The 57,671-nt window shown below is 50.3% G+C and carries 43 protein-coding genes and 2 pseudogenes (2 of these 45 only partly in view); 9 read left to right on the top strand and 36 right to left on the bottom strand.

Annotated elements, in window-relative coordinates:
- The 8 genes from KFE19_02760 to KFE19_02725 all read right to left on the bottom strand — a co-directional run.
- Positions 1 to 2,324, bottom strand: partial view of an ATP-dependent DNA helicase RecQ gene (locus KFE19_02760; GenBank protein QUO38455.1) — the 5' portion only. It extends 193 nt beyond the left edge of the window; only the first 2,324 of its 2,517 coding nucleotides appear in the window; its start codon is at positions 2,322 to 2,324; its stop codon lies off the left edge, out of view.
- Positions 2,317 to 5,541 (bottom strand): hypothetical protein, encoded by a 3,225-nt coding sequence (locus KFE19_02755; GenBank protein QUO38454.1) that lies wholly within the window; start codon positions 5,539 to 5,541, stop codon positions 2,317 to 2,319. Before KFE19_02755 ends, KFE19_02760 begins: the two co-directional genes overlap by 8 nt.
- Before the next feature lie 62 nt (positions 5,542 to 5,603).
- Positions 5,604 to 9,851 carry a hypothetical protein gene (locus KFE19_02750; GenBank protein QUO38453.1) on the bottom strand — a complete coding sequence of 1,416 codons (4,248 nt, stop codon included), beginning with the start codon at positions 9,849 to 9,851 and terminating at the stop codon, positions 5,604 to 5,606.
- A gap of 3 nt (positions 9,852 to 9,854) precedes the next feature.
- A complete protein-coding gene (locus tag KFE19_02745) occupies positions 9,855 to 13,127 on the bottom strand; it encodes a UvrD-helicase domain-containing protein (GenBank protein ID QUO38452.1) in 3,273 nt (1,090 codons plus the stop codon).
- A gap of 82 nt (positions 13,128 to 13,209) precedes the next feature.
- Positions 13,210 to 13,425: a helix-turn-helix transcriptional regulator gene (locus tag KFE19_02740; GenBank protein ID QUO38451.1), complete on the bottom strand. Its 216-nt coding sequence runs from the start codon at positions 13,423 to 13,425 to the stop codon at positions 13,210 to 13,212.
- Positions 13,426 to 13,864: 439 nt separating this feature from the next.
- Complete coding sequence (locus KFE19_02735; protein QUO38450.1) at positions 13,865 to 14,191, bottom strand: hypothetical protein; 327 nt, start codon at positions 14,189 to 14,191, stop codon at positions 13,865 to 13,867.
- 45 nt (positions 14,192 to 14,236) lie between these two features.
- Positions 14,237 to 15,205: a site-specific integrase gene (locus KFE19_02730; protein QUO38449.1), complete on the bottom strand. Its 969-nt coding sequence runs from the start codon at positions 15,203 to 15,205 to the stop codon at positions 14,237 to 14,239.
- A complete protein-coding gene (locus KFE19_02725) occupies positions 15,202 to 15,912 on the bottom strand; it encodes a tyrosine-type recombinase/integrase family protein (GenBank protein QUO38448.1) in 711 nt (236 codons plus the stop codon). The genes KFE19_02730 and KFE19_02725 overlap by 4 nt, the downstream gene beginning before the upstream one ends.
- Before the next feature lie 885 nt (positions 15,913 to 16,797).
- Between KFE19_02725 and KFE19_02720 the strand changes: the two genes are divergently transcribed.
- The 4 genes from KFE19_02720 to KFE19_02705 all read left to right on the top strand — a co-directional run bounded on the left by KFE19_02720 (position 16,798) and on the right by KFE19_02705 (position 21,769).
- Positions 16,798 to 17,370 carry an SGNH/GDSL hydrolase family protein gene (locus KFE19_02720; protein ID QUO38447.1) on the top strand — a complete coding sequence of 191 codons (573 nt, stop codon included), beginning with the start codon at positions 16,798 to 16,800 and terminating at the stop codon, positions 17,368 to 17,370.
- Between the two features lies 1 nt (position 17,371).
- Complete coding sequence (locus KFE19_02715; protein ID QUO38446.1) at positions 17,372 to 17,932, top strand: TetR/AcrR family transcriptional regulator C-terminal domain-containing protein; 561 nt, start codon at positions 17,372 to 17,374, stop codon at positions 17,930 to 17,932.
- 146 nt (positions 17,933 to 18,078) lie between these two features.
- Positions 18,079 to 20,049 (top strand): oleate hydratase, encoded by a 1,971-nt coding sequence (locus KFE19_02710; protein ID QUO38445.1) that lies wholly within the window; start codon positions 18,079 to 18,081, stop codon positions 20,047 to 20,049.
- 418 nt (positions 20,050 to 20,467) lie between these two features.
- Positions 20,468 to 21,769 (top strand): ATP-binding protein, encoded by a 1,302-nt coding sequence (locus KFE19_02705; GenBank protein QUO38444.1) that lies wholly within the window; start codon positions 20,468 to 20,470, stop codon positions 21,767 to 21,769.
- Between the two features lie 67 nt (positions 21,770 to 21,836).
- On the opposite strand, the gene KFE19_02700 is transcribed toward KFE19_02705, so the two are convergent.
- The 7 genes from KFE19_02700 to KFE19_02670 all read right to left on the bottom strand — a co-directional run bounded on the left by KFE19_02700 (position 21,837) and on the right by KFE19_02670 (position 28,091).
- Entirely contained in the window at positions 21,837 to 23,417 is a 1,581-nt protein-coding gene (locus tag KFE19_02700; protein QUO38443.1) for a site-specific integrase, read from the bottom strand.
- On the bottom strand, positions 23,410 to 24,618 hold the full coding sequence (locus tag KFE19_02695) for a site-specific integrase (GenBank protein ID QUO38442.1): 1,209 nt from the start codon (positions 24,616 to 24,618) through the stop codon (positions 23,410 to 23,412). Before KFE19_02695 ends, KFE19_02700 begins: the two co-directional genes overlap by 8 nt.
- Before the next feature lie 3 nt (positions 24,619 to 24,621).
- Positions 24,622 to 24,924, bottom strand: a complete 303-nt coding sequence (locus KFE19_02690; GenBank protein ID QUO38441.1) for a hypothetical protein — start codon at positions 24,922 to 24,924, stop codon at positions 24,622 to 24,624.
- Between the two features lie 278 nt (positions 24,925 to 25,202).
- Positions 25,203 to 25,538: a type II toxin-antitoxin system RelE/ParE family toxin gene (locus KFE19_02685; GenBank protein ID QUO38440.1), complete on the bottom strand. Its 336-nt coding sequence runs from the start codon at positions 25,536 to 25,538 to the stop codon at positions 25,203 to 25,205.
- Positions 25,531 to 25,785, bottom strand: a complete 255-nt coding sequence (locus KFE19_02680) for a type II toxin-antitoxin system prevent-host-death family antitoxin (protein QUO38439.1) — start codon at positions 25,783 to 25,785, stop codon at positions 25,531 to 25,533. Before KFE19_02680 ends, KFE19_02685 begins: the two co-directional genes overlap by 8 nt.
- 87 nt (positions 25,786 to 25,872) lie before the next feature.
- Positions 25,873 to 27,678: an SEL1-like repeat protein gene (locus KFE19_02675; GenBank protein QUO38438.1), complete on the bottom strand. Its 1,806-nt coding sequence runs from the start codon at positions 27,676 to 27,678 to the stop codon at positions 25,873 to 25,875.
- On the bottom strand, positions 27,678 to 28,091 hold the full coding sequence (locus KFE19_02670) for a hypothetical protein (protein QUO38437.1): 414 nt from the start codon (positions 28,089 to 28,091) through the stop codon (positions 27,678 to 27,680). Before KFE19_02670 ends, KFE19_02675 begins: the two co-directional genes overlap by 1 nt.
- A 480-nt stretch (positions 28,092 to 28,571) precedes the next feature.
- Here KFE19_02670 and KFE19_02665 point away from each other — a divergent pair, with 480 nt between their 5' ends.
- Positions 28,572 to 29,759, top strand: coding sequence for an IS110 family transposase (locus tag KFE19_02665; GenBank protein QUO38436.1), 1,188 nt, complete (start codon positions 28,572 to 28,574; stop codon positions 29,757 to 29,759).
- A gap of 274 nt (positions 29,760 to 30,033) precedes the next feature.
- Here the strand turns inward: KFE19_02665 and KFE19_02660 are convergent, their stop codons facing one another.
- From KFE19_02660 to KFE19_02650, 3 genes are read right to left on the bottom strand one after another with little or no spacing between them, the layout of a single operon-like run.
- Positions 30,034 to 30,405 carry a hypothetical protein gene (locus KFE19_02660; GenBank protein QUO38435.1) on the bottom strand — a complete coding sequence of 124 codons (372 nt, stop codon included), beginning with the start codon at positions 30,403 to 30,405 and terminating at the stop codon, positions 30,034 to 30,036.
- A complete protein-coding gene (locus KFE19_02655) occupies positions 30,399 to 30,839 on the bottom strand; it encodes a helix-turn-helix domain-containing protein (protein ID QUO38434.1) in 441 nt (146 codons plus the stop codon). The genes KFE19_02660 and KFE19_02655 overlap by 7 nt, the downstream gene beginning before the upstream one ends.
- Positions 30,836 to 31,045 (bottom strand): helix-turn-helix domain-containing protein, encoded by a 210-nt coding sequence (locus KFE19_02650; GenBank protein ID QUO38433.1) that lies wholly within the window; start codon positions 31,043 to 31,045, stop codon positions 30,836 to 30,838. The genes KFE19_02655 and KFE19_02650 overlap by 4 nt, the downstream gene beginning before the upstream one ends.
- A 503-nt stretch (positions 31,046 to 31,548) precedes the next feature.
- On the opposite strand from KFE19_02650, the gene KFE19_02645 reads away from it, so the two are divergent.
- The 3 genes and pseudogenes from KFE19_02645 to KFE19_02635 all read left to right on the top strand — a co-directional run bounded on the left by KFE19_02645 (position 31,549) and on the right by KFE19_02635 (position 35,242).
- Positions 31,549 to 32,526, top strand: coding sequence for a hypothetical protein (locus KFE19_02645; GenBank protein ID QUO39502.1), 978 nt, complete (start codon positions 31,549 to 31,551; stop codon positions 32,524 to 32,526).
- A gap of 849 nt (positions 32,527 to 33,375) precedes the next feature.
- Positions 33,376 to 34,826 (top strand): annotated as a pseudogene (locus KFE19_02640) (DNA methylase).
- Positions 34,823 to 35,242 (top strand): hypothetical protein, encoded by a 420-nt coding sequence (locus KFE19_02635; GenBank protein ID QUO38432.1) that lies wholly within the window; start codon positions 34,823 to 34,825, stop codon positions 35,240 to 35,242. The pseudogene KFE19_02640 and the gene KFE19_02635 overlap by 4 nt, the downstream one beginning before the upstream one ends.
- 155 nt (positions 35,243 to 35,397) lie before the next feature.
- Here the strand turns inward: KFE19_02635 and KFE19_02630 are convergent, their stop codons facing one another.
- The 4 genes from KFE19_02630 to KFE19_02615 are packed head-to-tail and all read right to left on the bottom strand — an operon-like array spanning position 35,398 to position 40,498.
- The gene (locus KFE19_02630; GenBank protein ID QUO38431.1) at positions 35,398 to 36,810 is read right to left on the bottom strand and encodes a sodium:solute symporter family protein; all 1,413 of its coding nucleotides are present in this window, start codon (positions 36,808 to 36,810) and stop codon (positions 35,398 to 35,400) included.
- Between the two features lie 60 nt (positions 36,811 to 36,870).
- Positions 36,871 to 38,076 carry an MFS transporter gene (locus KFE19_02625; GenBank protein ID QUO38430.1) on the bottom strand — a complete coding sequence of 402 codons (1,206 nt, stop codon included), beginning with the start codon at positions 38,074 to 38,076 and terminating at the stop codon, positions 36,871 to 36,873.
- A gap of 23 nt (positions 38,077 to 38,099) precedes the next feature.
- On the bottom strand, positions 38,100 to 39,290 hold the full coding sequence (locus KFE19_02620) for an amidohydrolase family protein (GenBank protein QUO38429.1): 1,191 nt from the start codon (positions 39,288 to 39,290) through the stop codon (positions 38,100 to 38,102).
- 14 nt (positions 39,291 to 39,304) lie between these two features.
- Complete coding sequence (locus KFE19_02615; protein QUO38428.1) at positions 39,305 to 40,498, bottom strand: amidohydrolase family protein; 1,194 nt, start codon at positions 40,496 to 40,498, stop codon at positions 39,305 to 39,307.
- A 220-nt stretch (positions 40,499 to 40,718) separates the two neighbouring features.
- Here KFE19_02615 and KFE19_02610 point away from each other — a divergent pair, with 220 nt between their 5' ends.
- Positions 40,719 to 41,435, top strand: coding sequence for a helix-turn-helix transcriptional regulator (locus KFE19_02610; GenBank protein QUO38427.1), 717 nt, complete (start codon positions 40,719 to 40,721; stop codon positions 41,433 to 41,435).
- Positions 41,436 to 41,662: 227 nt separating this feature from the next.
- Here KFE19_02610 and KFE19_02605 read toward each other — a convergent pair whose 3' ends face one another.
- The 14 genes and pseudogenes from KFE19_02605 to hsdR form a co-directional block, all read right to left on the bottom strand.
- On the bottom strand, positions 41,663 to 41,980 hold the full coding sequence (locus KFE19_02605; GenBank protein ID QUO39501.1) for a nucleoside triphosphate pyrophosphohydrolase: 318 nt from the start codon (positions 41,978 to 41,980) through the stop codon (positions 41,663 to 41,665).
- 713 nt (positions 41,981 to 42,693) lie between these two features.
- Positions 42,694 to 43,080: a (deoxy)nucleoside triphosphate pyrophosphohydrolase gene (locus KFE19_02600; protein QUO38426.1), complete on the bottom strand. Its 387-nt coding sequence runs from the start codon at positions 43,078 to 43,080 to the stop codon at positions 42,694 to 42,696.
- A 38-nt stretch (positions 43,081 to 43,118) separates the two neighbouring features.
- Positions 43,119 to 44,144 carry a topoisomerase DNA-binding C4 zinc finger domain-containing protein gene (locus tag KFE19_02595; GenBank protein QUO38425.1) on the bottom strand — a complete coding sequence of 342 codons (1,026 nt, stop codon included), beginning with the start codon at positions 44,142 to 44,144 and terminating at the stop codon, positions 43,119 to 43,121.
- A complete protein-coding gene (locus KFE19_02590; protein QUO38424.1) occupies positions 44,145 to 47,300 on the bottom strand; it encodes a DUF3427 domain-containing protein in 3,156 nt (1,051 codons plus the stop codon).
- A 19-nt stretch (positions 47,301 to 47,319) separates the two neighbouring features.
- Entirely contained in the window at positions 47,320 to 49,722 is a 2,403-nt protein-coding gene (locus KFE19_02585; GenBank protein ID QUO38423.1) for a DEAD/DEAH box helicase family protein, read from the bottom strand.
- A complete protein-coding gene (locus tag KFE19_02580; protein QUO38422.1) occupies positions 49,697 to 50,635 on the bottom strand; it encodes a DUF1837 domain-containing protein in 939 nt (312 codons plus the stop codon). The genes KFE19_02585 and KFE19_02580 overlap by 26 nt, the downstream gene beginning before the upstream one ends.
- A 22-nt stretch (positions 50,636 to 50,657) precedes the next feature.
- Positions 50,658 to 50,879, bottom strand: coding sequence for a helix-turn-helix transcriptional regulator (locus tag KFE19_02575; GenBank protein ID QUO38421.1), 222 nt, complete (start codon positions 50,877 to 50,879; stop codon positions 50,658 to 50,660).
- 497 nt (positions 50,880 to 51,376) lie between these two features.
- Positions 51,377 to 51,616: pseudogene (locus KFE19_02570) on the bottom strand (hypothetical protein).
- Between the two features lie 73 nt (positions 51,617 to 51,689).
- Positions 51,690 to 52,178: a hypothetical protein gene (locus KFE19_02565; protein ID QUO38420.1), complete on the bottom strand. Its 489-nt coding sequence runs from the start codon at positions 52,176 to 52,178 to the stop codon at positions 51,690 to 51,692.
- Complete coding sequence (locus KFE19_02560; protein QUO39500.1) at positions 52,175 to 53,293, bottom strand: DUF262 domain-containing protein; 1,119 nt, start codon at positions 53,291 to 53,293, stop codon at positions 52,175 to 52,177. Before KFE19_02560 ends, KFE19_02565 begins: the two co-directional genes overlap by 4 nt.
- A gap of 256 nt (positions 53,294 to 53,549) precedes the next feature.
- Entirely contained in the window at positions 53,550 to 54,917 is a 1,368-nt protein-coding gene (locus KFE19_02555; protein QUO38419.1) for a restriction endonuclease subunit S, read from the bottom strand.
- On the bottom strand, positions 54,917 to 56,335 hold the full coding sequence (locus KFE19_02550) for an N-6 DNA methylase (GenBank protein QUO38418.1): 1,419 nt from the start codon (positions 56,333 to 56,335) through the stop codon (positions 54,917 to 54,919). The genes KFE19_02555 and KFE19_02550 overlap by 1 nt, the downstream gene beginning before the upstream one ends.
- 35 nt (positions 56,336 to 56,370) lie before the next feature.
- Complete coding sequence (locus KFE19_02545; GenBank protein ID QUO38417.1) at positions 56,371 to 56,964, bottom strand: hypothetical protein; 594 nt, start codon at positions 56,962 to 56,964, stop codon at positions 56,371 to 56,373.
- Positions 56,961 to 57,671, bottom strand: the 3' portion of a protein-coding gene (gene hsdR / locus KFE19_02540) for a type I restriction-modification system endonuclease (GenBank protein QUO38416.1). The gene runs 2,553 nt beyond the window's last position; only the last 711 of its 3,264 coding nucleotides appear in the window; its start codon lies off the right edge, out of view; its stop codon occupies positions 56,961 to 56,963. The genes KFE19_02545 and hsdR overlap by 4 nt, the downstream gene beginning before the upstream one ends.

Genomic DNA, 57,671 nt, shown 5'->3' with positions numbered 1-57,671 from the left:
AAGAGATAGGGGCAATGGACAACCGCATAATAGAACTCTTCGTAATTCAAGAGAATGCCATTGTAAACAATCTCATCGGCCAGACGGCTTGGAACAACAAATGCACCAATATTGTTTTGAGAAGCCTTTGCTGCAATCACAGCAACTTCTTCAGTGCTGCAAGGTCCTGTTGATGGTCTGCTGATAATCATTTCATTAAAGGACCCCATGTTTCGCCCCAAGCGTGGAGCCGGAGGTGCAGCTGGAAGCTTAATCTCGGGATCGGTTCGCAACTTGTAAGTATCATCACTTGTGATGCGGCCTTCAGGATCTGCTGGACAGCCATTGCATACTTCCCGAGAAAGCGGGAAAAGGTGTCTGAAAACACGCCCCCAACACAATGCTTTGGGAGAGGATACAAGTTCACTCATGATTCTATATCCAACCATTTGTGCTTCATATTCTCTGGCGCGGGGTTCTATCAGTGCGGCTGTGAGAATGTCATCATCGCTGAGGATATTCGGTTGTAGTAGCTTAATCGTGACCGTATAGTATTTTTTTGGTGGATTCGATTTTTTGTCGAATACATAGTTTGCATCAAGAAGGTCAATAAATCCGGTGCGATGCAGAAACAGCAGTAAGTTTACATTCCATGCAACATTTCTGTTTCCTGCATACTCGGCCTCCTCGTCTGTCATCGTGGAAGGTGTGGCAGAAGTGTTCAAAACACATTCATCAAAATCAATCATTGCTGCAGGGTTAGAAAGCATCCCCTTCCAGCGGATAACCGCGCGGTCAACGGTGAGAACTCTTTTGCTGACAAGGCCCAGCGCCCGACGCACATCACCGTCGCTATCGTATCTGCTCTGATAAGGAATAAACAGGCTAAGCGATGGAAGCCTATCACGACCACCACGACCTACCTCCTGGTAAAATCTGCTCAGATTTTCAGGACAGCAAGCATGGATGATCGTTCTGACATCAGGTTTGTCAACACCAATACCAAAGGCAGAGGTAGCAATCACAACATCAAAGTCGTGATTTTTCCAGCCGGTTAATATAGTGTTTCGGTCTATTTCCTTGGTTTCTCCGGTGAAAACGGGGATATTTTTGTATCCAAATTCACAAAGCTTTTTTTGCAGTTCCTTAGCTTCTCTTGGTTCAAGCACATAGACAACCATCGGCTTTGGAAGCAATTTGATGGCCTCGATAGTCTTATCAATTTGTTCTTTTCGAGACTTTGCAGAGTGGAAATAGAATCGTGGCTCCTGGCGAAGTGCATCACAACGAACCTGAGCATTTTTACCGTCTGAACCAAACAGTGCAAACAAGGTGTCAACTACATCATCAGACAGCGTGGCCGAAAGCAGAAATGTACGGATGAACCCTTCCGATTCATATTTCCACTTCTTCAGAAGAATAGAAAAAATCTGAAAGTCAGGTCTAAAAAACACGCCCCAATCTGGAACAACATGGGCTTCATCAACCACAACATTGGTCAAATAGTGACTTTTTGCTGCATTGTCCAATATGCGGTGAAGCTCTGAGTTCTTCAAAATTGCCTCTGGAGAAGTAAACAGCATACGTGCCTTTTTATCTTTCAGAGCTTTGATAATCTCAACTCTTTCAATTTCAGATTGTTCGCCTCGATAACAATAAATCTCGGTGCCATTTGTCAAGTTTTGCTGGGCTGCATAATACTGATCTAATGCCAAGGCCACAGTGGGCACAATTACAACAGTTAACCCGTCAGAAGAACTTGCCAACAGCTGCGTAACCAAGCTCTTGCCACCGCCAGTAGGTAGCGAAATAAGAAGTGTATGGCCATTGGGTAAATTCAAAGCTGTATGAACGGCTACCTTTTGTTCAAAGCTTTTATAGGCGTTAAAGCCAGTATGTGTTGCCAGTATCGCATCACCGGAAGATTCAGTTTCAAGCTCAATACCATTGTCATGGCGAAGGGCGTACACATCCTTGATGTATTGATGAGGTTCAAGCCATTCTGGAATATGGTGTAAACAAGACACTTGCAGGTCATTTTCACACACAAGATCGAACTCTGTACCGTACTCTTTTACAACCGTATAAAGTTTTTCAGTAAGCTTCACACGACCAAGAATTAAGATAAGGTCACGAATATTTAGGCATATATCCTTTGCTGATGCTTCTTCTCGTTTGAACTGAACGACGCGTCGGATAAATCCAATTACATAGCGTGATCTTGCTGCCTCCTGCATTTTCAAAAAATCAGATGTATCGACAAGCTTTTTCTCTAATTCCGCAATGGCACTTTGGGACTTCATGGCTCCCACTATGTATTGCTGTAATACTTCTTTACTATCCATTACTTCTCACCCTCAAGAAACAGGCTGCATCTAACTCCGGTTTTGCATTTTTGAGCGCCCGAAGTGTCATGTCAAACAGATGTGCTCTTTCATCAACGCCGGACATATCTCGTTCAAAGTAGATACATTCTGCTCTATAACCATTCAAAACGCGCTGCATTTCTTTCTCAGCAGCTTCAAAATCAGAGCGCTTTTCAAGTCTGGCACAGGCCCGTTTGTAGGCTGTTGCAGAAGCTTTATCAACCAGAGGTTCCCATGTACTGGGAGGGGTTCGACTGATAAAGTGCTCCAAAGGCGAAATTGACATTTTGCTGCCGCCACGCCGCCCAAGGTGGTTGACGCTATTGGGGCGCAGAGCAAGCAGAGTATTGATTATCTCCTTTTCGGGAACTTCTTTGCTTCGGGCTGTTAAGGGAACAGTAACAATAATCTGTTTGAGTGGGAGATACATTCTATATTGCGCCAATGTTTGTAGGGTCATCCCATTTTCAAGCAACTCATCAAGTTTTGGTGCGATATTGTAGATGAATACAAGGCCATCATAGTTGTATGCTGCAACCGTTTCGATACCAGTGCATCTGCCTCTGTTACAGCCCACTGCATTTGAGATGATAGAATCGTAAACAGGGTCTCCCGGTGCAAAGAAAAGAATATCCTCTCGGGTTGCAGCAGTCCGGCGGTCAAAGGAACCAAGAAGCCTGCCTTCTCTTCTCATAATGGAGGAATTGGTATATTTATCCCACACGGGAGGAATGAAAAGAGACTGCCTGGCTGCATTTACGCTGAAAGTACTTTCTCTGAACTCAATCAAGCCAGAACTGGTAGGCTTTTCCGGGGAAAGACCAGCCTGTTTTCCCCAGCCCATCATGGCTGTGGCAAAGAGATTGTCATCTTCCGATGCGTAGATACCGAGAACATTATCAATCCCCTGGGACAAGGGACGATACAAAGTGGCTCCAAGGTCAAAATCCTGCTCGTCCTCAACGCTTTCCCGCATTTCTTCTGCCTGGTCCAGAATATCATCAAACGCATTGGTAAGACCGGTATAGTAATCATCCAGCAGAGCATCAACAATCAGTTCGTTTAGTTCCCCGGTGATGATTTCAAGGCCACTCAGAGACTGCTCAAACAGCTTCATGCCGTCTTTCCAAATGCGGAAGAGCTGCTCCTCGACAGAAGTATCTGCATAAAGTACAACAGACAAAACATCCATGTTGGGGTCACGCCCCAACCGGTCTAAGCGGCCAATACGCTGTTCAAGCGCATTGGCATTCCACGGCAAATCAAGATGGATAATCTGGGAGGCGTTCTGGAAGTTTCGGCCTTCACCACCGGTTTCGTCACAGATGATTACCCGACACGCAGGATTATTTTGAAAGGCATATACGCTGTCTTCAAGCTCATCTCGATCCATGTGTTTGCCAAATGCCACCGCATGAATCCCCATATCGGCATATCGCGTGTTGAACAATTTCAGAAATTGAACAAGTGTAGCGTTATGCGCTGTAAATACGACCAGTTTGCAGGTTTCATCGTCCAAGATATCTGTCTCCTGGTCAATGTAGTTCATGGCAGTCATTAAGCGGCCTTTGATAAGATCAGGATCTTCATCAAGAGCAACATTCACCAAACTATGCTCATTCTCCGCTTGGCGTCTCCACGCAGCTGCGCTGTCCAACAATATCCCATCATCAATTTGGAGCTTATGGAGGGCATCTTCAAAAGCCCACGGGCTGCTGAACAACGCAGAAAGAAGAGGAATTGCAGTTTGGGTCACATATTCTTCATCATCTTTACCGTTATCAGCAAGATAGGCGAGCGTATTTTGGATTGCCCCTATTTCATTATAGCTTTCGTTAAGAGACAGCGGTGAGTACGGGATAGCACACAAGGTCCGTCGAGCCATTTTTTCAGAAATTAACTGCCGACGATTACGGATTACTCTTCGCTCAATTCTGTAATTCTCACAAATATACGCCAAAGCTTGCTTGACCGTGGAAAGTCCTTGATCTTCTGTACTGAGGTCAATATCCTTAACCATCTTCTCCAGGGCTGCATCTTCAAGTGTTTCCACAATGCTATTCAAATCATCTAAGACGATTTCTGTATACTCGTCATAGCGTTCCAGATATCCCAAAAGAAGATTAGCAGACTTTTGGATACGTTTTTGGCGCTTTACCATCCAGGAAAAGCGTTCAGCAGACATGGTCTCATATTGCTCTGGATTGAGTAGCGCAAGCAAACGGCGATACTCTTCATTTCTGTCCTGTATAGGGGTTGCAGACAAAAGCAGAATATGTGTTACTTTCCTGCTGAGATTCTGCACTTGGCTGTACCAAGTATCGTTGGCAAGAAGTCTATGTGTTTCGTCTACAATAGCAAGATCCCAGGGCATAGAAAGAGTCAACAAAGATTTACCGATATCCTCCATAGGGAGCAGACAAATCTGGGCACGAGGCGAGGCAACAGACGCATTAAGACCATATTTGTAGTGCAACTCGTTTTTCCACTGGCTCGCTAATGCTCCGGGGACAATGATAAGTACTCGGAGATCCTTCTTTTCACTGGCCAGTATACTGAGAATAGAACACGCCTCGACTGTCTTGCCCAAGCCGACCTCATCCGCCAGCATATAACGGACAGGTGTGGTTTCAAAGCAACGGGCCACTGTGCTTATCTGGTGCGGAAGCAGAAAAGCTCGGCACCCGGCAAGTACATGGAAACCATAGGTAGCGTTATTCACAAGGTGAAGGTTTTTGCTTACCTTGAGATGATTGATGAACCAAGTGGGGTGCTGGAACTCATAGGCCCGGAGCTGCTTATCAGGCGCGAAATTCATCTGCGAATAATCAAACTTGAGTTCCGTTTCGCACTCCTTGACATGCTGTCCATTTGGCAGTTTAATCCAATACCAATAGGGTTCGTCCTCAGAATAGGGTTCAGAGGCGCGAGACACAATTGTGCCTCGCCCCCAACACCCTTCAACAGCACCACCCGGACAGGCTTCGCAACGAGTCACCGCTCGAGAAAAGAACACATTGTGCTGAAATAAATCCCCATAGTACTGCCTGCTGCCCAATAGATCGTGCATTTCGACCTTGACTGCATCGGCAATTTCGTTGTACTCGACAAGCTGAGCAAGGACATAAAACCTGGGATGATCTCTGTCACCTTCTTCAACGACGATAGGACAGCGATAATAACATCCTACCAACATACGCAGCTCTCCTTTCTCAGCTTAAGCAAGAAACTAATGCTGCACTGTAGCCTCTTGCGGTATTATAGATTTTCGAGTTTACGCTTGATACGCTCTTGTTCTTTTAGAAATCTTGCAGTAAAAGGAACACCTTTCTTGACTTTCAGGCTCGCAAAACTGCTCTCGGTCTGGGCCATAAAATCAGCAAGCGTTCTAATTCCATTGTTCTGTAAAACAGAAATCTGGCTTGCCTCTAAGTGAAGTACCTTCAGACTAATTTTTTGGGCAAGGTATTCTTCCTGTGCTTTTGCCCGTCTCTCAGCTTCTGCAACCGCACTTGTTTTCTCTGCTGTGATTTGTGTTGCTTCGCTGCTCTCAGCTGGCTCAGTACCTACTACTGTCTCTGCGCTCACAACCGCCTGAGGCACATCCTCAAACGAGGATTCGGGTGGAGTGAGGAAGTCCTTTGCTGTCCATACCTCAAGCCCCTCACCGGATGCCTTATTGGAAAGGCTTCTATCATCGGTAATAAAAATGACAGGAATATCCGTATAGTACTTATATCGGAGGGCCACAGATAAAATCATATTGTCGTTTTGTTCCTTCTCTCCGGTATCTGCACGGTAAACATTGGGCACCAAATCAGTCAAACCTTCAGCATAAGTAAGCGGGAAATGCCGCTTGTAGTTAAAGATTGCTGATATAGCCCGCTGCGCTTTGATTTTTCGCTCATCCGCGCCGAAACGGGTCTTATGGTGTTCGAGTTCATTGTTTACATCCTTAGGAACTACAACAAGCTCACCATCATTTACACCGTCGAGTAGGTTCGGATAATTCATAATCGAGCATGTGTCAAACACAATGATTGTAGAATACCTGTGTAACTCTTCCAGTTCATCCTCTGTGAATTCAAGTGCTCGTTTCCTCTCCAGTAGTGCATCCTGGGTTTTGACAGTATGAGAGAGGTCGCGGTTCTGGGCCTCTGTTGTGGCCAGTCGATCCTCTGTTTCTGTAAGCTTGTCCAGAAGCTCCTGACTTCTACGTTCTTCCTCTGCCAAGCGAGCCTCAATGCGAGTGGTATCCTCACGGCGGCTTTTTCTCGAGGTAAGCTCACCTTTAAGACTTTGTATTTCCTGGCGGTTTCCTTCTACCATTTCTTGAATGGTCTTTAGTATTTGCTCAAAATTACCCCACTCATTTGGCGCAACTTTGCCTTCGGAAGGTGTATTCTCGACCGTAGGATCAGGAATGGCGGGTGGAGATGATGCAGAAACAGCATTTTCAGCCTCGTCATGGGTAGCATCGGTAGCCAGCGCCCCATGCGCAACTGGCTTCAAAACAAGGGGTTCTTCTATATTCACTGTTAAAGATCCCAAAACGGAAGGCCGCAAAGCTTTGGCAGAGGTGTTTGTATGGGACTCCCAATTGCTTCGAGGTTCATTCCTGGAGCTGGACATGCTGATTTGGCTACATAAGAAAGATTCCATGCAATTTCCTCTATGCACACAATAAATGCACCAATCAGAGGGAATCGCTGTTTTACCTTTTCCAAATGTCTGATTGAGATAATTTTTGGTTTCGCCACGAAGAATATCGACCGGCATTTGATTCTCTGGTTTTGGCAGCTTGCGGAGTGAATAAATCTTTTTCCAGCCGTCTCTTCTTGCAAGCGATTCAAATTCATGATACGGGTTTTTTATTTCAACTTCAGAGATATCAACAGAAAATAGAGCCGTCCCAAAAAGTTTTCGCGTCTGCATGTGGGAAGGATCGTAGGGCTTTACAGTTGTTCCGTGATCTTCTGTAATTATTTCATGGACAAGGTAATTCTTTGCTCTTGCTCTAAGGTCTAAAATCTCGGTTGATTTCCAAAACTTAAAGTAGGGTTCGAGTTTCTGCGTCTCCTGCGCCAAAATTTGGGGTAAAAATTTCATCACATCTGAGCGATTTTGCTTTCCAATTCGCTTCCAAACTGCTTCAATTAGTAGATTCTCAAAATATTTTTGGTACAGGAAATTTCCTTGTATAACCGGGCCATCTTCCATTACATAGTCCAGGAAAAAGCGATACGGGCATAAAAACATATCCATCATTTGATATCGGTCATATTTAACGCCCTTGGTCACATCTTGTCCAACGGATATTGAAAATGGAACAGGTTTATTGACGCGTTCAATCAGATCAGCCTTAGGTAATAATCCCAAGATGGACAGTAAAGCATAAGGTTCCGTTGTTTCGTCACCATACTGCCTCACATAGCTGAGCCGAACATCACAGCGATTGTAGCACAGACCGTAAAACAGAGCATATCTAAGAAAATTGCTACGTTCCCCCAGTGCGGTGTAGTACACCTGAAACTGTAGATCAATGGGGGAATAAGCAGCACGAATAAACTCGTCCGTGAGAGGCCACGGGAGTTGGTCGTTGACACTCATATTCATGTCGCGATCCGATACACATGCAAAGTGGTAAACTTTACGTTGCTCTTTCTCAAATTGACGTTTGCTCTGTAGAATATCGCCGTCAATCTGCTCGTAGTTTTTTACAATCCAGTCTACGCCTTGATCTTCATCGTTCTTCTGCTTCAAATAGTAATATAGTCCCTCTTGCAAATCTCTAAATGTACCGGAGAAGGTAGAGTTTTCCGGCTTTATTTTATCGAGGCGCAGTTGTAGATCCGAAATCAAGGCTCGCTCTTGCTCATTGGCCAGAGCTAACTCACGCTGTTTGAGAAACTCTTCGAGGTTGCGGAAATGCTTTCCAAAATTGATGAAATCCTCACGAGAATTGTCCAGAGCAAACAGATATGTAGCAATCTCATTGATCTCTTCAATTGCCCGAATGAGCGTAAGTAAGTCTTTTTTTGCAACCTTGTACTTGTTGTAAACGGATAGATTTTTCAGTTCGGAAAGTGTATCCGTACCCGGTGTTGCCGCCAGCTTATCATAGTTTTTGGCATAGCCCTCAATAATCTTGCTTTGAAATTCCTCGTATGTTGTCACATTTTCAAAGAGAATTGCAACATTGTAGAAGGTACGCAGCAGTACTTCTCCTGGAGCTACACTGAGGATGTCGGAAGACAAACACTCTTTTATAGCGTTGATATCGAAAATGATCTGTCTGTGCTCATAGTCCCACAAACGGTAAATCGCAGAGAAGAACTGTCCGATAGGGTAGGAAAGGAAGTGACGATCTTTGGCGTATTCAGGATAGTAGATTTTAAGCAAGGTGTGAACATCTTTGTTTGCAGTGTATACTTGTTCATCCAAATGTCGGAGAACAGCCGCATTGTTCCATACATCATTGCCTCTCTCCATGACACTACGCGATTCAGAATATCGCTGAATCGCCGCATCAAAGTGATTGGAAACAAAATGTGCATACTCTGTAATGTTCGCAAATTCCATAAGCTGAACGCTCTTGTACAGCTTATGCCATTTCCTAAGTAACGGACCGCCTACTGCGTTTCTATCTTCGCAAATTTCGCCTATTGCGCAGGCCAGGGCATTGCTGGGATTTTGCATTGTGGGGAGCTCATATTCACATACAGCAGTATCATGGTGAATGGGAACTTCGAAGCAACCATAGATTTCATTCCAGGAGGAATAAATTTTGGAATACTTCTTCTGATAATTGAACAAAAAGATGATGGTTATCCCCATCTTTTCCATAGCAAGTAAAAGCCGGAGCTGTACCGGTGTAAACTGATGCACACCGTGAACCACAATGCTGTCAAAGGGTTGCGCTTTGGTAATATCGACAGCTCTTTCACAACGCTTTGCTTCCTGTGGTGTTCCAGTACACTCTTCAACTTCCTTTTTTGCAAGAGACACAACGATTTCTTTGAGCTTTTCACGGCAAGGAGTTTCTGGAAACCTGAAAAGCGAACTTTGCTGTGCTTGCTTCAGCATATAGACAAAGAGCCGTTGCTCCGTGTTTCCCTTGCTTGCATCAACAGCAGATGCACCGATATCCAATTCTATGAAGAGACGGACAGCTTCAAGGAAATGATTTTGATTGTGAGCCAAAGCCATGTGGAACGGCTTACTGATTTTCCGTTTCTCTAACAGTTTCTTGAACACTGCTGAGAAAGCACTATACTGTTGAATCCGAAGGCTGATATTATCCGTCCACTGCATATAAACATCTTCGTGTTTGACCAATTCATCCAATGGACAAATCAAACCCTCAATTCGATCACCCAAAACATCCTTGAGGCCATTTACAAGGGTTCTTGCACTACAGAAGTGTGGTAAGGCAGAAATCTCATTCCAGAAATCCGCTTTATCTAACTTATAAGGGTCTTCATATGTGTAGATTTTAAACGGCATTTCTTACACCTCTGTTTCTATGAGATTCTGCCAAGATAGGTTCTGCTTCCCCTGAACTTCCACCCAGGAGAATGAGCGAATCGACCTTGTCATAGCAACATAGAGGATGCGGGTTTCCTCCCGAGCTTTTTCAGACTTCTCAATGACTTCATCATAGAAATCATTTTGAACAGTTTGACCGGAATTGCTCACACTCATGCTATAACCAATACGATACCGGCCCTGGCACTTGGTCGTGCTGATATGTAACTGCGTCCTTTTGATAAAATCCATGGAAGCCGAACAAAACGGCAGAATTACATGGCCATATTCAAGTCCCTTCGATTTATGTACTGTAATACACTGAATGGTAGACTCTTCCTCATTGCTGGCCGGAGTTCGACTATCGACAGAGACCTGAGAAATGATGCTATTATAAAGATGCTCCTGCAATGTGTTAATAGTAAGCCGATCTACATTGCAAGCGTTGATGAGCTGCTCAAACAACAAATCAATATTCAGCTGATAGTAATGCTGTTTCCAAGGATCGTCGCTGAAGTGTTTCCAGGGTTCAAGAGTGCTGTACACCTTGCGGATGGCCTGAAGAACGGGCTGTGTTCTAAGGCTTGCAACAATGTATTCCCATCTGTTATTCTTATCAACAGTGTTCGCAAGCATCAGATTCATAAAATTAATAAGGTAATTCACCTGTTCTTTCTCGTCTGCCTTCGCCCTCCATTTTCCGTTACGAATCTTCATACGTATCTCATAGAGGTTGGATTTGGGGATATCCAGATTAAAGAAATTTGAGGTTACAAGGTTGTAAAGATAGTCAGCTTCGTCAAAATGAACCAAAGCATTGACCAAAGTGAGCATGTCCATAGCAGGCTGGGACATATATAAGTCCCCGCCTGTGTTGGTATGTACGCTGATTCCAAGCTTGGCACAGTCAGTACGAATCATATCAGCTTGCCAGTTTTCACGAACCAGGATCGCAATGCTCTTTTCCTTTGCGGAAAGCTTCATTCCGTGGCTCTCTTCGTATTGAATGCGTTTCTGGATTCTTTTAATCTCCTCAACAAGAATGGGAATCCGCATCTCTTCATTTGCTGCCGGAAGTCGCCGGTAGAACCGGCTCTTGGAGGTCAAGTATTTCCCGTTATAGTCTCTTGTGCCGATTAGTTTATCTTTGGCTGCATCGTAGGCAAGCAACTCTTCATCCATTTCACCCCATGCAGCAAAAGAACGGTCAAAAATATCCAGCAAATACTTATCCGTGCGATAGTTTCGCCGCAAAGAAAACTCCAACCACTTCTCGGGATTTTTGTCAATTCCCAATTGGTCAAAAGCCTTTTCTTTTGCGCCGCGAAAACGGTAAATGCACTGCTTAATATCGCCTACAAGGAACAGATTATAGTCAAGTACCTGGGCAATCCGCAGCAAAGATTCAATTTGAGAGTCATCTGTATCCTGAAACTCATCAACAAACATAAACTGCTGAGCACCTTTATCTATCTTTAACTCTCTGATTCTGCTCTCACTGTCTGGATCATTGATGAATCGATTAAGAATAGACATCATAGAACTGAGGTGGATTTTGTTATTTTCCAGAAGTTCCCCCAGATATTCTTGTTCAACAGCCGGGATCACGCTGGCCAGTAATTCATGCAATTCACCGTGGCCCTCGCTATTCAAAAGGGTTCCGAAATCTTGAGGCTCAATAGTTTCGATATCGACACTTTTATTATGCAGTTTTCCAATGAAATCAAGAATACTGTCACGTATAGCGTAAACAGGCATCCCCAGCTTATCTGTATAGTCGTTTCCGCATTCGATTCTTTTCTGATGGATATACTCATCAAGTAGATCTGTAATTTTTTTGCGGCGATAAAATTCGCTGGAGGTTATGCTCAAGTCGATTCCATAGCCAAATGAGGTGCCCATCTGGGCAATCAAGTCTTTCGCATAGGAATGAATCGTGCTAATCTGCATGTGTTCAATTCTGGACACCATCTCCAGGTAATCAGGGTTGGAGGTTACCAGGTAGCAATTCCTGAAGTATGTCTTGAGTTTTTCCTCCATTTGATCTGCAGCTTCATTTGTAAATGTGATCATCACAATACGGTCAGCCATTTTCCGCAGCGGAACATTTTGGGTATAGCAGATAAATCCAATACGAGAAATCATCGTGTAGGTTTTGCCGGTACCTGCACCGGCGCGAATTACAATGTTCTTTTTCGGCGAAGCATGCTCAACTTCATATTGCTCAAAATTAAACTGGCTCTGTTCGCTAAGCTTTTTGAGAATAGATTCTTGAGAACGGTTATATTTTCCATTATGAATTACAAAGGAAGTAGTATTCTTGCCAAAAGGCTCACTCAATACGCTCATGGAGCAGTGAAAGCCCATGAACATATCATTAACGGAAGTAGCAGGCGGAATATGGTTTTTCTGTTCGTCAAATGCGATTTCGATATTATCCCGATTCCGTACTAATCCTTTTTGTGTAAGTGCTACATCAAGAGCATTAAGCACAAATAACATTTGCTCTTTTTTCGAAAACACACAATATAGTTTGCAACCGCACATATACTGAACTTTGATGTCTTCGATGACATTGCCATTCAATTCATCAGCTTCGGAGAAGTAATAAAAGCGAGAATAATCATGCTGATGATAAGAATGTACCTGTCCTTTTCCAATTTCAGATTCGTCATCTTTATCCAGATCAATATCAGTTTCATACAGATTACGAACTTCCAACATGGTCTTTGAATCAAACGGATCTCTTTTCCAGCGAAAGGCTTCTGATAATGCCTGATCAATTTTTTTGTAGAAAGAAGATGTATCATCCAAATCCTCTTTCAATATGGTGAATGACTCATCTAAAACCACATCCAGCCTTTTTCTGTGATAAAAATCCTTAGAAACTTGGGGAAGACAGACCATTTGAAATACTAATGGAAACTTACCTGTATTTTGACGTATATGCCTCTCAATTGCAAAACGATATCCGCGCGCTTGCTTTTGTGGCGTAGCAAGAGTTTCTCCTTCGTTTGTTTTGATTATAATGGTATCACTATTCTCAATACGAAGGATATTTTCTTCACGCCACCCCTTTAATTCCACAACCAAAATGCCTTTTCCTGGCATAAGGATACAGACATCAAACTCACGGCCATATATTTGACGATTCCAGTAAATGATGTACTGATCGTCCAAAAACTCCTGGGCTTTGCGTATAAACAAATTTTCTCCAAAGTTAGTGGATTGTGCGCTTCCAATCAGTTTTGCCATGGAGCAAGCCTCGCTTCCTTACACAAGCAGTATATATTTACATCTGTCCACATAATATTTTCTCACAATAAAAGTCCATTTTTCAGGACGATTCTTTATCCGGTACAATTTCTAAAATGTCCTCGATTTGACAATCTAAGGCTGTGCATATTTTCAGCAAAATCTCTGTGGTTACATGCCCGTTTCTTCCCATTTTTGTAACCGAGGCAGGACTAATTCCTGCTTTTGCGCACAGATCCTTCTTCTTCATATCTTTGTCAATGAGTAGCTTCCAAAGTTTTTTATAACTGACTGCCATAAGAAGATTCCTCCAGATAGGAAAAAATGCCCTGCCGTTCGGCAGAGCATTTGGTTCATGCGATCATGCCGTCAAGATCTATTCCAACACCTGACAGCGTTGTATATAATGATAGCATATTCAGCAGGAATGCGCAAGAAAATCGTGCATTCGCACGATTCTTAGTTTTTCTTAGAAAGACTCCCTGTAATTTCTATGATGGCAGGAGCACTCCGTAATACTTCTGCAGTTATTTCTTTGTTTATGTGGCTCAGTTTTTGCGTCGGTCCATGTGCCTGCAGTACCGCTGGTTCTGGCAGCTTCGGAAACGTCGCCTGGGGCGCGGTCACTGCGGGTGTTGGGCTTAGTGCGGGCGCTTTTGCCCATTGTGTTTTGAGATGACACAGTGGCCCTCAATGCGAAACTGGCAGTAATCGTTACGGTTATGGCAATTTGTTCTTCATTCCGGTTCTCCCTCAGATGAAAAACGAGCGCCCGTTCTCCTGGTCCGACAGGAGAATGAGCGCTCGTTTTCGTCGTTGTGCAATTCCGCCGAGAGCCTCCACGCCAGTTCAAAGCCAGCCATAAAACTGTCGAGGGAGGTCTGTTCTCTGATAGAGTCCTGGGCATCGATGATCCGCAGCACCAGTCTTCGCTCCGGCTTTTCCAAAGCTGCGATCAACGCCTTGTGGCACTTCTCCACTTCATTCTCCTGTTCGTCAAGCTCCGGTCGGATATAAAAGCAATCATACAGCTCTTTGAGCAGTTTGTTTTCCATCGTCATCATCTCCTTGCGACCCAAACATATACCACACCTTCCGCAGAATAGCTATCAGAATTTCAGGAGATTATACAGAATATCTGCCGCTTGCCGCAGTTCCTCCTGGGATGCTTCACCAGGGCTGTTTTCGCTTTTGGCGGCGTGGCTTGCCAAGTAGGGGGCGTAGTTCTGCCGCGTCATTGAAGTTCGGAAATGCCCCAGCATCTGAGAAACCTCTTTCGTGTCCATTCCGTTTTGCAGAGACAGGACGGCGCAGGTGTGCCGAAGATCGGCGAACCGAATGTGATCCAACCCTGCTTCCTTGATAATTTCATTGTGAATCCGGCGCACCATCTGGGGTGAGTAGGGCTTTTGCGTGGCTGGGTGCATGAACATGAGCGGGCTGCTGGAGTGCCTGGCGTGTTCCATGTTTAGGAGCTCAACCGCTTCTGTGGTCAGGCTGATGGTTCTGGTGCCGCCTTTGTACTCCACTAACTCCCGCCGTTCCACCGAGCGGTTCTCCGAGATGGTCAGCGTCCGTTCCGCCACGTCCAGGTCACTCCACTTCAGCGCGATCAGCTCTCTTTGCCGAAGCCCCGCCGTCAGTGCCAGCAGAAACATGGGGAGGTGGCCCAGCCGCTCCGCCGCATCCAGATAGTCCTCCACCTCTGCCGGCGTCAGCACATTGGCGCTGACCTTCTTGGGCTTTGGATAATGAAACGCACGGGCGGGGTTTTCCTCTATCAGTCCGTCCCGGATCGCTTGGTCCAGGCATTGTTGGAGCAGTCGGTGGATGTGCCGCATGGTGTATTCGCCCAGTCCTGGGTATTCAGGGCTTTCCAGGCGGTGGCCGCCAAAGCGTTTTCTCTCTTCCAGAAAATCTCCGACCTGTTTCGCAGTCAATTCCTCCAGCGGTATATTCCCCAAGCCAGGGAGGATATGGTTTTTGAAGAGATAACCGTGGGCTGCATAGGTGGTTGGCCTGCTTTGGTTCTTGTCATAGGCCTCCTGCCAGTGGAGGATATACTCTCTCAACGTCATACCCCCACCTCCATGCATTGGCGCTGCAGGTTCCGGAAGGCCACCCACGGCAGGCCGGCCTGTTTCAGTATCCGCTTGTGCAGGTAGTAGAGCTCGTGGAGCTGATACGGCGCTCCGGTCTTGGGGTTTAGAAACACATAGCAGTCAGTTTCCGGTATCTGTTCCAGAAGATGTTCCGCCTTACGGTTGAGGGCCAGCAGTCGATGTCCCTTGAGGATATACCGGCAGCGGATATGAAAATCGGCCCACGACAAGGTGATGAGTTCACATTGCCGCAGGCCGCTGGAGAGTCCTGTGTAGATGAGTGGGAGCACGCCAAGCTGTTCCGCTGTGTTCAGATACCGCTGGAGCTGCCCCAGGCGCAGGGGGGCGGTTTTATATTCCTCGGCCTGCGGCTCCTGGCAGAGCCGTACCGTGTTATAGGGGATAAGCTGGTCACGGGCTGCTTCGTCCATACAGCGCCGCAGGAGCAGGTGGACGCACCAGACGCTTCTGGCGCTGAGCCTCTGGCTCCGCAGGCTGTCATAGAAGCCGGTGACAGTGTTTTCCGACAGCTCCGCCAGCGGAATGCTCCCAATCTCGGGAAGGATGTGGCGGTAGATCAGATTGCGGTATCCGCCCACTGTGCTGCCGCTCCATCTACTCTGGTTCTCACAAAACCAGCGGTCACACCACTGGCCTACGGTATAGCTGTTTCCTTTCTGCATATCGTCGCCTCCTTTCGGCAACCGAACAATACCACAGAACGAGGAAAATAGCTACCGGAAAGAATGGACTGTTTACAGAAGAATGACTGTTCCGAACGATATTGCTTGTTGTCTTTCTTGTCATCTGCTGATTATATGACAAGAATCCGATTATGAGCGAGTTATTGCGGCTGCATATACATTTTCCATCTTTTGAGAAAGGGTGTGCCTCGCCAGGGCTTATTCTTTGTTTATGCGGCGCATTTTCTGCGCCCCCTCTGTGGCGATTCAGCCTGTCTTTTCTGTTCACCCCGGACGGAACATCTTTTAATATACAGAATCCAATCCCACACCCATCCCAAAAGGAGAAAGTTTTGCTTGAAACACGCAGGGCAAAAGAGTGTCAAAGATAAACTGCCGGAGCAGAGGAAAGGGCCAAAGAGGGCAGTAGAGTGCTGGTTGAAGGTTCAGACACACGTTTGGGAGCAAGATGCCGGGAGTTCGAGTCTCCCCACTCGGACCAAAAACCGCCTCAAAACATCGGTTTTGAGGCGGTTTTTATAACTTTTCAGGCAATAATTTATCTGGCGTTTTATATAAATAGAGTCTCAAATGTGGGCAAAGCACTTCTGCTGATTTGTTTTGCATTTTCTCCGTAAAGGAATTTTTGGGCCATCAATCACCATTATTTATTCAAAAAAGAGGCAAAGGAAAACTGCACACTTTTTGAAATATGGGGTCATGACCACCTATTCACGATCAGTTCACGCGGCCGTAGTCTTATCTTTGTTTCTTGCGTCGCAAAATCTGATGGGCCAGTCTGCGCCTCCCAGCCTTGTTCCTCTCAGCGGAGCCGTGTATAATGGCAGTGGAAAACAGTGAAAAAAACGAGTAAGGAGCAGTGCCATGCGGATCCTCATGCTGGGCAACAGCTTTATCTCCACCAATAATATGCCCCAGATGCTGGCCAACCTGACCGGGGCGAAGGTGGTTCACCACACCCGGGGCGGGGCGCGGCTGTCGGAACAGCTGAACCCCAGTACCAGGCTGGGCAGTCAGACCCAGGCGGCGCTCCAAAAAGAGAAGTGGGACTATGTGGTGCTCCAGGAGATGAGCCATGGCCCCATCACCGCCCCCAAGAGCTTCTTTTCCAGTGTAGAGCAGCTTTGCCGGCAGATCCGGGCAAACGGAGCGGTCCCCATTTTGTTCGCCACCTGGACCTACCAGAAGGGCGGGGCCAAGCTGACGGACAAGGGCTGGGACTACGACGAGATGGCCCAAAAGCTGTCCGAGGCCTACCACAAAGCGGCACTGGAAAATAACGCCCTGATCGCCGACGTAGGCCGGCGGTTTTACGAGTGGACCGATCCCCAGGCCTTTTATGCCGCCGACGGCGTCCACCCCAGTGAGTTGGGCTCTCATATCGCGGCGGAGACCATTGCGGCAGTGATCCAGCAGCACGAAAAGGAGGCGCAGTAATATGCCAAACACCACAAAGCAGGCTCTGGAGGAATCCCTGAAGCATATGCTGCTGAAAAAGCCCCTGGACAAGATTACCATCCGGGACATCACCGAGGACTGCGGCATCAGCCGCATGGCCTTCTACTACCACTTCAAGGACATCTACGACCTGGTGGAGTGGGCCTGCATCGAGGACGCGTCCAAAGCCCTCCAGGGGAAGAAGACCTACGAGACCTGGCAGGAGGGGCTTCTGCAGATCTTTGAGGCGGTGCAGGAAAACAGGCCCTTCATCCTCAACGCCTACCGCTGTATCAGCCGGGAGCAGATGGAGCGGTTCCTCTATCAGCTGACCTACGGCCTGATCCGGGGCGTGGTGGAGGAACAGAGCCGGGGGACGGCCATCTCTGAGGAGGACAAGTCCTTTATCGCGGAATTTTACAAGTACAGCTTTGTGGGGGTCATGCTGGACTGGATCCGCCAGGGGATGACCGCCGATCCCCGGGCGCTTACGGGAAAGATCAGCGCCGCCATGCGGGGCAGTATCGCCAACGCCATCCGAAATTTTTCGGAAACAGAATAAGAACTGCTTTACAATCCGGGCCCGATGATCAGCTTTTGATCATCGGGCCCGGATTGTAAATGGAAGAATGGCTCCCCAGGGGGTAAGATCATGCCATCAAAAGGATCCCATCTCGAGCGGAGGGATCAGAAAGGCGGTACCTTGACATGAATAAGAAATTTGGCAAACTGACCGCAGCGGCGGCCGTGGCCGGAGCGGGCGCGGCGGTAGTTCTGGCAAAGAAGGCGTCCGGCGGCAAAAAAGCGGCGGAGGATGCCGGGACTGAAACCTGCGCCCCGGCATCTTATCGGAATACGGAGCTGGGGAAGCACGAGAAAAACCGCAAGGGTATCTATTACACCAACGGCAACTATGAGGCCTTCGCCCGGCCGGAGAAGCCGGAGGGGGTGGAGAACAAAAGCGCCTACATTGTGGGCAGCGGCCTGGCGGCCCTGGCGGCGGCCTGCTTCCTGGTGCGGGACGGGCAGATGCCCGGGGACCACATCCACATCCTGGAGGCCATGGACGTGGCCGGCGGTGCCTGCGACGGCATCTTCGACCCCAGCCGGGGCTATGTGATGCGGGGCGGCCGGGAGATGGAGGACCACTTTGAGTGCCTGTGGGACCTGTTCCGCTCCATCCCCTCTTTGGAGAAGCCGGGGGCCTCGGTGTTGGATGAGTTCTACTGGCTCAACAAGCACGACCCCAACTACTCCCTGTGCCGGGCAACGGTGGACCGGGGCCGGGACGCCCGCACCGACGGGAAGTTCAACCTGAGCCAGAAGGGCTGCATGGAGATCATGAAGCTCTTCATGACCCCGGACGAGGACCTGTACGACAAGACCATCGAGGACGTCTTTGACGACGAGGTGTTCTCCTCCACCTTCTGGCTGTACTGGCGGACCATGTTCGCCTTTGAGAACTGGCACAGCGCCCTGGAGATGAAGCTCTACTTCCAGCGCTTCATTCACCACATCGCGGGGCTCCCCGACTTCAGCGCCCTGAAGTTCACCCGGTACAACCAGTATGAGTCCCTGATCCTGCCCATGCAGAAGTACCTGGAGGAGGCCGGGGTGGACTTCCGTTTCGGCACCGAGGTCACCAACGTGATCTTCGACATCCGGGACGGCAGAAAGACGGCCACCGCCATCGAGTGCCGGGTCAACGGCGCGGAGCAGGGCATTGTCCTCACGGAGAACGACCTGGTGTTTGTCACCAACGGCTCCTGCACCGAGGGGACCATCTACGGCGACCAGGACCACGCCCCCAACGGGGACGCGGAGGTGCGCACCAGCGGCTGCTGGAGCTTGTGGAAGAACATCGCCAAGCAGGATTCCGCCTTTGGACGGCCGGAGAAGTTCTGCTCCGACATCTCCAAGACCAACTGGGAGTCGGCCACCATCACCACTTTGGACGACAAGATCCTCCCCTATATCACCAACATCTGCAAGCGGGACCCCCGCACCGGGAAGGTGGTCACCGGCGGTATCGTCAGCTGTCAGGACTCCAAGTGGCTGCTGAGCTGGACCATCAACCGCCAGGGGCAGTTCAAGGAGCAGGAGCCGGAGAAGGTGTGCGTCTGGGTGTACGGCCTCTTTACCGACGTACCCGGCGACTATGTGAAAAAGCCCATGAAGGAGTGTACCGGAAAGGAGATCACCCAGGAGTGGCTCTACCACATCGGCGTGCCGGTGGAGCAGATCCCGGACCTGGCCGCCCACAGCGCCGTGTGCGTGCCCACCATGATGCCCTACATCACCGCCTTTTTCATGCCCCGGACCAGGGGAGACCGGCCCGATGTGATCCCCGACGGCTGTGTGAACTTCGCCTTCCTGGGCCAGTTCGCCGATACCCCCCGGGACACCGTGTTCACCACCGAGTACTCCGTGCGTACCGCCATGGAGGCCGTCTACGGCCTGCTGGGGGTGGACCGGGGCGTGCCCGAGGTGTGGGGCAGCGTGTACGACATCCGGGAGCTGCTGCACAGCACCGTCTGCCTGATGGACGGCAGGTCCCCGCTGGAGGTCTCGTTGCCCGGTCCTCTGGAGCTGCTGAAAAAGCCCCTGCTGAAGGCGGTCCGGGGGACCGTCATCGAAAAGGTCCTGCGGGATCAGGACGTGCTTCGGGACGGCATGTGACCGTTGGGTTCTGCCATTCTGCGTCCTGAAAACCGAGGAGACGACCGTTATCCAGAATACTTTCATCCCTAACCGGGGCCTCCTTCTCAAAGATTATCGCCCGTCATGAGATTGAAAACATTGATATAATGACAAATGAAAGAGGATCGTATCGAGTTATGATACGATCCTCCTCTATTTCAGATTCCCCACCCCCAGTATCCCCGTATCATCTCATACCACTTGGCCACCGTATGCCTTGTTACCCCGGCGCCTCTGGCGATGGCCCGGTAGCTGGTCACGTCGGGGTAGAGCTTCATGTACGTCCAAAATTACAAACCTCCGCACAAATCACTTGCCACAGCGCGCAAGCAGTTGTATAATTTCTATTGAAAAGTAGTATGATAAATCCGAAAAGTTTTCAGTGAGGTGTGGCGCTATGGAGATCAAACGGGACCGCTATCTGAACAAGCTCATATCCTTCATGTGGGGTGGACAAGTGAAGGTCATCACTGGCATCCGCCGCTGCGGAAAGTCCTACCTCCTCCGCAATCTGTTCCGCACTTATCTGTTGGGGGAGGGCGTTCCGGCAGATCACATTCTCTCCTTTGAGTTGGATCTGACCCGTGATATCCGGTATCGGAATCCGTTAGAGCTTGCAAATCGTGTCCGGGAGATCGTTGAAAATCAGAGGGAGCAATTCTATCTTTTCGTAGACGAGATCCAGATGTCGGACGAAGTGCCGAATCCCTATAACCCGGACGGGAAGAAGATCACCTTCTACGACGCCCTCAACGATTTGAAGTCCCTGCCCAATCTGGACATCTATGTGACCGGAAGCAACTCCCGGATGCTGTCCTCAGACATCCTCACCGAGTTCCGGGGGCGCAGCGACGAAATTCGGGTGCATCCGCTCAGCTTTGCGGAGTATTACTCCGCTGTGGGCGGGGACAAGGAGGATGCTTTTGAAAATTACGCCTTCTACGGCGGGATGCCGCTGATCCTGTCCCGCCCCACTGACACGGCGAAAATGCAGTACCTGAGTTCTCTCTTCTCCGAAGTTTATTTGAAGGACATTGTGGAGCGCAAGAAGGTCAAACGGGAGGATGTGCTTTCGGATATTCTGGACCTGCTCTGCTCCTCAGTGGGGTCGCTGACCAACCCCACCAGGGTGGCGGACACCATCAACTCCAGGCAGAAGCGGAGCGGCGAGAATACGGTCTCCCTCAACACTGTGAAAGCGTATATGGATCACTTGGCGGACGCGTTCCTCTTTACTGAGTGCAAGCGCTGGGATGTCAAGGGGAAAAACTATTTCGATTACCCCAACAAATATTACTGTGAGGACATCGGCTTGCGGAATGCCCGCATCGGTTTCCGCCAGCAGGAGATGACCCACATCATGGAGAACATCATTTTCAATGAACTGATGGTGCGGGAGTGCGCAGTGGACATTGGGATCGTGTACAGCAATGAGCGAAACGCCAAAGGGAAACTGACCCCGGTAGCACGGGAGATCGACTTCATTGCTACTTCCGGTGGAAAAAAGACTTATATCCAATCCGCCTACGCTCTTGGGACGGAGGAAAAGTCTGTCACGGAAAACAGACCGCTCTCCCTGACGGGGGACTCTTTTCCGAAGATCATCGTCCGGCACGACATCCGGAAACGTTGGTACGATGACAACGGCGTTCTTAATATTGGAGTCTTGGACTTCCTGCTGGACGATACATTGGTCTGAGCAGCGGATCATCTGGATCACAGGAAGAGGCTGGTATCACACTTTGATACCAGCCTCTTCCCTTGTTTCAGGCCGCCCGCCCCAGCATCTCCCGTATCATCTCATACCACTTCGCCGCCGTATGCCTCGTCACCCCGGCGCCTCTGGCGATGGCTCGGAAGCTGGTCACCTCCGGGTGGAATTTCATGTACGTCCAGATTTTCTTCTGCGTCTTGGTGAGCTTATCCGGCGGAGTGATGCCCCGAGCCTGGTCCCGCAGGGCCTGCCGCTCTGCGTTCATCTGCTGGATCAGCACCTTCAGCTTCGCCTCGCACTCCTCCCGGGTGTGGGCGTAGACGCATTTGGAATGCTTGGTGCCGTCCGGCCAGGTGGGGGAGTAGCGGCCTTCGAACAGGTGGTCATTGATTTGGGTGATACACCCGGTGCCGGGCTTCCGGGTTTTTCTCAGCACCGGCTGGAAGTCTTCGGCTGCGTCCCGTTCCGACTGAACGGATTCCTCCTGTACCTCGTTGCCCAGCCCACGGTCGATCTTCGCCGCGGCCTCGGTCTGCATGTCCCCGGTGACATGGGTGTAGATATCCAGGGTGGTGGCCGCCGACACATGGCCCAGCATGGCGGAGAGAGTCTTCACATCCATGCCGCTCTCCAGGGACAGGGTGGCAAAGGTGTGGCGTAAATCGTGAAATCTGATTTTCTTGCACCCGGCCCGCTCCAGAATGATCTGGAGCCGCCGACGCACCGCCCCCGGCGTCATGGGAGCGTCCTCTTTGACCGGCGAGGGAAACATCCACCGGGAGTTTACTGTTTCCCAGTACTGCCTCAGTACCTCCACCACGCCGAGCGGCAGGACCAGCCTGCGGATGGAGGCACGTGTCTTCGGTACGCTCACCTGGAGCTGTCCCCGCACCTCGTAGATCTGCTTATTCACGGTCAGGGCCCCGGTTTTGAAATCCAGGTCGTCCCACTGGAGGGCCAGCAGTTCGCCCCGCCGCAGGCCGGTACATAAGTCCAGAAGAAACAGTTCGAAATAACCGTCTGCCTGGGCCTGGATGAGGAACCGCTGGAGCTCCTCCCGGCCCAGCACCTGCATCTCCCGGCCCCGCTTGGGCGGCAGCTTGCAGCCCACCGCCGGGTTGGTGCGGATCAGATCCTCCTGCACGGCCTTCTCCAGAGCGGACCGGCAGGCGGCGTGGAGGCCGCGCACCATGGAGTCGGACAGCCCTTTGCCGAACTGCTCCGTGCGGATGAGCCGCCCGCCCGTTTTCATTCGGGCATAGAACTGCTGGAGGTCCTTTTGGGCCAGCTGGTTCAAGGGGATCTTCCCCAGCTCCGGGATGATGTGCTGATAGATCTTCGCCTCGTAGTTGGCCTGGGTGGTGGGGCGGATCTGGGGCTTGACGTAGTTCTGATACCAGAAGTCCAGCCACTCCCCGAAGGGCATCTCCGGCCGGACCTTCTCCGTCTTGGAGCCGGTCACCGTTTCACGGAGCTGCTTCAGCTTCTCCTGGCACTCCCGTTTCGTTTTGGCCAGGACGTTTTTCGTTCTGGGCAGTCCCTTTTCGTCGTAGCCGATGACCACCCGGCCCTCCCAGCGGCCGTCCTTCCGCTGGCGGACGGAGCCCTCGCCCTTTTTCCGCCGCTTACCCATGGCGTGCACCTCCTTCCGGCCGGTCTCTCTGCCACGGTTTCAGGTCCTTCCCCAGGAGATCTTCCAGAAAGCCGCCCACGATGTGGCTGGCCTCCTGCTGCATATCCGGAGTCACATGGGTGTAGGTGTCCAGGGTGAAGCTGGCGTTGGTGTGGCCCAGGATGCCGGACAAGGTCTTGGCGTCCACGCCGCTGGTGAGAGCGTGGGTGGCAAAAGTGTGCCTTAAATCATGGAATCGAATCTCAGGCAGGCCCGCCTCTCTTAAGATCCGCTTCATCCAGTAGTAGGCGGCGCTGGGGCGTACCGGCTTCTCCGGAGCCAGAGGTTCCGGGAAGATCCACTGGCTGACGGCGTGCTGTTTCCGCTCCCGCAGCCGCTGGACGGTACTGGGCGGCAGACGGATGGTCCGCCGACCCTGGCTGGTCTTCGTTTCGCCGATCTCCAGCTCCCCGGCCTTGGGGACATTCACCGACCGGAGGATCTTCAGCGTCCCGGCCTTCTCATCGAAGTCCTGCCACATGAGTCCGCAGATCTCGCCCCGGCGGAGACCGGTGGTCAGCTCCGTGTAGAAGAAGTCCCTCCAGATCTCGCTGCGGTCCACCGCCGTCAGGAAGGTGTCCATCTGCTCCTTTGTGAGGATCTGTTTGGGACGATGGTTGGCCTTGGGCACCACGGCCCCGTCGGTGGGGTTCCGGGCGATCACATGGGCCGCCTCCGCGTCCTTCAGGCACCGGTGGAGCATGGCGTGGATGCGGAGCACCATGGTGTCCGACAGCTCGTGCCCGTGCTCCGGGTGTTCATGAACACGGCCCTCGTGTTTCAGCTTTCGATACAGCTTCTGGATGTCCATGCGGGTCACCCGGGAGACGATCTTATCCCCCAGATAGGGCTTGATGTAGCACCGGATGAACTGCTCATAACTCCGCAGGGTGTTGGGCCGCAGGGTGGCCGCGCCGTAGTCCTCCATCCACCGGTCCAGCCATTCCCCCAGGGTCATGCGGCTGTCCTCGGTGAGCTCCACATCCTGAAACGCCTCCAGGTCCCGGTGGAGCTTGTCCAGCAGTTCCTTCTGGGTCTTTGCCAGGACATACCGGAAGATGGGCTCGCCGTTTTGTTTGTGGCCCACCACGATGCGGCCCTCCCAGCGGCCGTCCTCCCGCTTTCGGACCATGCCGTCGCCGGACGGCCTGCGTTTTGCCATAGGCTATCCCTCCTTATTGGGGTCGAGCAGACTGCCGTCATCCTCGTCCAGGGACTCCAGGATCATGCGTACTCCTAACCGGAAGCCCAGGATAAAGTTTTCCAGGGCCATGGTGCTGCCGATCTCATTCTCCGCGTTGATAAGCCGGAGCAGCAGCGTTTTTTCTTTGTCCTCCAACAGAGCGGTGAGTTTCTCCTCGCACTCTGCTGACTGCTCCATAGCTTTTTTCAGGGCAGTCCCCGATTTGACAATTTGATCATTGGGGGTGATGTTTCCAAAGTACAGATTTTCCAGTGTGTCGCGCATGTGTGCCGCCTCCTTTTACGACTCGCCAAGCGCCTCGCTTCGCGCGGTTGCTCGCATACATGGAGCCTGCGGGCTCCTATCAGCAACACACAATACCCGAACTTTCTCCCAATAGCCACCCCAAACTTCAACTATTTTCAGAAAGTTATCATCTGCGGGCAGGAATTTATCTTTGTATTGCGGTCCAGATTTTGATATGCCTGCCATAGAAAAAACCGCCTGCATCTCTGCAGACGGTTCCGGTGACAAATCGTTTCTCCCTATGGAGAAGATTGTCTCTATTCGTTTGTTTCGTCGTCCTGCACATCTCCAAAGAGGATGCGAAGATAATCCCGGCGGCCGTAGAGCACACGATCCACATAGACATCGTTGTCAAGAACTCGGTAAAAAGTGAGGTAACTGCCGGTCACCAGGAAACGATAGTCACTCTCGACATCGGCAATCGAGGACAGGGACGTACCAATCAGACTGTGCTCCCGCAATCTGCGGATGTCCTTTGTGATGTTCCGTACCGTGGAGACCGCCGCGCTGGGATTTTCCAAATTCTTTGCGATATAGGACTTGATCCCGGCCAAATCAGCCTGCGCCTCGTCGGATAAATGCAGGTTATTCATCTGCGATTCCGAGATGTTTCTCTACGGCCTCCAGCGTCAACCAGCCCTTTTCCTCCCCGGACTTGCGGCCCTTGGCCAGTTCGTTCATCAGCCGGAGGGTGGCCTGTGTCCGCTCATAGTCCTGCATGTCCACGATGGCGTAGCGGCCCCGGCCATTCTTCGTCAGAAAAACCGGAGCGCCAACTGCCACGTCATGCAGAACCTCCGTGTAATTACGCAGATCAGAGATGGGTTTGATGTTCGGCATGGTATTCAGCCCCTTTCTTGCCCTTAGTATACCTCGATCTGCTGTAAAATTCAACAGCATTTTTTACTGCGGTTTCGTTGGCGATTGCTACCACCCCATGGTCATGCCGCCCATGTCCTGCCGGGGAGCTTCCTCATGATCGTCCGGCTTGTGGCCCATGGCGATCTTCTTTTCCCGGATTTTCCTCCGCAGCTTTCGGTCCACCTGCTGTCCTACCGGGGCGGCAGGGGGCACCGAGTTGTCACGAAAGATCTGACTCAGATGGTGGAGCAGTCGGGTGGCCGACAGGAACACATTGGGCCTGTGCGCCTGATCGAAGTGCTCCCCCAAAAAGGCGGCGTACTCGTTTCCCTGTTCTGCCGATTCATAGAAATACGCCCAGGCCTGCTCCCGATCCTGTTTGACATCCTGGCCGGCAAGGTACAGTTTTCCAAGAGCGTACTGGGCGTACTGGTTGCCCTGTTCGGCGGAGAACGTCAGGTAGTCTACCGCTTTGTGCACGTCTTTCGGGACATCTTTTCCTTCCAGATACAGCTTTCCCAGGCGGTAGGCGGCGCAGGAGTTCCCCTGCGCCGCCGCTTTCCCATACCAGGATACCGCCTCATCCGTTCTCTTTTGGCTTTGCAGGAACTTTCCCAGTGCGTACTGAGCGAAGTCATATCCCGCGTCCGCCGCCCGCCGGAACCACAGTTCCGCCTGCTGGTCATCGGGGAGAACGCCCCGCCCGTCCCGCCAGCACTTGCCCAGTTGGTAGGCGGCCAGGGAGAACCCTCTCTGCCAGAGCTGCTCCAGCACCTGCACCTGTTCCGCTTTTTCCTCCTCTGGATTTTCGTACTCCTCCAGTACCTCCTTGGCGCTCTGGTAGACCTCAGCCATCCGCCAGTTGGAGTTCCATGCGAAGTACACCGCATCCTGGTCCTCATCGACTTCATCTCTCATGCGTGCATCCTCGAAGGTAACCGTGCCAAGCCGGAGTCGTTCCGCCTCCCGGATGACCATGTTTTTGATGGCTTTGAACTCCTTCTGCTGGGAGAGGGGCAGACGCTCTCTGGGTGAATCCTTGTAGTAACGCTCCAGTTCATCACGGAGTTGATTCCACTGTTCATAACATTCTGTCACCTCCGGGACCTTGGCCAGTTCATCCACGATGGCGTCCACCTGCGCCTTCACCGGCTTTTTCAGGTAGCCGTAGACCTTTTTGCCCTTGTGCCCCTCCAGCATTCCGGCCAGCGTCTCCATCTGCTCCGCGATGACCGGACTGTGGCACAGGCCTGTCTCCATCTCCCGAATGAGCCGCCCCATGGCCTCCATCGCCGCATCCCGCACTTGGCTGTAGGACAGATCTTTTTTCTGGTAGAGAGACAGCAGCTCGTCCCGGAAGATCTCATTGGACAGCTGGGAGCGCATTTGTTCGATCCCTTTTTCCGTGAGATACCCCTGCTTTGGATCCGTCGACCAGACCATCATGTGGATGTGAGGGTGGTGCTTTTCGTCGTGGAAGGCGGCACACCAACGAAAATTGCTTGGCGGAATTTTCATCGCTGTCGCCAATTCTGTTTGATGAGCCAGCAATAATCTGCGCCAACTCTCACTGTTCTCGTAGCCCAGCCTGTGGGCATCCTCCCGCTTCAAAGAGTAGACGAAGGTCCACACCGGCCCGGTATGCCCGTTGATCTTCTCCATGGTTTTCTCCAGATCGGCGGGACCGTCGGCGGAGAACAGACCGTGAGAGCGGGGGCGCTGGGCCATGTATTCCAGGTAGCCGCCGCCGTCATGGGAGGGGGATGGAGCCTCGATCAACTCCACGCCCTCCCGGGTGGCGATGTATTCGGCGTAGTGACCGCCGCCGTTTCCCGGCTTGATGTAGCCCGACTTCTGGATCAACCCCGGCATCACTCAGCCCCCTTTTGGTAACGGACCGTGTCTTCGAAGCTGATCTCACCGTTGGTCTCCTTCACCTCTTTGACACAGCGGACGCGAGCTTTCCGCAGCTGATCCGGGTCAATCTCTATGTCGGCAGCCAGGATATTCCCCATGAGATTTTGGTCCACCGACAGCTTGAACAGCAGGTGTCCCATCCGTTTGCCCAGGGCTCCCAGCTTACCCTCCAGCACATCGGCGAGGACCCGCGGCAGGTATTCATCGGCAGATTCTGCGTCCAGGTAACCGGAGTAGAAACGGATGGCCTTTTCGATAAATTCATTTCTGGTGGAGCAGTTATCTTGCTGGTAGCGCGATTCCACTTCGGTCCAGGCGGATTCACTGAGCCAGACAGAATGTTTCTTATTTTCCTTTTTCAAATTCAAAATCCTCTCTTTATTGCATCAGCGCCGCCCGAAAGCCTGTCACAGCGGGGATTCAGGCGGCTTTTGAGAAAAAACAGCGCCAATCTCAAATCGGGTTGGTCGGAACAGCGCCAACTCCAACCCCTGAAACCGCCCGCACTGCGGGCGGAAGTGACCGCCCAGGCGCCATAAAAGCGCCAGGGCTTTCTCCTGCTATACTTTGGCTGTGGTCAAAAGCTGTGTATCTATGCAGAAATTCTGCATGCTAAACCTTGGTATCAACACCCGGTTGGGTGATGATATAATCGCCTCATGCAGGCAGAGGACCGCTTCTTTTCTCCTTGCGGTATATCCGCTTTAAGCAGCGTGCGGCCTCGCTCTTACAAGATTTCATTTATGAGCCGGATGCGGGAACACTTGTCCTCCGCCGATATCGAAGCAGGGTATGACTTGTAAGAAACATGAGGACTGCCTGTCACTATGACTTGAGGATGTGGTGGGATGTTTATCGTCGGGATCGATGTAGCCAAGCGGAATCACGAGGTCACGGTCATTACCTCAGCGGGGCAGGTGGTGTGCAAAGGGTTTCGCATTTCCAATACCTGCACCGGATACAACCGCATGATGGAGCGGCTTGGGAAACTGACCAACCTCAAGAGTCAGTTCATCTTTGCTATGGAGTCTACCGCTCACTATTGGTTAGCCCTGTACACTCGTCTCAAGAAAGATGGTCACCAGGTCATTATACTGAACCCCATCCAGACACACACCATGCGGGAGATGTTTCTCCGCAAATCAAAAACTGATGCAAAGGACTCTCTGGTTATTGCGGAGGTCATCCGCTTTGGCCGCTACGCAGCCAGCGATATTCCACAAGAAAAACTGTTGGCACTGAAGGAACTGTGCCGCAACCGCGCTTACCTGATGGACATGGCCAGCGATCTGAAACGGAAGACCGTTGCGATCCTGGACCGTGTCTTTCCAGAGTATGAAACACTGTTTGATTCCGTCTTTTGCAAGACATCCCTGGCTGTGCTGGCGAAATATCCCACGCCGGATAAGTTGTCCAGGGCCCAGTTGGGAAAGCTGACCGAAGTACTCCAAAAGAGCAGCAATGGGCGGTTTGGAGAGTGGAAGGCTCGCGAAATCAAAGAACTGGCTCACGGCAGCTTTGGTGTTGCGGATTGTGAGGGTGTCTACTCCACTCTGATCCAGCTGTTCTTGGAACAGATCCATACTCTGCTGGAAACTTGCAGTTCACTGGAAAGGCAAATCAATGAACTGCTTCTGCAGTTTGACACGACACTCACCACGATCCCCGGCGTCGGTACGCTCCTGGCGGCCACGATCCTCAGCGAGATCGGTGACATCTCCCGGTTCTCATCCGCAGATAAGCTGGCTGCGTATATAGGCGTAGACCCGGCTGTAAACCAATCCGGTGAATTTGTGGGTTCACATGTCCATATGTCCAAGCGAGGCTCCCCCTATTTACGCAGAGCAGTTTGGATGGCCTCTATGATCGCGGTCCAGCGTGATCCCATGTTCAAGGCATATTATGAGAAAAAAGCTTCCGAGGGGCTGCGCTACATGAACATCATTGGCCATGTGACAAAAAAGATGACCGCTGTCATCTATGCCATTATGCGGGACAACAAGGCCTATGTGCCTGTTATGCCTGTTGTGGCGTAACGGAGGGGCATTGTCTCTGTCCAGGCCCACTCAAAGTGGGTCCGGCTTTCTGCACCGTTTTTCATCTCGCAAGCATTCACTTTACCTGTATATTTTTTGCTTGACAAACACATAGCCGGCTGCTTTTCCTTTCGTCCTCCGTAAACCAGTTATGGGGCGGCAAATTCCCCGGATAGGCCTCCTCCACAGCGGTGGAACAACGGGCCAAATCCGCCCCGAAACCGCCGAGAGGGGCAGGGTCTCTGCCCCTCCTGAAATCGAGGCACACACCCCCTCACAGGCCGCTACACGGGGAGAGTCGCTTGCTGCAGGGAACGGCGTACTGCGGCAGAAAGATCCGGCAGTATTCCTCCGGCCCGGACACCAGATGCCGGCGCATCATCTCGCCACACTGAAACATCTGGAACACCGCATTTCGATAGCAGGCCTTGATCTCCTCACGGCACTCCCTTGCAAAGATTCTTTGCTCATCTGTCAGGGTTCCGCGGTTCTCATCGCAGAGGAACAGGGCTACCGCATCTTCGTCGATAGGTTCCTCGTGCGTACGGTTCCACCTGTTGACGATGTGCCGCCGCATGTCTATGGTGCGCCGTGCTGACAGAGATGGGTCCTGCTCGATCAGGCAGTCGATCATCTGCATCAGCATCCGGATGCACGCTCCTTTCTCTCCAGCGCCGCCATGCGCTGCTCCGCTCTCTGTCGTTCCAGCGCCAGGTCAGCTACGTGGAGCTGCCGCTCATAGAACTGTTCGATGGACATCTGGATGGGCAGGATGTAGTAACGCAGACAGCCGTTGAGGGTGCGGCCGTCCCGGGTGGTGACGGTGGTGCGCTCCGTCCGGATCAGGCCCCGATCCTCCAGTTCGGTCACATACTTGCGCACCGTGTTGACGCTCATCCCCACCGCCTCTCCGATGGTCCGGTAGCTGGCCACGCACTGGTAGGTCCTCCGGTCCTCCCGATGGAGGAGAAATCCGTAGACTGCGATCGCCCCGGCGGACAGTCCCAGGGAGAAGATCTCGTTGGGGAGGGGGAAGTAGTTCTTGATGGGATCCCGCTTGGGCCAGTGCTGTTTTCTCATTTGGCACCTCCCGACTGTCCCTCCGCCCACTGAATGAACTTCTCTTTCGGAACTACCATACGGCTCCCCACCCGCAGCGTGGGGAAGCCGGGGTCATTGAGCAGCTCGTAGGCGGTGGAGATGGACACGCCCAGCACCTGCGCCACCATCCTGGCGTTGAGGAACAGGGGCAGATCGTCGTAGGACTTGTAGACAGACAGTTTCAATGCTTAGTACCTCCGGTGTTTCAAATTCAGAGAAAAAATTTCTTGCGTTTCGGAGGTCTCTCTGTTAAACTGGGACACAGATCAGGCTGTGTTTTCCGAAACGCGGCAGGCCGCTGAACTGTTGCAGCAGTTCGGCGGTCTTTTTTGCAGGAGCTGTCTTTTTAGATCTGTCTGGCCATGCACCATACCCGTTCCTGCCCTGCGGCCTTGTTTGACCAACACAGCGTTTTCTTCCCCTTGGTATGCTCGACCGCTCCTTCTATGACGGCGTCCTGGCATTACTTCTCTGGGGAGTATCGTCTCTGATGATGGGTATTCGGTTTTCAAGGTGCCGTTCCGAATGTTTGGGACCAATTCCCCGTTGACAATCGGATTTGCGGGTGTTAGACTATTGTAAGATTATTTTGACAGCTCCTTTTCAACTGTATCGTAACATGATTTCCAGCCGCTGTCAAGACTATCTTAAAAATAATTTATGATTGTCTATTTCGGAGGACGCCGACATGTGGTATGCCAAGATGTACTTCTCTGAGAAAAAAGAGGTTTTCCAATTTGATAGCCACGGGGTTCAGGGCGTTCCCTCGACCTACGAGGAATTCCCGTTCCTGGAGAGCCTGCTGTCTTTTCTGGAGGCGGACTGTAAGGAGCTGGAGCCCCTGCTGCGGCGGGCTTATGAGAATTGGTCCCTTCTGATCGATAGGGATGATAGAGATGCTGGGGTCCGTACCTTGATGGACCTGGGTGACCTTGGGAGCCGGCATATCTACCTGCATCTTCTGTATGTGCGCTGGTTTGAGCGGTTTGGACGAATGGGGATCACCCAGGACCGGGGAAGCAGGGAGGATCAGCAGATGCTGGAGGAGCTGCAGAGCCTTCCGAAGCAGCTCCCACTGTATCAGCAGCAGGTACAGCGTTTCTTTGATCTCGTTTTGGATGTGGACAAGGCGGGGCGCGATCCCCAGCAGCAGGCATCGGCCCACTATCTCTACGATGCGCCCAAGGACCCGTCTCTGTTCTCCTTCCGGCCCATCCCCCTCAGCTTTGAACCGGTGGAGCCGGGGCGGTGCTCGCCAGTCCTGTATCCCCTCCACATTTCGGATATGATCGATTACTCCCTGCGCAGCTGTGTGGAGCGCGGGATCACCGTCCGGCGGTGCAAGAACTGCGGACGGTGGTTCCCCCAGACAGGCCGGGTCAGCGCGGAGTACTGCGAGCGCCCGGTGGCCTCCGGCCAGCAGACCTGCCGGGAGGCCGGGGCCTTCCAGCAGTGGACCAAGAAACAGTCTGACGATCCGGTGTTCAAGGCCTACCGCAAGGAGTACAAGAAACGCTTTGCCTGGATCAAGGCCGGCCGTATCACCGACGAGCAGTTCTACGCCTGGAGCGAACAGGCCAGAGAGATGAAAAAGAAATGCGACCGGGAGGTCATCACCCTGGAGGAGTTCCAGGATTGGCTGAAGAACGCAAAGGTGCCGCTCTGATAGCGGCCTGTTTCAAAACGGAGAAAGGGACTGGCCGGAGGCCAGTCCCTTGTATTCTTTGACTCAGCGATGCAGTTTTTGATGGGGTCATATGTGCTTAGACTCTCTATTTCCGAGTCTATGACTCCGTCTCATAGGGCCAGGTGCTGATGCCGCCGAATTTGTAGGTACCAATTTAGTTGAATTATTATTTCCATTCAAGTGGTAGGACAAATCCGTTACGGGAATTAACATTCTGATTTCAATTTGACCAGCGGTAACTTAACACAGAAGTGAAAGCTTATATTGAGAGCCCTCTGTCAATCCACTTGCTTTAAAAATGGAATCAACGAGTTCTTGATATTCTTTGCCGGGCTTGTAATACTTTGTGTCTTTTACTATGGAAAAATCGACTTTCCCAATATCCACATAAGAGCGGATGCGAAAAGCTGCTATTACAAATGCCCTGTAAAATTTCCTGCTTATTTCTCCGTGTTCATATCGGATTCGTTGTAGTTCACACAGGCTGCTCAAAAGCTCATAAGAGCAGATGTCTGTGTCATGCGTGTGGTGCCAAACGACAATGCGACGGTAGACACTCCAACGTATACATTTTAGACTGTATTCGCTGACTCCCCGCTGGCGCATAGCCTCCAGCACTCCGTTTACTGCATCTTCTATCCTTTGCAAAGCATACACCCCCTGTTATATTTGGTGTTCCAAGTATAACAGGTAATGCCGATATTTACTTGAATTCCTCTTGTATTTCAACCTTTTCTAAATTATATCGGCATTTCTTTTTCCTCGGCATTATTCAAAAAAAGCCGAATTCGGCTTTTCTTGAAGTCCTTCTACGCCTCCGTGGAGTGCATGGAGCGGGGCTTGGACCCCATGACCACGAATCTGGTGGTGGCGGATGCCTCCAGAACGGAGAAAACCATCTGCCTTGCTGTCAGCCCCTCCCTGAAATCCTACGGTATCCCGGGACGAGCCCGGCTGTTCGAGGTCATCCAAAAGGTAGAGGCCGTTAATGCGGAGCGCCGCCGACAGGTCCCAGGCCATGTCCTTCTTCATGGTGGCTATGACAATATTGTGACCCAGGCTCACCCAGAGGAGAGCCTCAACTACATCGTGGCGCCCCCCAGAATGGCTCTCTATATCCAATACAGCACCCGCATTCACGAAGTGTACCTGAAATACGTGTCTCAGGAAGATATGATTGTCTATTCCATTGATGAGGTGATGATGGACGTCACCAACTACCTGGACACCTACCATATGACGGCCCGGGAGCTGGCCCGAACCATCATCCTGGATGTGCTGCACACTGTGGGCATCACCGCTACAGCCGGAATCGGCCCCAACCTGTACCTTTGTAAAGTTGCCATGGACATCATGGCGAAACACATCAAGCCGGACAAGAACGGCGTCCGGATCGCCCAGCTCAATGAGAGGACCTACCGGCAGCTGCTCTGGAATCACCGGCCCTTAACGGATTTTTGGAGAGTGGGGAAAGGATACGCCCGGAAGCTGGAGGCCCAGGGACTCTACACCATGGGGGATATTGCCCGCTGTCTATTGGAAAGTCCACAGACCACTACAATGAGGACCTGCTCTACAAGCTCTTCGGCGTCAACGCGGAACTGCTTGTCGACCACGCCTGGGGCTGGGAGCCCTGCACCATCGCCGACGTCAAAGCCTACCGCCCGGAAAACCGCTGCCTCTGCTCCGGCCAGGTGCTGCAGTATCCCTATCCCTATGACAAGGCCAAGCTGGTGGTACGGGAGATGGCGGAGATGGTTTCCCTGGACCTTCTGGAGAAGGGGTTGGTGACAGACCAGCTGGAGCTGACAATCGGCTACGACCGGGAAAACATCGACAGCGGCCGGTACCAGGGAGAGACAAAGACGGATCTGTACGGCCGGAGGATTCCCAAGCACGCCCACGGCACCGCCAATCTCCACCGGCAGACCTCGTCGGAAAAGCTGATTACCGGGGCGGTTCTGGAGTTATATGAGAAATGCGTGGACCCGAAACTCACCATCCGGCGTATCACCATCGGGGCCAACAAGCTGGTGGAGGAGAGTGCCGCGAAAAAACGCGAAGTTCCGCAGCAGCTGGACCTCTTCACCGACTACACAGCTTTGGAGAAAGCGGCGGAGGAGGAAGACACCGCCCTGGAGAAAGAACGGCGGATCCAGAAAGCGGTGTTGGGTATCAAACAGAAATTCGGCAAGAACGCCATCTTGAAGGCCTCCAGTCTGGAGGATGGCGCCACGGCAAAAGAGCGAAATCACCAGATCGGAGGCCACAAGGCATGAGAGGACCCTACGACGACATCATCGACCTGCCCCATCCCATGTCCCAGAAGCACCCCCGGATGTCCATGCATGACCGGGCAGCCCAATTTTCTCCCTTTGCCGCACTGACCGGACACGGGGCTGCCATTGCAGAGAGAGAGCGGGAGACCGCCGCCTGGACGGACCTGGAGGAGGACGAACGGGAGCATCTCAACCGGCAGCTGTGTATCCTCCGGGATCGTCTGGAGGAGCGGCCGGAGGTGGCCATCACCTACTTTGTGCCGGACAGCCGGAAAGCGGGGGGCGCCTACGTGACCATCCGCGGTGTCGCGCGGAAGATGGACCTGACGGAGCAGGTCATTCAAATGGCGGACCGGTCCCGGGTCCCCATCGCTCAGATGCGAAGTATTGAATTTGCAGAAGAAGCGCATCCCTGAATCCCGGCAGCATCAAAACAGCCGCAAGCCATCGCAAAATAGCTTGCGGCTGTTTTCCTGCCGACAGAAGCGGGCATAAGATTTTTCCGCCGGGGCCCTTGGGGAATTTCCCGCGCGTGCTGCTGAAAAGGCAACGGCCCTGTGAAAACGAGATGTTAGATTTCGGCAGACAACTCCCTGCGGGCGCCCTTGTCCAGAAGAGAGACCGCCAGGATGACCACGAGGCTTACCACCAGGCCGAATACATTGGAGGGAAGGGAAGCGAATGCAGCCGGACGGAATTGCGGAAAATACTCCCAGAACAGGCTCAGTACCACCGTCACCAGGATACTGGCCAGGGCGGCGCGCTTTGTCACGAACTTGCTGTGCAGGCCGAACACCATGGGCAGGAAAGCGGATACGGAGTAGAAGAGGCCTCCCACATAGCACACGTCGATAATGTTGCTGGAGAGCAGGGAGATGCCCAGACTGAACACAGCGGTGATATAGACCAGCGCCCGCATGAGGCGAAGCTGTGCCTTGTCGGAGCTGTTGCGCCCGCAGGTGGGCTTCCAGATGTCGTTGACAATAAGGGTGGAGACGGCGTGCAGAATACTGGTGCCGGTGGAGATCGTGGCGGCAAACACGCCAGCAAGGCCCAGGCCCAACAGGCCGTGGGGGAAGAAGTTTACCAGCACCTCCGGGAAAACGGTGTTCGTGTCTTCAATGCCGGGCAGCAGGACCGAAGCCGCCACGCCGATGAGCCCCAGCGCCACAGAGATGACCACGTAGAAGCCTGCGGTAAACACAGCGGCGAATACGGCTGTACCTTCATTCCGGGAGGAGACCATCCGCTGCACGTAGTTTTGGTTGGTGGAGTAGGAGAGCGCGCACATGAGAACCCAGCTCATCGGTGTCCAGAAGCCCAGACCGTCCATGCGCAGAAAGCCCTCGGGCAGCCGCTCTGTGATGTTGGTGTAGCCGCCGCCGGCACTCAGCGTCACCGGCACGGCGATGAGCACGGAGAGTACGATAATGACGAAGAGCACGGAGTCGGTATTCACCACGCTGCGCAGTCCGCCGCTTGTCAGCAGGACCACCAGGGCCATGCTGATGATGAGGGAGAGGGTGAGGTCCAGTCCGGAGAGCACGTGCAGCACCGTACAGGAGACGGTGAACTGTACGGAGAGCGTGGCCACCGAGGTGCACACATGCATGATGCAGGTGATGTACTTGACGGCGGGGGAGTAGCGTTTGCCCAGGTACTCGGGAAGGGTCGCGCTGCCCATGGTGTTGAGGCTGCGGGCCAGCAGGAGTCCGATGAGCAGGAAAGCCGGAGCCGCAGCCAGGTTCCACCATGCGCCGCTCATGCCGGAGAGGTAACAGGTCCCGATGGCCCCCACCAGGCCGCTCCCGCCGAAATCCGTGGCGGCCATGGAGAAACCGGCCTGAATTTTGTTGATCCCCTTGCCGGCCAGCTGGAATTCGCGGCTGGTGTTGTCCCGATGGGAGCGCCTGGCAGATAACCAGCCGATGATTACCACCGGGACCAGGGTGATGGCAAATGCAAGGTAGTCTATGATGTTCATGATCCTGATTCCTTTTCCTGTGTCCCATGCCCCGTGGAGAGCGGAGCATGGGGCACTGATTTACGCTTTTACGTACTTTTTCTCATAGAGATGCAGCAGCACGCAGCAGACGACCACCAGCGCCATGGCCCCGATGGTGAGCATCCAGATGTAGTGATATCCCGCGCTGCCATACTGGTCCAGCCACTTGCCGCACAGCGTGTACAGCCAAAGGTCGGAGGAGTAGCCGATGGCGGAGCAGATGCCCATTGCCGTACCGGTGATGCTCATGGGCATCTTGGCTTCCGGAATGGGGGTGTACATGCCGCTTCGCGTGCTACCCAGCATGGACGAGAAGAGAATGCAGAGGATAAAGGCCAGCACCATGAGGCTGCTGTCCATGGGCACGGCGATGAGGCCGCCGAGAACCACCATCATGGCAACCGAGAAGATGCTGAGGAATTTCGGCGTCTTCAGCTTGTCCAGCAGCAGACCGCCTGCGGTGGCCAGCAGAACCCGGGCCACGTAGCGGTTGTAGATGGAATAGCCTGTTGCCACGGTGACATTCATACCGTAGTTCTCAGAGAGCATGGGGTTGAGATAGGTGCTGCAGGACAAGGCCATGAAAAGTCCCATGACGATGAAGCCGTTGATCCACGTGACGGGATGGCGCAGGGCCTTACCGGCCATGCTGATCCGGAATCTGTCAGAGCTCACGCCCCGTACATCCGCATCCTTGACGAAAAGCCCGATGACGACAGCCACGATAATCAGGATCACAGCGTAGATGGCCTGCACGATGCGGAAGCTGGGGAGGTTGCCCAGGATTCCCAGAATGCCGTAGGAGCAGATGATGCTCACTGCGGCACTGCAGGTCTCGAAGAAGCCGAAGATCTTGCCCTCATCAGCGTCGGTACCCTGCGCCCGGATAAGTTTGAGAAAAGCGGACCAGTGGATGAAGGTGGTGGAGACACCCAGTGCCAGGTAGCAGATGAGCAGAATCGTGTACCCCTGCAGAAAGCAGATGCAAAGGCCGATGACAGCCGTCAGAAGCTGGGAGATGATGACCAGCTTCTTGGGGCTGAACCGGTCAGCCAGCAGGCCGCCGAAGAGGTAGCCGGGGACCGCGGTGAGGCCGAACATGGCGATCAGATTTCCCACCTGGGCATTGGTGAGCCCGAAGGCCTCCATAAACTGCGTGTAGAACGTGGAGCTGAGGTACGGATACGTATAGCACAGTGTGCTCAGGGTCATGACGGCTATGAGTACATATTTTCTCGTTTTCATGTGATTCCCTCCTGTACCGGCCGTTACACGGCGCGTTTTCCGCCGACAATGACATGGGCCGGCAGCTTGGTCATGACATCGATGTCCTCATCGGGCTTGCCGTCCACCACGCAGAAGTCGGCCCACTTTCCGGCCTTGATCGTGCCGGCTTTGTCCAGCACGCCTGCGATCTTGGCACTGTTGACGGTTGCCTGACGCAGAAGCTCGATGTTCGACAGGCCCAGGGCCTTGCGGGCTATGAACTCCAGTCCCGGATAACGGTCAAAGCTGGTCCGGTCGGCATCGCTGCCCCAGCCCACCAGGACGCCTGCCCGGTAGGCCTTTGCCAGATTCACGCAGAGGTTTTCAAAGATCTTGCCGGTGCGGTCTTTCATATACTGCGGCACAGCACCGGTTTGGTCGGTGAGAATTCCGTGCATGACGCCCAGCGTGGGGATGATGACGGTTTTGCCGTTGGCCTTCAGATAAGCCTCGATGCACTCGTCATCCAGATAGGTGCTGTGTTCCACGGTGTAAACTCCGGTTTCAATGCAGGCGAGAATACCCGGTTTGCCGTGGCAGTGGGCGGCCACATAGGTGCCGCAGGCAGCGGCGCCGTCCACCATGGCCTGCAGTTCCTCCCGGGTGCAGAGCATTGCCTGAGGGTCGCCCCCTTCGTTCATCATGGCACCGGTGACCATGTACTTAACGAAGCTGGCGCCGTGGGCAACGTCGTCCCGGCAGACCTCCAGGGCGTACTGGGGACCGTCGAACTCCCGGTAGACAGGGCCGAACTGCGCATTTCCGGGAGCCCGGGGACTGTTGCAGGCACCGGAGAAGATATAGTGCGGCCCGATGGCCAGACCCCGGTCAAAGACCTCCCGGATATAGCGCCCGCCCCAGTAGGCGATGCCGCAGTCCCGCAGGAAGGTGTAGCCGTTGCGCAGGTAGTCCTGCACATAGTCGATGCCGTCCACCAGGCTCTGCTCCGGCGTGCGTATGGCAATCTGTTCGACGATCATTCTGTCAAAATTCGCGTGCATGTGGAGATCGAAGAGCCCAGGCAGGACCGTCATATTCTTCATGTCCAGTACTTCCGCGCCCTCCGGCATCGGGGCTTTGCCCACGGGATAGATTCCTTCAATGATTCCGTTTTCATAGGCGATATCTCCGTACTCACCCTCATAGCCCTCGGTGAGATCGGCAATCAGCCTGCAGTTTCTGAGAATTGTCATATTCAGCCTCCTATTTAGTCCTGAAATATTCGTCCTTCTTTGAAGACATATACGGGGTAGTGACTCATGACGTTCATGTCCTCATCGGGCTTGCCGTCGAATACACAAAGATCCGCCAGCTTTCCGGCCTTGATGGTGCCGCAGACATCATCCATGCCAACGATGGCTGCGCTCTCAATGGTGGCCTCCCGGAGGATCTCCACTGGATCAATGCCAAACTCGGCCCGGGCGAGGAATTCGATGCCCGTGTGCTCCAGGGCATTCCTGAGATCCAGATCGGTGCCGAAGCCCACCCGCACGCCTGCTTCGGCACCCAGCTTTGCGCTGGCGGCCATGTGGCCGATGGCGTCCCGGGATTTGTCGATGAACTCCTGAGTGGTATTGCCAGCGTAGTCTTTTACCAGAGTGTAAGGCATGGAGAAGGTGGGGATGATGCCTCCGGTCTTGTACTTGATCATGAGCTCCGCGCTCTCCTCGGTCATATACGAGGCGTGCTCGATGGTGTACACGCCTGCTTTTACCGCCTCGTTGATGCCCCGGGTGCCGTGGCAGTGGGCGGCAATGTAGGTGCCCAGGCTGTCTGCTGCCCGGACGATGGCGGAGAGTTCCTCCGGTGTGGTCACCATGGCTCCCGGCTCACCGCCCAGATTCAGCACGGCACCGGTACACATGTATTTGATAAAGTCCACACCGTTTTCCATCTCCTCACGGCAGACCTTCATCATCTCACTGGGGGTGTCCACCTCTTTATAGAGTGTGCCGAAAGAGGAGTTGCCCTTGGTGGTGGGGGAGAGAATTTTGCCGGATGTGATGACGCGGCTGCCGGTGATGGTGCCGTCGGCAATATAGTCCCGTACGGCCACGCTGGCATAGTAGTCGTTGCCGCAGTCGCGGATGGTGGTGAAGCCCAGGCGGAGATACTCCTTGGCATAGCGCACGCAGTCCATCAGGTATTGGTTCTGCGGCCGCAGCATCAGGTAGTTCCAATCCTGATTAACCACCATCAGGTGTGCGTGCAGGTCAAAAAAGCCGGGCAGCAGCGTCATGCCCTTGATATCCAGCGTCTTCGCTCCCTGGTGCGCCGGAGCCTGTCCCACAGGATAAATCCCTTCAATCCGTCCGTTTTCCAGGGTAACGTCGGCAAATTCCCCGTCATAGTCCTCGGTCAGTGCGCTTACAAGGCGGCAGTTGTGCAGTATCGTCATCATGTTTCCTCCTTACTTGGTTTATTCTGCTTTAAATAGGTAAAGTATAGCACTGCCAGCAGAAGCTTACAAATTGTGGTTATGTCTTATAAAGGGAAAGAAACCGCCTATATTCCACTTGCAGTGGAATATAGGCGGTGATATAATATATTTGTTTATTTACTTCGCAGATTTTGGGAAATTCGGAAGAAAAGTTTCTTTTAAGTGGAATTGAGGTGCCTATATGGAGGAAATATGCAAAACTGTGGGAGCGCGGATCCGTTTTCTGCGCCGCCAGCAGGGCTATACGCTCACCGGCTTTGCTGAGGCCCTCAGCCGGGGCAAGTCCACAGTGTCCAAGTACGAGCGGGGAGAGATCTCCATTGACATTGTCACCCTCTCGGAAATTGCGCAGGTGCTGGGGGTGAGCCTGGTCTCACTGGTGGACACAACGGAACCGCAGGATGTGGAGCGGCTTTTCAAGCCCGGGGAGGATGAAGCTGCGGAGCATATGGAGCGCTACTACCTCTATTTCAACTCCGCCCATGTAGGAAAGCCATACCTCTCCTATAACGCCCTCTTTCTGGGAGAACGCACGGCGCGTATCTTTGCCGAGATCCCCGATGATGAGAATGTCTACTCATACCGGAGCTGTTACAGCGGCCGGGTGCGCCGGGCAGATTCCTTTGTGCGGGTTATGGCAGTGAACCCTGTGCACGCGGATGATCTTGCAATCCTTGAGTTCCGGAGGACTATCAAGCCTGTCAGAGCGCAGATCGGCTTTTTCTGCACACTGTCGATTGCCGGCTGGTTCCCCATGGCCAATAAGGCTCTCATCTCCTCGGTGCCCCTGCATGATGAGGAATGGATCCGCCGTCAGCTCACCATTACCAACGCGGATATACGCGAGATCAAGGCACGCAACGCCTTCTTTGCCCCGGCTGTGAACTTTGAGCTGTAAACCCTATATGCTTCCAAATGGGAACTGCCATGGGAAAAGAATCTTACCCCATGGCAGTTCTCTGTTTTTTCAGGTGTTTTAGGAAGCGGAGGCCGGCAGAGGCAGACAAGGCGCAACCCTTTCAATTTTAAACACCAACGCCTCTCTTTGCACAATTCGACAAAAGCGCCCAAGGGAGATTCCACCAAAACGACACATGTTACAAAAAGATTTTGATAGGGTTCACCTCAATTCTCAATAACTTCTTTCAATAGAAGTTTCTTCTCAAAGTCGCCACGCTTGGCGGCCTTCTCCGCCCGCAACGATTCCAACTGCTCCATTGTACAGCCTCTGGCTTTTACTACGGCCTGCATAACCTCCAAAAGGTCGGCCAGTTCTTCAAGGGATTTGCTCTCCTGGTACTCAGCCAGTTCCTCATTCAATTTTTGGTCCAGCAAGCACAAATACTCCTTATCAGAGAGCGTTTCACAGACGCAGGTCTTTCCATCTGCTTCGATAATCTCTGGGATGCGATCACGGACAAGCTTATGGTATTGCTTGGCCATTTTATTTTTCCGGCGATGTGCCATATAGTCCCAAATCGAATAATCCAGAAGTCGCACGGTCAAATGGGGATACTTACCTTTGAGAAGCTCCACCGTATTTCCAAGCACATCCTGTGCCTGCTGAATGGTGTAATCACACCCTGTGTGCTCTTTTAGAAACCGTAGCACATGGCGATCGGGTTTGGCTTGTGAATCATCTCCCGAGAGCATATAGAAATATCGAAGGGATAACCCGCTCCGTTGCCCTGGGATTCGCAGTATTTCTTCCTCTGCTTTGTAAGGGATCCCTTTTGCAGTTATGTCAGCCAGTGTCTCAACTCCATACTTTTGCAGTATTCGGGCAAATCGAAGTACTGCGTCCACCTTGAGAATTCCGTTACGAGATGATGTGCGCTGATGGTTCCTGAAAACGACATCGGCGCTTTTTTCAATTCCCATCGACTCAATATGTTCAACCAATTGCGAGATCGTGTGGGTGTCACCATCGTTGTCTTGTTTTGTGTTGTATTCCCGCAACCCATAATAAGTACAATAGTTTTTCACAACATTTTGAGTGCTTGTGTATTTTACTCCGATGGAAAATACGGAATCGATAACGCAATGGGGAAGTGAATCATAGTAATACGATGCGCTAAGCGAAGCAGAGGACAGATCCAATTCAGATTCACAGGCGGTGCACAGAGAATCGGCTTTCATATATTGTTTATCCCCTTTTAAAAGGTTTGCTTCAGGCTCTCCAGAATTTCCTCATCAGCTGGGCAGAACTCAAAGTGGTCGATCTCATCCACTGTGATCCAACGGATGTCATTATGCTCCAGTTTCTGAGGGATACCTTCCTGGATCTTAGCATGAAACAGCGTTAGATGGACGGTTAAATCCGGATATTCATGGACCACATCCATAAATGCATTGCCCACATCCAGAGTAATGGCCAGCTCCTCCCGACACTCCCGAATAAGAGCTTGTTCTTTTGTTTCTCCGGGTTCTACCTTGCCTCCAACGAACTCCCAGAGAAGGCCACGGCTCTTATGGACCGGACGTTGACAGATCATAAATTTATCGTTGTCCCAAATCAGGGCCGCGACCACTTCAACAGCCAAATGCTTCACACCCAATCATATAGTCGAATATTAAAATCTTATGAGCCAAATTTTATTTCACCTGTTTGGGGGTCTGGAGATGCCTTAAATCTACAATGTGGATAATTACTACATCCCCAAAATGTTCCAAATGGTCCATTTCTCTCGACCAATCTCCCGCCGCAATTAGGACAAATGTACTTTGTAAAAGAATTGCTTTTGCGCTCTAATATTTCTTTATCACTTATTTTCAATCGCTCATCTTCTGAAATGTGAAAATCTTTTACAGTAGCAACACGTTTTCTCCCGGAGCAGAGCATCCTGCCCTCGAATTGATATGAAATACAATACTTGCAACCATGGCAATCGTCAATATAATTTGCATATGGCTTGCCATGCCAAGTTCGTGCTTCGATTGGGCAATTATCAACATGGAGTGCAAATCTACGTGAAATAATATCTCTTTGGTCTGCGGCTGCATAAAAATATTGCAAGTATTTGTTTGCTACCGAGTTATACACCCACTTCTTTTCGTCACTTTCGTCAAGCAAAACATTTTGCAGCTCTTCCAGAGAAATTGAATGTTCTTTTCGACTTAAATCAATTTCAATAGTGGAAATATCAGATTCTTTCAGTTTCTTTAACTTTACATCATCGATGGCGTGAGTGACATATACTTCAAGAAATAGCTGTTTTCCGCCAGCATATATGACCACATCTGGAATTACATCTTGGAAGCGTTTCTCTAATTCAACTCTTTCAATTTCAATTTCTTTGGATTCGCAATAGAGTTCAGGAGCCTTTGGCGAATTGGGAAATTGAATATATACTGCGGGCAACATAATTCGATTTGCTTTTGATAAAATCTCCTTTGCTGCTAAGTGGAGTGATGTTTCATATCCATACTCACAGTTGTGGCCAGAATAATGGGCAAAATGATGCATCCGCTTTGCCCCCTTCCTTGCAACCAATGGTTCACCACAGGAGGGACATATACAACCACATTTCAATCCACTTTCGACATTTTCGATACTCGTTGCCACTCCATCTTTTATGGCATAAATCAGTTGATTTCTTTTAATCATCTATCCCACCACCAATTTATTTGTCTTCTTCAAAAACTTCGCCGGGATAGGCCGGTCCAGTTTCCATGTGATATTTATGGGCCTACTCCCGTCATGCTTCACATAATTTACCGTTCCCAGGAAGGTATAGGCTGCTGCGCCTCCTGCGATCCGGTCCGCCTTGAATTCCCGGACAAACAGCAGCACCTTGCTCCCTCGCTTCTGGTGATGGATATACCGCTGGCCGGTGGGAGAGTCCGCCGCTGTGGTGCTCTGGCTTTGCCAGTGGAACAGGTTTTCATTGATAGAATAATCGTGATACATGGTGGTGGGCGAATAGTCTTTATCTGCCTTATTCAGTGTCACAAAGAACACATCCAGTTGCTTTTCCGGCAACCACTTGACTCCCTCGCGCACCGTCGCCGGTTTCAGAAAATCCATCGCCACCAGCAACTGATCCCGGGTGTAGGTGCAGTGGAGATCCAAAGGACAATCGAAGCCAAGTTCTACTGGCTCGTCAATAAAATCGATCTGCTCGTATCGGTAGCGAAGCAGATCCAAAAGCTCGCTGAGCAGCACCGGGCTGTTCGATAGAGCATACAGATTATCCAGCACCTCATCGGATGCCCAACTCTCTGCTGTCTTACCCCAGACGGTCACATAGAACATCTGGAGCATCCGCTGTTCCAGCTCGCTTAGCGCCGTGGAATCCACATTGTCCAAACGGGGTAGCAGATCCAGCAAAAAACGAATCCAGCGTCGGGAGTCCACAACGGCCAACCGACCAAGGGCTTTTGTGAGCACCTCCTCCAGTGGTTCGCTAAAACCTGCAATCACATCCGCCCGGGCGCAGATCCGCGAGAAGGAAGAAAACTTGTAAATTGCCCTGGGGTCCAAGTGGTAATAGTCCAGGAAATTTGCCAGGGTCAGTTCCAAACCGCTATCTTCCGCAAAGCTGGCTACCCGAGACACAAGCCCGGCAGTATTGCCGTAGGAGGCGCGAATGTTGTCCAGAATATACTTGGCGGCCTTCTTTTCCAACTGTATATAACACCCTTTAGGTGCAGAAACGAATCCGTCTTTAATTTCTCGGGTCACGCTGCGAGTGGTGTTAGACAACAGGGCGGCGAACTTGTCCTCGAAATTGTACTTCTTATTGGCCTGGCCGATGAAGTCCAGTACCGTCAGGCACTCCTTATCCTCCGCAAGCCGCAGGCCACGGCCCAGCTGCTGGAGGAAGATGGTCAGGGACTCGGTGGGACGTAGGAACAGCACGGTGTTGACCTCAGGAATGTCAACACCCTCGTTGTAGATGTCCACCACGAAGATGAAACGAATCTCGCCACTCACCAGCCGCCCTTTGGCGGCTTTTCTCTCCTCATCGGAGGATTTTCCAGTTAGAAAGATGGACAGAATCCCGCGATCGTTGAAATAGTGACACATAAACTCCGCATGCTCGATAGAAACACAGAAGCCCAGGCCCTTTACCTCATCGATGTCGGTCACATACTTCAAGAGCGAGGACACCACCAGATCGGCGCGGCGATTGGCCACAGCTCCGCTGAGAGTGTATAGATTGGAAAGTTCTCCCTTATCGTAGCCGCCGGCGCTCCACTTCAATGTGTTCAGATCCACCGTGTCGGTGACACCGAAATACTGGAAGGGACACAGCAACTTGCGGTCAATGGCCTCCGGCAGACGAATTTCCGCGGCAATCCGGTTGTTGAAGTAGGGCAGTACACTTTTGCCGTCCATACGCTCCGGGGTAGCAGTCAGGCCCAGGAGAATTTGGGGCTGATAGTAGGACAGTAGCTTCTGATAGGTAGGCGCTGCCGCATGGTGGAACTCGTCTACAACGATGTAGTCATAAAAATCCGGGGCAGTCTTGGCGGTGAAATCCTGGGAGTTGAAGGTCTGAATGGAAAGAAACAGGTGGTCAATGCCCTCTGGCCGGTAGCTGCCCACAAACAGCTCCCCGAAGTTGGCGTCCTTCAAAACCGCTCGGAAGGTATACAGGCTCTGCCGCAGAATTTCCTCCCGATGGGCTACGAAAAGCAGCCGGCAGGGTTTGCCGGGGTGTTGCTTGCAAAAATACTTATAGTCCAAAGCAGAGATCACCGTTTTTCCGGTACCGGTGGCTGCTACCACCAAGTTACGAGTATATCTTCGGACAGTACGCTCCGCCTCCAGCTTGTCCAGAATCTCCTGCTGGTAGGAATAGGGAGTGATGTCCATGGTGTAGACTTCGGCATTATTGGAATCGAAGTATTTTTCCGCCTTTAGTGCCCGGGCCAGCCGCTCCTTCTGATCCTCGGAGTAATACTCAAACTCGCTGGAATTCCAGTAGCTCTCGAAGGTGGCGGCAATCTTGTCGATGGTCTCCGGCAGATCCCTGCGGGTAACCTTCACATTCCATTCCAGGCCGCTGGAGATGGCGGCGTTGGACAGGTTGGAGGAGCCCACATAGGCGGTGGTGAAGCCGGTATCCCGGTAAAAGACGTAGGTCTTGGCATGGAGCCGGGTGCGCTTGGTGTCGTAACTGACCTTGATTCGGGTGTTCGGTAGTGCCCGGAGCTCCTCAATCGCCTTTACGTCGGTAGCTCCCATGTAGGAGGTAGTGATGATCCGCAGCTCCCCTCCGTTTTGGGTAAACTCCCTCAACTCATCCATCAGGAGGCGCAGGCCGCTCCATTTGATGAAGGACACCAGCATATCGATGCGGTCGGCGGAGACAATCTCCTTTTTCAACTCTGTGTACATCTGTGGCTCATGAATGGCCCCGGTAAACAGGCTGCTCTGGGCGATGGAGGTTTCCGGCCGGATCAGGTCGGCAGCCGTTTTGCCTACGGCCAGCCGGGGGTCCTGCTCCCGTAAAAGCGCAAGAAGCTGCTCTGCCCGCTGCTCAACACTCAGCGTGGCAAAGTCAGCTTCTTGGGTTGTGTTCTGAATGAGATCTACGATCTTATTGGCGAGACCAATCTGCGTGGAGATGTCTCCACCGTTGTCCAGTACGTTGTCCAGGCCCTTCTGTACCACATCCGCCAGATACTGCGCCAGTACTTTCGATGCCTCTGCCTTGTCAAGAGGCGCAACTGATTTGCGGGCGTCGGGGATCTCCGAAAGCTCGCGGTTCAGAGCGGTATTGATAACTTGTTCATAAAGGCCGGGAGATAACATATTAAAACCTCAAGTCGGCTCAGAATGTTTTCATTGCTTTGATAAAAAGAGTGTTTTCATATTCGTCAAGCAATGTATGTATTGCTTGATAATTCTCTCTACAATACTTCTTTGCTTCGGTAACAGACATATTGCTTATGGCTCTATGTCGCTCTTCTATACGTCTAATGGCATCCGTCGGGAACCCATATTCAACTAACGCTTCTCCTAATAACGTCTTTACTCCCGTTTCATAATATCTGCTCACTTTTGACAATGAGAAATTTTCAACATTCACATTCTTTTTATTTGCTATAAAGGTAATAACACTTTCGAAAAGTGACAATATTTTTGGAATTTTATGTTCCAAAATATCTCTCCGCGAATTAAATGCGTGGGAATAAGCATCATCCATAGTTTTGCGTTTTCCCTTTCGGTACATATCAATCTCATATTCAAGGATAGCCTTAAAGCCTCCTGAATAATAATTGTTTGCAATTGCTGAAAATCGCTTTCTTGTGCGTTCATCAATTAGCCCTGCTTTACAGTAGGTGTCAAGAATCTTCGAGATCCACCTAAAATGCAGGAAGTTTTCAACATCAACCGAATAAGTAATCCAGTTAGCATATTTGGAGAATTCTGCATTTTCAAGTAGTACTCGCGCTAATTTTTCTTGATTTTCCCGCGAAATAGTTCGATTTATAGCAAATATCTCTTTGGGCAATATAAAATTCTTTGTAATATCTTCACGTTTGATTTTTTCCTCTTTATTCTGGAAGGATAAGTCCTGCATATCTGCATTATCCAAATCGATAACGCTAATGGGTTTGTCGGAATATGTAACAAAGTCAAGTGATAGGGATTCCGAGTTTTCAATCTCAACAAGTTCTTTTGACATATAAAATACTCTACCAACAAAGCAATGATAATACCTCCCAGCTCGACCTTTTATATTTTTGATGTCAAATGGTGTAAGTTTTTCCCCACCCTTGGATGCGTTCAAAATTATCATATTTTGCGCATCAGTATTTACGCCTTCAACAATTGTTGATGTACAGAACATAATGTCAAATGTGCCTTTGTTAAATTGCTCCAAAATTTCTTGCTGAATATATTTTGGAAGTTTTCCGTGATGTATACCAAATCCCTTTTTGAGAACTTGAATAAAGCTCCATTCGTCTGCAGAGTGGTCAATATCATACTCTCTTTGGATGTGTTGAATAAACATTTTAAAGTTGTCTGGAAAGCTATCATAGATCTCTTTGTCCATTTTGCCGGCTAATTTAACAGAATATTCTGCAGCCTTTCTCGGCGAATTACAATATAGTAGTGTTTTACCATATTTTTTATTGCCAATATAAGAGACTACTTCTCTAATGCGGTCATTTATTTTTGTACCATATGGAATTAAGCCTGTATTTTTTGAATCAGGCAGACATTCCGGCATCTTCTCTTCAATCCTCGTATTGTAGGCATTGACCGCAATTCTTAGAGTAGGCTCAAAGTTAATTTCTTTCACGGTAATCTGATTAGAACTCAAAAAGCGTAACATTCCTATCCCAAAATGCTCCTGGGCTAAATTAGGCCCTGCAAGATAATATTCGCCAACTGTTTTGGAGAGTAGATATAGTGCTATTCTAAAGGTTTTCCCTCTATCCTCATTGAGAAATTCTTGTGTAGAAACTTCCGCCTTGGAATTTCGTAGATTCCTTGAACTATTCTTATCCTCGTCCTCTTCAGTCCCATCAGTACAATAATCTTCGTCAATTTTATAAACTTCATCAAAGAAAAAGAAATCTATCCTCAAATCCGGGAAAGCTGCAATTAGCTGCAATGCACGCTCTGGGGTAAAAACAAATATATAATTGGTTTCATCATCGAGAGTCACATCAACTGTTTTAATAATTTGGTAGTTCAGCGCATTATCTGAAACAAATTTCTGCATCATTCTGGCGTTTTCCAGCAGTAATGCAACGGTAGGAAAAACTAATAAAATATTATGATATCTGTCCTTGTTCAGAAAAACAATTTCCCTCATTAAGAATGTTTTCCCATAAGAGGTTGGCGCACTGACAAGTAGTCTCCGAACTGTAAGATTTTGAAAAAGGTCAACCACCTCTTGTTGGCTTTTATCCAAAATATTATTTGAATAAACTTTTGATCGATATAGATTAGTTATAGATGACTCACTGATGTTGCTCAAATATCCTGTTGAAGGAATCGGCTCCTCAGTGAAGTTATTTAGTATGTTATAACCAAAAACTCTCATTTTTTGCGATGCAATATAAAGGAGCTCAGCAATAACCTTGTCATTCTTTAACATTTCATTATCTGAAACCCAGCAAACAAGGTCGCGCAATACATTAACAGATTCTGAATCATCGGGATTATAGTTGTTTATTGCATATAGTAATTGACTAACATAATCCTGCATAGAATCCACGATCCTTATCTCTCAATCTTTCAACACTTTCTATGGGGAATACATAAAAAATAATTTCTGGGGTAATGTATCCAAATGAATAAGTATGTTTTGCGTAATACTGCCGGATGGATTCAACCTCTGTTTGAATTTTATTAAAGACATCTTTTACATCACTATAAACGCTACTCTCTCCATATGCAAGCAAGCATGGAATCCGAATTTTAATATTGCTTTTCTGAAAATACTCGAGTAACGCAGCAATACGATGAGGCTCATCTTGATCAACCATAATTGCATTAATTCGATTGATTTCAGCCAAAATATCCCTCGCGTCATCTGTAATTTCAACCCGTTTATCACAAATAAAGTAAATCTGTTTAGCTAAATACTCTTTAGTATATTTGGTTAAAAGGTCTTTACTAATACTGGACCTGCAGTAATCTTTTTCTCCCAATTTTGCTTGCCCAAGCCATAGAGAAATACCTGTTTGATCCTTCGTAAAATATGTAAGATCATATCCTTTTATTTCGTTGTTATCATCTTGCCTAAAAATAGTTCGCATAGCAAGCTTATACGCATTTGGGTTATACATTTGTACCAGCAAATCTAACAAAGCTTCACTGGGTAAACCATCAGTTATATCGGCTCGTTTGGGGAGCCTTTGTTTATATGCATACTTTGCTGCATTTTCCAAAGATTCGAACAGATCTTCTTTGTAAAACCGGACAACTTCTTCCTCTCCAAAAGCATAAAATAGCAAATTGTGGCGCATTAACTCTGCCAATTCTTCTACACCAGATCCAGAAACCGCATGAGCGTATGGATTGAACTGATAGCAATTTTTGATGGGACAAAATGAAAAAATAATGCCTTTACTTTTCTGGATAATTTCTTTATCAAACAGGTCGCGATATTGCTGCTGTAAAGACATATTGTCCCTCCGATCCATTTCCTTATTTTAAACTTTCCTCATGTTCTGGGATTATTTCTATGATGTCTTCAATCTGACAATCCAGTGCCGTACAGATCTTCAGGAGGATCTCTGTAGTGACATGGCCGTTTCGCCCCATCTTAGTAACCGAGGCAGGACTGATCCCTGCCTTTGCGCATAGGTCTTTCTTCTTCATGTCTTTGTCAATAAGTAGCTTCCAGAGCTTTTTATAACTGACTGCCATAAGAAGACTCCTCCATACTGATAAGCAAAAATGCTCTGCCAGACGGCAGAGCATTTGGTTTATGCGGTCATGCCGCCAAGGTTCATTCCAACACCTGACAGCGTTGTATATAATAATAGCATATTCAATAGAAATACGCAAGAAAATCATGTGTTCGCACGATTCTTAGTTTCCTTACGATAGAGTTCCATACAACTTCAACGGCGTATATTTGTTGTATTGCAGTCCCTTTGCTGTACAGTATAGAAAACGCGTTGAATTCCAGCAGATAGCATGAGAGATCCAGGACTTCTATCAGGGAAAGGTGGGGGACACGGTGTTTCAGCTAAACCCTGGCAACCACTACGACCATACGGCGGAGCGCACCGCTGCAGAAATTTGTTCGCCGTTTAGAAAGTAGGAATCCTTTGAACAGCCGTTGGGTTGAGTCTGTCCCCATTAAATTGTCCAACTGCGCCCGGATCAGAGATTTCCTCCGGCTCCGGGCGCTCTTCCATGTAGTGATTCAGTTCGTTTGCCATTTCCCACGCCAGATGGAAGCCGCAGATGAAGCTGTCCACGGAGCGTTGCTCTATCATCAGGTTCTGGGCATCGATGATCCGCAGCACCAGTTTCCGCTCCGGCTTGTCCAACCGCTCAATGAGCTGCCGGTGGCAGGTTTCCACTTCTTGTTCGGATTCTGCCATAGGCAGAGGGATATAGAATCTGTCGTACAGCAATTTCAGAGTTTCGTTCATGTGTCTCGCCTCCTTGTAGCAAGACACAATAGCACAGGTTCAAAAAAATATCCAGGGTAAAGAAAAATTTTGCTCAGCAAACTATTGAATCAAAAATCTGGACAAGGCTAACAACATCTGTATAGTACTGTTTAATTTCTAAAAATGTTGCTGTGGGAGCTTTTCCGTGTGCAAAATTGTGCCTATTTGTAACCAACGAATTGGAGGCATCGATAAACCGCTGTCCATTAGGGTTCCCTTTCACTGCCATTTGAAAGTTGGTGCCCCACTGAGTATCAAATTTATTAAGAATCTTCTTCATGTTGTCATATCTTGCACTATTTGATCCTTGCCTTATTGTTGTATCGAGATATGTATCAATTCTACTATTTGATAGTTGAGAAAAATGATCTGCAACAATAGAACGATACACAAATTCGACTGTACCACAGGCTTTTATAAGTGCATAATTGGTAAAATACTGTATTCCTTTATCTAATGATGGCAAAGCCTTGATACGTTCGTCAATATCATTCAATTCTGCTGTGCACTCATCCAGCATATCCTGTAATTCCTGCTTCATTTGAGATCAACCCCGAACAACATTTTTCCTACAAGGAAAATACGTTTCCGGATGTTTTCCACATCAGTGGTACGTTTACTGGTTGCTTCTTTAAACTCGGGATTCTCAAGAAGTGCAACATGCTTTTCGGGAGAAACATCAGCAATTTGAAGACCTTTTTTATCAATCAGGAACACCGCAACCATAATTGCATCAAAAATGGCTGGGTGGAATTTCCTAGAAAATTTACCGCGAGTATAATTCCTAAATGCATTTTTACCGATATGGTCATAGACAAACTGTACCGTTTTCTCAAATTCTTCTTTAAATTTCTGAATATTTGCAGGATTGTCTTCTCTATGCGCTTTCATAAAATCATTTAGCGCTTTCTTCAGGGAAATTTGCTTACTTTCGGCATCTAAAATATCGCCTTCTTTCATAGTAAAAAAGCGAAGAATATACTCCAGATCACGCATTCGGCTATCGGCTTCTTCTGTACCAAACAATTCTCGCCATGTTCTATTTTCATTAATTTCAAAGAGCATGGTATTGAATGAGCCTTGATATACACAATTTCGGATTTCCTGTGGGGTAAGAGTACGCCCACTGGTATTAATACGTTCAAATACCTGATACAAGCTCGTACCATCATTTTCTGGTTTTTTCTGTTCAAAAATTATGGCATGGATCGTAGTACTCTTAATTTTCCGCTGATCATCAGTGGAGAGTTCAGAAAATGCTTTATTTCTCCATCTCGCATTGATTTTATCAGAATTGGACAGTCTAAACACTTTTTTATCCGTAGAAAAAATTCCTCGCATATAGTCATATACCGTCATGATTCGCTGGTATCCATCTACAATCAACTTCTGGCTTCCAGACTGCGCGAGAAAAACACTTGGTACGGGCAACCCCAATAGAATAGACTCAATAAACCTGCTTGCTTCAACCTTGTCCCAGACATATTTCCGCTGTAGTTCAGGCTTAACCAATTCGTCTTCCTCATACATGCTTATCAATTCTCTAAAAGACAGGTCTGCCCCCCAGGACGAAATGTTGAAAAGCGAATCGTCGGAGTAATCATCGTCAATTTCCGACTGAATTTCTTCAATATAATCTTTTTCTTTTGTGTCCATTTTTCTATATCTCCTTTTCATTTCATCCAGTGTACAACTACATTTTTCAATTTCAATTACTCTTGTTTCTTGCAGATTTAAAAATGAGGGAACACTCTTATGATACAATACGTTTCCTTGCGCTGTAATGGTCTCATATATATTGTGTTTTGCATTGACCTGCATCAGCGGAACTCCATATACACGATAATCCATAAACGTATGCACCTCATTACTTTTTGATTAGCATACGTATATACTATATGGTTTATCCCGGTTAACAACTCGAAATCTGTTTTAACAACTCCACTGCGCTCTCCTCGCTGGGGTCGTTGGTGCCCAGCTCACCGCGGAAGGCGCGGGCGAGCATGGCTTTTTTGATGAGGTCGATCTGCTCCAGCACCCTTTCGGCTGCTTCCCTGGCCTGCTGCTCTTTGGCGAGAAGATCGTCAAGAATGCGGACGATTTCGGTTTGTTCATCCATTAACGGAATCGGGGTTAGTAGCGAAGCCATTCCTTTTCTGCTAATTGTATTTTGACCAGCACTTGAAACCATATTATCCTCAATATATCTTCTGTAAGTATTGGTTTTTGAAAAGTAGACCATATATTCAGGAGAAAGATTAGTTTTGTATGTTATACGAATTATATGATCACAAAACGCCCATTTCAGTTTGCCATGAAACAAAAACTGCTTTCCGACATTATCTTTTGAACCATTCACACGAATCATAAGAACATCGTTATCTTTTAGGCTGTAATTCTTTTGCTCCTTTTCATCCAAAAGGATTTCTCTAAGATCATCTGTTACAAAACCATTATCCGAGAGATTTGCAAGCCTAAGGACAACAAAAGAGGTCCCGCTACTGCCAGAACGCTTTGCCAATCCATTCTGCATTTTTAATATGCAGTCCTCAAATCGAGGATAATCCCAACTTTCCATCCCCACGCCATGTTCTTGCCTCCACTGAGCGGTGAGTTCGCCGGCGAAGGCTTTATGGAGGATGGCGGCTTTGCGGGTTTCAAAGCTGTCCAGTGCATCCTGCGCCCTTTGCTTTGCCTCATCCAGCTTGGCAAATAGGCTTTCAATGCGGTCAACAATGCGTTGCTGCTCAGGAAGAGGAGGAAGTGGAAATACACAACTTTCCATTTTGCTTTTGTTTACGATGGAAATAGTTGTTGCAGACGCCTTGCTCCACAATTCTTCGTTGAAATAGTGGGTATTGCAATAATAGTAAAGAAACAGCGGATTGAACTTTGGAATTGCAGAGTTTATTTGTTGGTTGGTTGTGCCTTCCACTTCCAAAAAACCGCATTTACCAATGCTTCCAATACAACATACAGCTGTGGATTGTTCAGGAATAATCCGCGACACCATTTTTCCTTCATCGGTTAGATATTCACTTGCTTCTACAACATGTCGCCCAAAATCTAAATCTGTTGGCTTAAAAAATGGGAACAGTCCACCATAATATTCAGGATGCTTTTTGCTTGGAGTTCCCCCTGTAACCACATCAGAAACACAACCCAAATATGTCCAACACCAATTCTCCGGCACCGGATACGGCTGCGCACTCTCCGGCACCAATGCCGCCTGCAAGCGATCTTCCGGCGTTAGGGTTTCCTTTTTCTTTCCTCTCGCCATCAGTCCCGCACCTCCAGTGCCCGCAGCTCCTTCACCACGCTCATCAGAAGGTCGACGGCCTCTTCCAGATTGGCGGCGGCTTCCTCAGCACTCTCCGCCGGATCGGGCAAGTCGTTGTAGTCTAACACCGAATCGTCCCGGATGAGTCCCAAATCCAGGCTGTTGCCCTTTTCCTCAATCTGCTTCCGGGTAAAGACGCTCCACCGCTCGTCCTGCACAGCATGGCGGTCCTCAGCCTCGTAGGCCTTCTCAAAGTCCGCGAAATGCTCGGTTTTCAGCGGAGTGGTCTTGCCAAAGTTGGGCATGTTGGTGCGCAGGTCGTAGAACCAGACTTCCTTGGTGTTACCCTTGTCGCTCTTTCCTCGGGTGAAGAACAGCACATTGGTTTTGACGCCCTGGGCATAGAAAATGCCGGTGGGCAGGCGCAGGATGGTGTGTAGATTACACTTATCCATCAGGTCGCAACGGATCTTCTCGCCGTCGCCGTCGGCAAAAAGCACATTGTCCGGCAGCACCACGGCGGCCCGGGCTTTGCCGTTGGCCTTCAGGCTGCGGTAGATGTGCTGGAGGAAGTTCAGCTGCTTGTTGCTGGTGGGGAACGTGAAGTCATCCCGGGTGGCACGCTCGCCGCCCTTCTTGGTGCCGAAGGGCGGATTGGTGAGCACCAAGTCAAAGTCGTGGAGAGTCTTGCCCTGGTTGGACAGGGTGTCGGCCAGCAAAATCTGACCGTCGATGTCGTGGAGCATGGCATTCATCAGGGCCAAACGGTGGGTGTCGTGGACCAATTCGCAGCCGGTGAAGGCTTCTTCCCGCTCAAATTTGGCCATGTCAGAATCCAGATCGTAAAAATCGTCGGTGTGCGCCTTGACATATCGGTGGGCGGCAATCATAAAGCCAAAGGTGCCGCAGGCAGGGTCGTTGCACCGCTCGCCGGGCTGAGGCTTCATCAGCCGGGTCATCACATCAATGAGGACGCGAGGGGTAAAGTACTGTCCCGCGCCGGACTTTTTCTCGTTGGCGTTCTTCTCCAACAGCCCTTCATACAGGTTGCCCAACCCCTCTTCCCGGGCGGAGTACCAGTCCAGGCCATCAATGGTGGTGATGATCTTTTCCAGATTCTTGGGCTCGTCGATGTTTGTAGCAGAGCCTTGGTAGATCTCCCGCACCCGGCCGGTGCAGTTTTCGCCCAGATGGGCCAGCAGCTCTTTGTAGAACTTCTTCAGCTCGATGCCGCTTTTGGCAGTAAGCTGGTCCCAGCGGTAGGCAGCGGGAATCTGGCTTTCTGCGCCAGTCTCCTTTGCCATCTTCAAAAACAGAATATAAGTAAGCTCGGTGACATACTGGTGGTAGGTGATGCCGTCATCCCGCAGCACATTGCAGAGATTCCAGAGCTTAGATACAATTTCCTGTGTAGTCATGGTTGTTCCTCCCGAGGTAAGTATAGGCTCTCGTTTTATGGCGCAATTCCATAATAGTAAGTATTAAAAATCTCTTTTGTTCGTTCTAAAATGGCAGAATGGTTTTCCTTTATCCGGGGAATCAGAAGGTCAATCCGAATGCGTCCAAGATAAATCTCTTTCGTATTACCGTTAACATATACCATACTATCAGTCACACCTACAAAAAAGTTAGAAAGGAATAAAGATGAATCTTTAGCTCGATTTTGTTTGACTCCCTTTCCTTGAATATACTCTCGCTCATGCTCGTTGATATTACGCCACTGCTGAATTTGCTTTCGTTCATCTTCTGTAGCGACGGCATCTAAAAGCGACGTCAGTGAGTCATCGCCCCGTTCCCGCAGTTTATTCTGAAGAGCTTCTAAGTATTGAATCATTTGACATAACGCTGTAACCAGGAATATCTTCTCAGCATGTAATAAACTGCTACTTTCACCTTGATCCCAAGGGGTTTTCCCTTCATTCGGAAATTCAACTGTACTCACAAAGCGATTGAATTGATATAGGCTGGCATTGCACCACTGAGCTGTGCGGAGTGCCAGTTCCCCAATGCGCTGTTCTTCCGTTTTCAATTCTTTATTTTCTGTCAAGCGCTTCTTCCTCCATCGTCGTATAGGTACTCATTGAGTTCCAGCACGATGCTCTCTAACTTGTTTTGGAAAATTCGATCAATCTTCTTAAACCCACCCTCACTTCTGAAGCGGGTATCCTCATCAAACACATCCACATTGAGTACGGATTCCTCCAAGAGGTATTTTTCCATACGGCCAATCCACTTTTGTTCGATGGCGGTAAATTTATGAGCCTTTTTCAGCTTGTCTACCGCCCGGCGAATACGGGCCTCGTGGCTGATGAGGGTAGAGCCGATAGCATACCGGCGAATCAGACTGATGATGTCCGCCGCCATCTGCTCATTGGTCAGCTCCGATATGGCGGTGTTGAGCTGCTGTGTGGTAAAGCCCTCCCGGTCCAGCGTCAGGCGCAGATCCTTCAAACTTTCCCGGGTCAGCTCCTTCGGCCGGGTGCAGACGATATTCAGCGCTGCGATCTCGTTCATATTGTCCTTGACGTAGTCAGCAAAAGCATCCAGATAGTCCTCTGGACGGCTGCCGGTGCCATAGCCACGTGTATGGCTAACCAGTTCGTCCGGCGCATCGGAGATAACCACCGGGTAACCGCCGTTAGCACGGGTTTCCCCAAGCAGTTCAAAGAGATCCCGATGGGCCAAAATACGGTTGCGGGCCAGCTGAGGAGTTTCCTGCTCCAACTGCTGAATAAACTGGGTGGGGTCCATGCC

The organism is Dysosmobacter sp. Marseille-Q4140 (assembly GCA_018228705.1).
In the GTDB taxonomy this organism is placed as follows: domain Bacteria; phylum Bacillota; class Clostridia; order Oscillospirales; family Oscillospiraceae; genus Oscillibacter.
The sequence above is the reverse complement of the archived record's forward strand: the minus strand, read 5'-3'. Positions and strand labels throughout refer to the sequence as shown.

Coding starts and splice junctions, on each gene's coding strand:
- KFE19_02740 (QUO38451.1), bottom strand. CDS start 13,425: ATGGCAGTCAGTTATAAAAAACTTTGGAAGCTACTCATTGACAAAGAT.
- KFE19_02720 (QUO38447.1), top strand. CDS start 16,798: ATGCGGATCCTCATGCTGGGCAACAGCTTTATCTCCACCAATAATATG.
- KFE19_02705 (QUO38444.1), top strand. CDS start 20,468: ATGGAGATCAAACGGGACCGCTATCTGAACAAGCTCATATCCTTCATG.
- KFE19_02565 (QUO38420.1), bottom strand. CDS start 52,178: ATGAAGCAGGAATTACAGGATATGCTGGATGAGTGCACAGCAGAATTG.
- KFE19_02755 (QUO38454.1), bottom strand. CDS start 5,541: ATGTTGGTAGGATGTTATTATCGCTGTCCTATCGTCGTTGAAGAAGGT.
- KFE19_02655 (QUO38434.1), bottom strand. CDS start 30,839: ATGAGAAAACAGCACTGGCCCAAGCGGGATCCCATCAAGAACTACTTC.
- KFE19_02610 (QUO38427.1), top strand. CDS start 40,719: ATGGAGGAAATATGCAAAACTGTGGGAGCGCGGATCCGTTTTCTGCGC.
- KFE19_02665 (QUO38436.1), top strand. CDS start 28,572: ATGTTTATCGTCGGGATCGATGTAGCCAAGCGGAATCACGAGGTCACG.
- KFE19_02550 (QUO38418.1), bottom strand. CDS start 56,335: ATGACTACACAGGAAATTGTATCTAAGCTCTGGAATCTCTGCAATGTG.
- KFE19_02735 (QUO38450.1), bottom strand. CDS start 14,191: ATGATGACGATGGAAAACAAACTGCTCAAAGAGCTGTATGATTGCTTT.
- KFE19_02590 (QUO38424.1), bottom strand. CDS start 47,300: ATGTTATCTCCCGGCCTTTATGAACAAGTTATCAATACCGCTCTGAAC.
- KFE19_02605 (QUO39501.1), bottom strand. CDS start 41,980: ATGGCCAAGCAATACCATAAGCTTGTCCGTGATCGCATCCCAGAGATT.
- KFE19_02700 (QUO38443.1), bottom strand. CDS start 23,417: ATGGGTAAGCGGCGGAAAAAGGGCGAGGGCTCCGTCCGCCAGCGGAAG.
- KFE19_02690 (QUO38441.1), bottom strand. CDS start 24,924: ATGCGCGACACACTGGAAAATCTGTACTTTGGAAACATCACCCCCAAT.
- KFE19_02680 (QUO38439.1), bottom strand. CDS start 25,785: ATGCCGAACATCAAACCCATCTCTGATCTGCGTAATTACACGGAGGTT.
- KFE19_02560 (QUO39500.1), bottom strand. CDS start 53,293: ATGGACACAAAAGAAAAAGATTATATTGAAGAAATTCAGTCGGAAATT.
- KFE19_02750 (QUO38453.1), bottom strand. CDS start 9,851: ATGCCGTTTAAAATCTACACATATGAAGACCCTTATAAGTTAGATAAA.
- KFE19_02630 (QUO38431.1), bottom strand. CDS start 36,810: ATGAACATCATAGACTACCTTGCATTTGCCATCACCCTGGTCCCGGTG.
- KFE19_02695 (QUO38442.1), bottom strand. CDS start 24,618: ATGGCAAAACGCAGGCCGTCCGGCGACGGCATGGTCCGAAAGCGGGAG.
- KFE19_02725 (QUO38448.1), bottom strand. CDS start 15,912: ATGCAGAAAGGAAACAGCTATACCGTAGGCCAGTGGTGTGACCGCTGG.
- KFE19_02660 (QUO38435.1), bottom strand. CDS start 30,405: ATGCTGATGCAGATGATCGACTGCCTGATCGAGCAGGACCCATCTCTG.
- KFE19_02580 (QUO38422.1), bottom strand. CDS start 50,635: ATGTCTTTACAGCAGCAATATCGCGACCTGTTTGATAAAGAAATTATC.
- KFE19_02575 (QUO38421.1), bottom strand. CDS start 50,879: ATGGCAGTCAGTTATAAAAAGCTCTGGAAGCTACTTATTGACAAAGAC.
- KFE19_02710 (QUO38445.1), top strand. CDS start 18,079: ATGAATAAGAAATTTGGCAAACTGACCGCAGCGGCGGCCGTGGCCGGA.
- KFE19_02595 (QUO38425.1), bottom strand. CDS start 44,144: ATGATTAAAAGAAATCAACTGATTTATGCCATAAAAGATGGAGTGGCA.
- KFE19_02745 (QUO38452.1), bottom strand. CDS start 13,127: ATGGCAAAACTGATTGGAAGCGCACAATCCACTAACTTTGGAGAAAAT.
- KFE19_02635 (QUO38432.1), top strand. CDS start 34,823: ATGAGAGGACCCTACGACGACATCATCGACCTGCCCCATCCCATGTCC.
- KFE19_02730 (QUO38449.1), bottom strand. CDS start 15,205: ATGACGTTGAGAGAGTATATCCTCCACTGGCAGGAGGCCTATGACAAG.
- KFE19_02615 (QUO38428.1), bottom strand. CDS start 40,498: ATGATGACGATACTGCACAACTGCCGCCTTGTAAGCGCACTGACCGAG.
- KFE19_02645 (QUO39502.1), top strand. CDS start 31,549: ATGTGGTATGCCAAGATGTACTTCTCTGAGAAAAAAGAGGTTTTCCAA.
- KFE19_02620 (QUO38429.1), bottom strand. CDS start 39,290: ATGACAATTCTCAGAAACTGCAGGCTGATTGCCGATCTCACCGAGGGC.
- KFE19_02675 (QUO38438.1), bottom strand. CDS start 27,678: ATGCCGGGGTTGATCCAGAAGTCGGGCTACATCAAGCCGGGAAACGGC.
- KFE19_02555 (QUO38419.1), bottom strand. CDS start 54,917: ATGGCGAGAGGAAAGAAAAAGGAAACCCTAACGCCGGAAGATCGCTTG.
- KFE19_02625 (QUO38430.1), bottom strand. CDS start 38,076: ATGAAAACGAGAAAATATGTACTCATAGCCGTCATGACCCTGAGCACA.
- KFE19_02685 (QUO38440.1), bottom strand. CDS start 25,538: ATGAATAACCTGCATTTATCCGACGAGGCGCAGGCTGATTTGGCCGGG.
- KFE19_02715 (QUO38446.1), top strand. CDS start 17,372: ATGCCAAACACCACAAAGCAGGCTCTGGAGGAATCCCTGAAGCATATG.